The organism is Desulfofundulus thermocisternus DSM 10259, assembly GCF_000686645.1.
GTDB lineage: Bacteria > Bacillota > Desulfotomaculia > Desulfotomaculales > Desulfovirgulaceae > Desulfofundulus > Desulfofundulus australicus.
This window is the reverse complement of record NZ_JMLG01000013.1, coordinates 1-53,443: the sequence shown is the minus strand read 5'-3', so window position 1 is coordinate 53,443 and position 53,443 is coordinate 1. Positions and strand designations below refer to the sequence as shown.

The window sequence follows — 53,443 nt, the reverse complement described above, 5'->3', positions numbered from 1 at the left end:
GTACCCCATTCTTTTGCCTCTAAAACCATGAGCCTGGCGGCTTCAGCTTGAACCCACCTCTTTTTGGAGAATTTAGCCAGGCTTTCAATTAAACGGTCGAGGCTACCCGACTGGGCATCTTCAATGCGGCCCAGGTTAGCAACAACTTTCTGGCGTACTTTACCGTTCTCACGAACACCTTCAACTATTTGTAAGTACGTCCTTTTGGTGCCATCTTTATTGGCGAAGGTTTTTGTCCTGACAAACATAGCATAATCATTATAACATGGCAATATTGGATATTCAAAGACAGTAAATGGTATACGTGGCACAACATTTTTTGATATTCCCAATATACATCCTTGATTTTACTGGGTTTTCAAGAGTTGATGAAGCCTAAAACCCGCTTTTACTGTCAAAGTTGAGTATATATAGGCTGGCCAAACAATATGGAAAGGCTAAGCTCACGGTTACTGAGGCCATTATGATTTACGGTATAAAACCTGAGAACTTTGACCAGGTGGCTGAAGAGTTAGAAAAGGTCCATCTACCTTTGGCTGATATTGGTCCGGTGGTACGAAATGTCAAAGTATGTTCCAGTCAGTATTGTAAGCATGTTATCCGCGATGTTACTTCTTTGGCGGCAGAGATCAATCAACGCCTCGCAGGGATAGCGACGCCGAAAAAATTTAAGATGGCCCTAAATGGCTGTCCCAATTCATGCGTGGAGGCGCAACTAAACGACTTGGGTATCATTGCTGTCCAGGACGGGTACTGGCTTTACCTTGGGGGCAAGGGAGGACGTCAACCCCAATTGGGTACTCGGCTGGATATGGTTATTAAGGAAGAGTATATACTCGAGACTGTCGAACGGATAGTTAGGAGTTATATTCAGGTTGCTCAGAACGAGCGACTGGGTGAAGTTATTAACCGGGTGGGGCTTATGCCATTTCTGAAGGGGGCGCTGGCGTGGAGTAGTGGGGGAATCAAGACGTGCATAGGCGCGCGGTATTGTAAAAATGGTATTGGTGATGTTCATGCGATGGCGGAGCGCATAATCTCCTCTGGCGTTCTACAAGGGAATGTTACTATCAGTGGTTGCGGTAACGCGTGTGTTATGGATAACGGAGCGCATTGTAACGTTGTTATTTTAAGGGACAGGCTGTGGGTGTATAATAAAAATGGCGATGTAGACGTTGTTAATGCGGACTATTTGCCTGAGTATCTTAAGAGGAAGAGTATTTTAAAGTAATTCAAGATGAGGAGCATGGGCTCATGATGGGCTTGACAATGAAGTCCCTACCTTGAGTTCAGCAGAGAGGGGGCGTGAGATGAGCAGGCTTAAAGTCCTTTTCCATGTTAACGAATCTGACAAATGGCAAAGGGCACTCGTGAACATCACCAATTTTTTGAATGATGTTGGGCAAGGAAATGCTGACATCGAAGTAGTGGCCAACGGTGAGGCAGTTTCTGTTTTCAAGAGCGGGTGCCTGCTGACCGGGGGCAGCGGTCAGTGCTGTGGAACTGCTAGCGGATCGCTGATGGACCAGATGAAGAAGTTGTCGGAGATGGGAGTAAGCTTTGTAGCGTGTCGGAACGCTCTCAAAGCTCAGTCTATCGACGAAGAGAGCCTCCCTAACCTTGTAACAGTTGTACCGGCCGGTATAACAGAAATTGCCAGAAAACAAACTGAAGGGTATGCTTACATCAAGCCCTGACCATGTGTCTGCGTGAAGGGGAAGTGAGTAACTTCCCCTTCAATATACGGCAACAAAAAGCAGGGACCCGGTCCAGCACAATAGGGGGGTGAAATTGTTATGGAAGGAATTGTAGATTCTCATACACATGTTTCGTTGCTTCCGTACGAAGGGCTGGAAAACATGGCCCTGGCCGGGGTGAAGAAGATTATCGGCTGTTCTATATTTTTTGGGGCCAGACATGCGGAGACACTCTTTGATCATTTCCACCAAATGTTAACCCTTTCGATGAAGAATGCTGCCCAAAATGGCATCAGGCTTTTCGTCGCTGTCGGCATTCACCCCATGGGGACACCGGTAGACTGGCCCAGGGTGATCGACGCCCTTCCAGATTATCTGAAGATGAGTAATGTCATTGGTTTAGGAGAAATCGGCCTGCATGAGGGGAGTCGACGGGAACAGGACGTCCTCAGGGAGCAATTGAAAGTGGCCAAGGAATACGGGGTGCCGGTAATCATTCATACCCCGCCACAGGACAGGGTGGAAATAACCAATAGGACGATTGAAATTGCCGCCGCCGTCGGGATGGAACCCGGAAAAGTGATCATCGACCACGCTGATTTGGACATTATTGACTTAATCGAGAACTTTGGGGCCATTCCCGGGCTCACCATTCGCCAGAAAGGGCTTACTCCCCATCTATTGCTGAACCACCTGGAACGTTTCCAGCGAGGTGTTCTGAACAGCGACTACAGCAATCTCAAACCCAACGATCCCCTGAGCGTTCCAAAGGCTGTGCGGTATCTGGAGCTGAACGGGGCTCCTCCGGAAATCATTGCTCGGATTGCGAGGTACAATGCTGAAGAATTGTTCGGTATTTAGACAACCAGGGGTATGACCTAATTCACGGAGGAGGGGAGGAGAGTGTGGGAACCAAAAATGACCAGGAGGAACTTCTTGATTTAAAAATCCTTGCCTACCTCAAAAAGCTGGGGCCGGAATATGCAAAACTTCTGGCGATACGGCTGGGTTTATCCCTGGAAGAAAGCACAGAGCGACTCCGAAGGTTGGCAGCCAGAGGACTAATTAAGCGAGTAGAAGGAAGAATAGTTAAATATTACCACCGTCGACGGAAAAGCGTTAAGCACCGGAATCACACCTATTATGATCTCACAAGGGAAGGAGAACTTCTCTTAAGAGAGGCCAGGGGGAAAGTGGATATTCATATTGATATCGAGTACCCTAGCAGGTAAAACGGTCTTCTGGGATTCCGGTTGTAAGAGGTGCTCCATTCTGCGCGGACCTGAGGTGCAATGGAGACACCGGGACTACATAAAGAGAGATGAACTGGAGGTTCGGCCGAGAGGCCGAACCTCTTTCTCCGAAGGTTAACTATCCCTTAAGTTTTAACCGTTGGTTTACAGGTCGAACCTGCATCAGGACGAGGCTTCGAGATTAATACCCAAGACAAAACAGGTCCTCCAGGCGATTCAGGAGGCCGTGTTCAACCTGAACACACCGACCCGCCTGGGGATGCAGGTACCCTTCACCAACTTGACGCTGGACGTACTTTCCTCCGCCTACGATCAAGAATTTGCCATTGTAGGCGGTAAGGAGAAGCCCTGCACCTACGGCGACTACCGGGAGGAGCGGTTGGTGGTCGCCCGGGCGTTTTGTGAGGTCATGTTGCGGGGGGATGCAAAGGGAAGGTGCTTCACCTTCCCGGTGCCAACGTTCAACGTTACCCCGGAGTGGAGAGATGGCGGCGTGCCGGGCGAGGTTTGGAAGCTGACGGCTAAGTACGGGTCACCATATTTTGCGAACTTTGTCAGTTCGGATATGTCTCCGGATGACGTCAGGAGCATGTGCTGCCGGTTGAGACTGGACAGGCGCGAGCTCCTGAAACGGGGAGGCGGCTTTTTCGGCGCGAACCCGCTGACCGGTTCCATCGGCGTGGTGACACTGAACCTTCCCCGCCTGGCCTACCTGGCCAGAGATGAGGACGACTTCTTTGCCCGGCTGGCGCGGCTGTCGTCTGTTGCGGTGACGGCGCTGGAGATAAAGCGCAAGGTCCTGGAACGGTTCGCGGACGCGGGCCTCTACCCGTTCAGCACCCGGTACCTGCGGGGTGTGAAGGAGCGCTTCGGGAGGTACTATGCCAACCACTTCTCGACCATCGGGGTGAAAGATATCCCGGCGCCGGATGTGTATACCAATCCCCGGATCATGGCCTGGATGATGGATGAATTCAGCCGCTATAAAGGATACAACGAGTTTGGTGTTATTACCGGCAAGCCGCTGATCGTGGGCGGATCGGCGGGCCGCAATGAAGCCACCGCCCGGGGGTGTGCCATTGTAGTGCGGGAGGCGGCCAAGATGCTGGGGATACCCTGAATTCTGGTCATGCTCCAGACACGAAGCGTTAAAAAGGGCTTGACGGGTGAAGGAGAGTTTAGTATAATAAACAGTGGCACTGAGGTTATTCCCCGATAGCTCAACGGTAGAGCATCCGGCTGTTAACCGGAGGGTTGTAGGTTCGAATCCTACTCGGGGAGCCATGGCAAAAGGGGGCATACCTGTGAAATCACAGGTATGCTTTTTGTTTTTTATATGTACTTTTTTATTTTGGGGGATAAATCCGTATAATAAACTGGAATCAGGTAAAAAATCGAAAAATAAAGCGCCCGGGGGATCCAGATTTTACAGGCAGGTTATAGTTGCCAGAAATTTTCTCTAAAAGTTTTTCCCGGCGCTTGTATTTTTTCGGGCCAATCTGTCTATAATAAAGGTGAAAGTCAGTCAAGGTCAAAGTAAGGGAGGGTGGGGGTGGTTGTCGAACATCTCGGATCTCATTGAACGCTACCTGAAAGAATTACTGGCCGCCAGCGCCCGCGGGATGATCGAGATCCGGCGCAATGAACTGGCCGAACAGTTTAATTGCGTTCCCTCCCAGATCAATTACGTCCTGGCCACCCGCTTTACCGTGGAGCACGGCTTTCTGGTGGAAAGCCGGCGAGGTGGGGGTGGTTACGTGCGGATTATGCAGTTGCCCCGGGACCAGAGGCTGGATTCCCTCAGCCAGCTGCTGAATCTGGTGGGCAGGGAAATATCCCAGCGGCGGGCGCAGGCGATCATTGAGCGGATGCGGGAAGAAAAGCTGATCACCGACCGTGAATCCCGGATGATGCGGGCGGTGATCGACCGGGAAGTGCTGCGCCTGGGCCTGCCGGCCAGAGACCAGCTGCGGGCTTTGATCCTGCGCGCCATGATTATAAGTTTGCTGGGTCAAAAAGGTGAATAAAACGGGCATCCCGGGAATACTTTTGCCGGTGCCCTAAAAAAGGAGGTTGAAGTGGATGGAATGCGAACGCTGTCACCAGAGACCGGCCACGGTCCACTGGACGGAAATCATCAACAATGAAAAGCGGACCATGCGCCTGTGCGAGCAGTGTGCCCGTGAGCTGCAGGCCCAGGCCATGGGCTTTTTCCCTCAGATAAACCTGCATAATTTTCTGGCCGGGCTGCTGCACAACGAGTTCGGCTTTCCCACCACCGGCCCTGCGATGGCTCCAGCGGGAGCCCGCTGTGAGGCCTGCGGCCTGACGGAAGCCCAGTTTGCCCGCCAGGGATTGCTGGGGTGCGGGGAGTGCTACCGCTATTTTGGCCCCCGGCTCGAGCCCGTGTTCCGGCGCATCCACGGGAATACCCGGCATACGGGCAAGGTGCCCGAGCGTACCGGCGGCAAAATGCGGGTAATCAACCGCCTGGAGCGGCTGAAGGCCCAGCTGCGGGAAGCCGTCAGCCGGGAGGAGTTCGAGCGGGCGGCGGAGTTGCGGGATGCCATCCGGGAGCTGGAAAAGGAGCTGCGGGAGGGATAAGGTTATGTCCATCAGAGAAACCGTGAACAATCCCCACAGTCACTGGATGGATGGTACGGGTCCCGAGTCGGACATCGTGATCAGCAGCCGGGTGCGGGTGGCCCGGAATCTGGCCCACCTGCCTTTTCCCCACCTGCTCACCCGGGAAAAGGCCGAAGATGTGATCCATGCCGTGCAGACGGCCATAGAAAACAGGGTTTTCCGGGAAAAAATGGGCAGGATGGAATTAACGCGCATGAACGAATTGACACCTGTGGAAAGGCAGATACTAGTAGAAAAACACCTGATCAGCCCCGACTTGCTGGAGAATTTCGAGCGTAAGGCGGTGGTGCTGCGGGACGATGAAGTGCTCAGCGTGATGGTCAACGAAGAAGATCACCTGCGCCTGCAGTGCCTGCTGCCCGGCCTGCAGTTGAACAGGGCCTGGGAGCTGATCAGCCGCCTTGACGACGCTCTGGAGGCGACCCTGGATTATGCCTTCGACGAGAAACTGGGTTACCTTACGGCCTGCCCCACCAACGTGGGTACGGGCCTGCGCGCTTCGGTGATGCTGCACCTGCCCGGCCTGGTGATGGTCAATCAAATCAAAGGGGTTCTGGACACCATTACCAAGCTGGGGTTAACCGTGCGCGGGCTTTACGGCGAGGGTACCGAGGCCAAGGGGAACCTGTTCCAGGTCTCCAACCAGGTTACCCTGGGGCAGGCGGAAGAGGACATAATTGCCAACCTTATTTCGGTAACCCGCCAGCTGCTGGAACAGGAAAGGGCGGCCCGGCAGGCCCTCTACCGGGAGCGCCGCGAGCAGCTGGAGGACCGGGTGGGGCGGGCCTACGGCCTGCTGAAGCATGCCCGGGTGATGACCTCCGAGGAAGCCATGAGCCTGTTTTCCGACCTGCGCCTGGGTATTAATATGGGGATCATCAAAAATATCCCGGCGCCGCTGACAATCGAATTGATGGTTCTTACCCGGCCGGCCTTCCTGGTAAAGGTTACGGGTAAGGATTTGAGTCCTGTGGAGCGGGATATATACCGCGCCCAGTTGATCCGCAAAAAACTATCGGCTGCTCAGCAATCTTAAAAAACAAGAGGAGGTGTTGTGACGATGTTGTTCGGGCGTTTCACGCAAAGGGCGCAAAAAGTGCTGTTTTTAGCGCAGGAAGAGGCCAGGAGGCTTAATTACCCCTATGTAGGTACGGAACATCTTTTGCTCGGGCTGATCCGGGAAGGGGAGGGTGTGGCCGCCAAGGCCCTGGCCAGCCTGGGCATTGAAGCCGATAAAGTGCGGTCAGTGGTGGAGCAGATGGTGGAAAAGGTTTCCGGTCCCATGCCGCAGGAAATTCCCCTGACTCCGCGGGCCAAGCGGGTACTGGAGCTGGCTGTGGATGAGGCCCGGCGCATGGGCCACAACTACGTGGGTACGGAGCACCTCCTCCTGGGTCTGATCCGGGAGGGCGAGGGTGTGGCCGCCAGGGCTCTGATGTCCCTGGGGGCGGACCTGAACAGGGTGCGCGGTGTGATCCTGCAGATGCTCGGCGGTATGGCAGGGGGAGCGGCCATGGGGCAGCCGGGTGCGGCCAGATCCCAGGCTTCCAGCACGCCCACCCTGGATCAGTTCGGCCGCGATCTGACCGCCCTGGCCCGGGACGACAAGCTGGATCCCGTGGTGGGGCGGGAGAAGGAGATCGAGCGGGTCATCCAGATCTTGAGCCGCCGCACCAAGAACAACCCGGTGCTCATCGGTGAGCCGGGGGTGGGTAAAACCGCCATAGCCGAGGGTCTGGCCCAGCGCATTGTGCAGGGTAACGTACCGGAGGTACTGCTCAACAAGCGGGTGGTCACCCTGGACCTGGCTTCCATGGTGGCCGGCACCAAGTATCGGGGCGAGTTCGAGGAACGGATTAAAAAGGTTATTGACGAAATCGTCAGGGCCGGCAACATCATCGTTTTCATTGATGAGCTGCATACGCTCATAGGTGCCGGTGCGGCGGAGGGGGCCATTGATGCGGCAAACATCCTGAAGCCGGCGCTGGCCAGGGGCGAGCTCCAGTGCATCGGGGCCACCACCCTGGACGAGTACCGCAAGCACATTGAGCGGGATCCCGCCCTGGAGCGGCGCTTCCAGCCCATCATGGTAGAGGAGCCCACGGTGGAGGAAACCATCGCCATCTTAAAGGGGCTGCGGGATAAGTACGAAGCCCATCACCGGGTGCGCATAACCGATGAGGCCCTGGAAGCGGCGGCCAGGCTTTCCGACCGCTACATCACCGACCGGTTCCTGCCGGATAAGGCCATTGACCTGGTGGATGAGGCCAGTTCCCGGGTACGCCTGCGGGCCTTTACTGCCCCGCCCAACCTCAAGGATCTGGAGAAGCGGATTGAGGAAATCCAGAAAGAAAAGGAAGCGGCCGTCAACAACCAGGAGTTTGAAAAGGCCGCCCAGCTGCGGGATCAGGAGCAGCAGTTGAAGAAAGAACTGGAAGCCCGGCGGCAGGACTGGCAGGCGGCCAGGGGCAAGGAAGAACTGGTGGTTACCGAGGAGGATATCGCCCAGATTGTCAGCAGCTGGACCGGCATCCCGGTGAAAAAGCTGGCCGAAGAGGAAACCGAGCGCCTGCTGCGCCTGGAGGAAATCCTGCACCAGCGGGTAGTGGGCCAGGACGAGGCGGTGCGGGCCGTGGCCCGTTCAGTGCGCCGGGCGCGGGCGGGTCTGAAAGATCCCAAGCGGCCCATCGGTTCCTTCATCTTCCTGGGTCCCACCGGTGTGGGTAAAACCGAGCTGGCCCGGGCGCTGGCCGAGGCCCTTTTCGGCGACGAGGATGCCCTGGTGCGCCTGGATATGAGCGAGTACATGGAGAGGTTTGCCGTCTCCCGACTGGTGGGCGCACCCCCGGGCTACGTGGGTTACGAGGAGGGCGGCCAGCTGACCGAAGCGGTGCGGCGCAAGCCTTACACCGTGGTGCTGCTGGATGAGATTGAGAAGGCCCACCCGGATGTGTTCAACATCCTCCTGCAGGTCCTGGAAGACGGTCGCCTGACCGATGCCAAGGGCCGGACGGTGGACTTCCGCAACACGGTGATCATCATGACCTCCAACGTGGGGGTGCACACCCTGCGCAAGGAAGGGACATTGGGCTTCCGTACCGAACAGGAGAGGGAAGCCAGCTACGAGCGCATGAAGGAGCGGGTAACCGAGGAGTTGAAGCGCACCTTCCGGCCGGAATTCCTGAACCGTATCGACGAGATCATCGTCTTCCACTCCCTGACCGCCGAGCACATCAAGGAAATTGTGGGCCTGATGCTCAAAGAAGTGGCCGTGCGGATGAAAGAACACGATGTGGAAGTGGAGTTTACGGAAGCGGCTAAAGAAATTCTGGCCAGGGAAGGTTTCGATGAAACTTACGGGGCCAGGCCTTTACGCCGGGCCATCCAGCGCCTGGTGGAAGACCGCCTCTCCGAGGAGCTCCTGAAGGGTACCTTCCACAGGGGCGACCGGGTGGTGGTGGACGGCGAAAACGGCCAGATTGTGGTGCGCAGGGCCGGTGACGGCCAGGCAGCGGGTGGGGCACCGGCGAATGCTCAAAGTGAATAGTACCGCCTGTATGCCGTATCCGCTGAAAAGGCAGGGGGACCGGTAAGGGTGGATCTAAAAAATAGCAGGAGGTGCGATTTTTCCGCACCTCCTTTTACCATTTTCACAAGTGCCTCCTTTATAGCCGGGCCGGACGTGCTGCCGGAAGGAGGATATTGATACAGGATATCGAAAAATAAATAAAAAACTCTATTCAGGTTAGCCGGAGATGGTCCTGTGCCGGAGCAAATTTTAAAACCGGATTACCTGCTGGATATTTGCATCAAAATGCTTTACCTGGCCGGAAGAATCGTCAGGGAAAAGGGCAATTTCGAGCGGGTTCCCCGCTGGCTGGCGGAGATTTTGGGAGCCAGCGGTTCGGCGCTGGGTATTGTGGTGGCCAGGCAGTGTTTAGTATATTTCGCCCGGGTCGACCAGGAAAGCAGGTCCGGCTGCCTGGAGGTTGCGGTGGACGTGCTCTGGTGTTCCCGCCAGAACTCACCTGGAAATGGTGATGTGCCGTGCCACATATTCGACTGCCCGGTAAGACAGAAGGTAATGGAAGGGTGCGGCCGGTCCGACCTGGAGGTAACCTGTTTCCCCATGGAGGACAGGAAGGGATTCTTAATGGTCTATGGGGAAGCGCTGCTGCTGAATTCCTATCCCATTACGGAAATACTCAAGGCGGTAACCCATTTTATCGCCTGCAATCTGGATGTTGACGGGAGATCGCGGGAAGCCGCTTCTTATTTCCTCCCTTCCGAAGATATGGCCCAGTTGTGGTCGGAAATGCTGGCCGGGCTATCCCATGACTTGAGAACGCCCCTGGCCTGTATTAAAGGCTATATCACAACTCTAATGCGGGAGGACGTTACCTGGGACCATGCTTCACAACGGGAGTTTATGGAAATCATTGTAGAGGAAACGGATCATATCGAGAACTTAATTGATAACCTGCTGGATTCCGCTACTTTCAGCTGGAAGGGCGGAATTGAACTGAAAAAGGAACCCGTTTCCATACCGCAAGTAGTCAGAAAGGTGCTCACGGACCCGTCGTTTCGCATTAAAAATCACCAGTATACCGTCCTTTTTCCTGAGGATTTCCCCCTGGTGGAAGCGGATCCGATCAGGATCGAGCAGGTGCTGCGAAACCTTGTGGATAACGCGGTCAAATATTCCATGGAACGTACGCAAATCACAATTAAAGGAGAGGTAAAGCCCGGGGAGGTTGTTGTTTCAATTACCGATCAGGGTATTGGTATTGATAGCGAGCATTTAAAATGGCTGTTTGAAAAATTTTTCCGGGCGGCAAGGGGTATCCGGGAAAACAAAAAGGGGATGGGGCTGGGATTGCCTCTGGCCCGGCAGATCATAGTAAGCCACGGGGGCCGGATCTGGGCAGAAAGCAAGTTAAACCAGGGAACAACCTTTTACTTTACACTGCCCCTGGAGCAGCGGGCGTCTTAAGGGCAATTCTTGATAAAGACCGGGTGGATTGAAATGAAGCGTAAAACAATCCTGGTAGTGGATGATGAACCCCGCCTCGTGCGATTGGTTAAGGTTAACCTGCTGGCCAGTGGTTACCAGGTGGATACGGCCGCCGACGGGAAAACCGCCCTTGAAAAGCTGGAATCTTCCCATTATGACCTGTTGATTCTTGATATCATGCTTCCCGGTCCATTGAATGGATTTGAGGTATGTAAGAGAATCCGTGAGTTTTCCGATATCCCCATAATTATGCTTACGGGAAGGGCCCGCGAACAGGACCGGATCCGTGGTTTTGACGCGGGAGCCGATGATTATATCACCAAGCCCTTCAGCGTTGAGGAGTTATTGCTCCGTGTGAAGGCCATCCTCAGGAGAACCCACCCGTCAGAAGAATTTCCCAGGGGCACGTCCCTTAAAGTGGGAGACCTGGTGATCAATTTTGCTCAAAGGCGGGTCTTTGTCAGGGGAAGGGAAGTAAGGCTCACCGCTACGGAGTACCAGGTCCTGTACCACCTGGGCTGTCACGCGGGAAAGGTCATCACCCATGAGGATTTGCTCACCCGGGTCTGGGGCCCCGAGTACCGCAATGAACTGCACTACCTGCGCAATTACATCAGCAGCCTGCGAAAAAAGATCGAGGACGACCCCGGCAATCCCAGGTATATTCTGAGCAAACACGGCGTTGGCTACTATCTGGTATCAGACCTTTAAAAGAAGATTTTCATTCAGAAGAAACTCTGCCAGATACAGGCGGAGTTTTAGATTGTTGACTAACTCTTTATGTGCCCTGGTTTTACATTAGGAGCGACCTGGAGTGAGCGCTGCCGGGCCAGGCCGAGGCGACGGGATGAGGCGGGGCCGCGGACAGGACGTCCGCGGAGGCCACCTGAACACTGGATGTGTGAATGTGGCCGGTACCCGCCGAAGACCGGCGACGAGGCCTTAAGGCTCGGCCAGCGAAACGACTGGGAGCGACGAGTAAAACCAGGGCGCATCCCAGAAGTACTTTGTCTACAGGCTGAAACTCCGCCAGGTAACGGGCGGAGTTTTTGTGTTTTTATGAAATTTTTATGTTTACATGTCCCTTTTTTATGATTTTTTGACGCCGGATTATTTACATTAAAACCAACCAGCCGGATGTTTCACTTAAGAACAATAATCTTCAGGAGGTTGCCATGCTTACCCGTGAAGATGTCAGGGAGAAAGCCAGGCAGGAAAGGGTGAAGTTCCTGCGCCTCCAGTTTACCGACATTTTCGGCACTTTTAAAAATATCGCCTTGACCCTGGATGATCTGGAACAGGCGATGGCCGGCAGGATTTCTTTCGACAGCTCTGTGGTTGATGGACTGGTCAACAGCCAGGAACGGGCCATTATCCTGCAGCCCGATCTGTCGACTTTCCTGGTGCTTCCCTGGCGTCCCCGTGAAGAAGCGGTGGCCCGTTTTATCTGTGATGTGCTCAATCCCGACGGTACTCCTTATCCCGGGTGTTCGCGCAACGTTCTGAAAAAGGTGCTGGCTGAAGCCGAACGGATGGGGCTGGAAATAATGGTTGGGATGGAGGTGGAATTTTACCTCTTCTACACCGACGATAGCGGTAACCCGACCACCAGTACCCATGACCATGCCGGGTTCTGCGACCTGACCCCGCTTGACCTGGGCGAAAATGTCCGGCGGGACATGGTGCTGACCCTGGAAGAAATGGGGATTGAGGTTGGCTTCAGCCATCACGAAAAAGGGCCGGGCCAGCATGGGATCACCCTGAAACCGGATAGCGCCCTGGTTATGGCAGATAAGCTGGTAACCTTCAAATTTATCGTGCGCACCATTGCCCAGCGGTACGGCCTTCACGCTTCCTTCATGCCCAGGCCGCTCAATGACCGGCCGGGGTCAGCGATGATCCTGCACCTGTACCTCCGGCCAAAGGGGGCCGGCTTTATTAACGGGGTTGGGAAACCCCTGCCGCCCGGCCGGGAAGCCGGCCATTTTGTCGCGGGAATTCTGGCCCATGCCCGGGCCAATGCTGCCATTACCAACCCACTGGTTAATTCTTATAAAAGGCTGTTCCCCGGTGACCTGACCATGCCCGTGCATGTGGCCTGGTCGGAAGACAGCCGCCATACGGTGCTGCGCGTTGCTGCTCACCCCGGCCGGGAAACGCGGGTGGAAGTGCGTAATCCGGATCCTGCCTGTAACCCGTATCTTGCGCTGGCTTTAATCTTGAAAGCGGGACTGGAGGGGATGCGGCAGCAGCTTCAACTACCTCCCCCGCTGGATAAAAACATTTTGCTCACCGATGATGGCCAGTGCAAGGGTACACGCCCTGCCTGCCTGCCGCGGACCCTGGATGAGGCCCTGCGGGAACTGGCCTGCGACCAGGTGGCCAGGGCTACGCTGGGTGAGTATATTTACCGGATTTATGCCAGGGCCAAGGTAGAAGAGTGGGAACGTTTCCAGGTATATGTTCATCCCTGGGAACTGCAGGAATATCTCCTGCGCTTTTAGCAGCCGATTCCAGAACATAAGGGGGTTTTACTGTGGGGTCGACACGACAGGTTATCGATGAGGTTATGGAGCAGGTGGTGAAACGAAACCCCAATGAGCCGGAGTTTCATCAGGCGGTCCTGGAAGTGCTGGAATCCCTGGAACCAGCCATTGAAAGGCATCCTGAATTCGTCGAAGCGGGTATCCTGCACAGGATAGTGGAACCTGACCGGCAGGTTATTTTCCGGGTACCCTGGGTTGACGATCAGGGCCGGGTGCAGGTTAACCGGGGCTTCAGGGTTCAGTTCAATAACGCCATTGGTCCTTATAAGGGCGGACTGCGCTTTCATCCTTCAGTAAACCTGAGCATTATTAAGTTCCTTGCCTTCGAGCAAATATTTAAAAATTCCCTGACCGGCCTGCCCATAGGGGGAGGCAAGGGGGGAAGCGATTTTGACCCCAAGGGAAAATCAGAAGGCGAAATCATGCGGTTCTGCCAGAGTTTCATGACCGAGCTCTACCGGCATATCGGGGCGGATGTGGATGTTCCGGCGGGCGATATAGGGGTCGGCAGCCGGGAGATTGGATATTTGTACGGCCAGTATAAGAGAATAACGAATCTTTACCAGGGTGTTCTCACCGGCAAGGGCCTGACCTATGGAGGAAGTCTGGTCAGGACTGAAGCCACTGGTTATGGATTGCTGTATTTCCTGGAGGAAATGCTCAAAGATCATGGACAGACCCTGGCCGGTAAAACGGTGATCATCTCGGGTTCCGGAAATGTGGCTATATATGCGGCGGAAAAGGCCCGGCAGCTCGGCGCCAGGGTAATCGCCATGAGCGACTCCAGCGGGTACATAGTGGACCCGGACGGGATAAAGCTGGAAACGGTGAAGCAGATCAAAGAAGTGGAGAGGAAGAGAATTAAAACTTATGTTGAGCACCACCCGTCGGCCCGGTATTACGAAGGGTCGAAGGGCATCTGGTCAGTTAAATGTGATATTGCCCTGCCCTGCGCTACCCAAAACGAAATTGATGAGGAATCAGCCAGGATGCTGGTGGCCAATGGGGTTATGGCGGTAGCCGAAGGGGCTAATATGCCGTCCACACCGGAGGCCATAAAAGTTTTCCGGGATAATAAAGTCCTCTTCGGACCGGCCAAGGCCGCCAATGCCGGTGGTGTTGCCACTTCAGCCCTGGAGATGTCCCAGAACAGCATGAGGTACTCCTGGACCTTTGAGGAGGTGGATGCCAGGCTCAGGGGTATTATGGCAGCCATTTACCGGCAGGTCAGCCAGACGGCCAGGGAATACGGTTACGAAGGTGACCTGGTGGTAGGGGCAAACATTGCCGGCTTCCTCAAAGTGGCCAGGGCCATGATGGCTCAGGGGGTGGTCTAGTACAGGAGAACCGGGGATGCCGGAATGTTAATTAAAGGGGGTTAAACCGTGAATCAGTGCCCGCTGGCCTATGTGGATCCCTGCTCAAAATGCGCTCAATTCGGGAACTGCTGCCCCAGTCAGGCCGTGCATAAGCTCATCGCCCTGGAAAAGGAATTGCAGGACATAAAAGCGTTGCTTCAGGAATTGCTAAAGAGGCAACTTCAGCCCCCTGACAAGCTGTAGATATAAAAGCCGGGGAAGGTTGGCTTGCCGCCCGGCGTCATTGCCCTGCAGGAACCGGGTGTTTGCCCGGTTTTTTTTCTTTACCTTTCCGGTAAAGGTTGTAAGCGGGCCTGCCGGGCGGACTGCAGCCTTAGCCGGGGCGGATCGAGGTGATAAGACCCTGTTCTGGTATTGTTTTTAACTTGTGGAAGCAAATTAAGAAATGTTATACTAAAAATGTTATCTTCTGTGAAAAAAGGCCCGGGAATGACGAATTTTATTTTCAGGATGGGGTTTCGGGTTCCCGGTTAATTTAAGGAAGAGTGACCATGAGCGGAAAGACCCGCTACTGCTGCCAGGAGTGCGGGCACTGCACGCATTCCTGGCTGGGCCGCTGTCCCGAGTGCGGGGCGTGGAATTCCCTGGTGGAGGAAAGGGCTTCCGGCAGGGGGCAGAAAGAGGGCAGGGCCGCTGCTCCTGTTCCGCTTCCCATAACCCAGATCAACCTGGATAAGGAAGAACGGTTTTCCACCGGTATTGGTGAACTGGACCGGGTGCTGGGCGGTGGTGTGGTACCTGCCTCGTTGATTTTGCTGGGGGGAGATCCGGGGATCGGTAAATCCACCCTCCTTTTACAGGTGGCCACCGGTGTTGCCGGTGCCGGCCGGGTGGTACTTTATGTCACCGGTGAGGAGTCGCTCCAGCAGGTACGCATGAGGGCCACCCGCCTGGGTATGGAGTCCAGCCTGCTGTACCTTCTGGCGGAAACGGATATTGATGCGGTGGAAAACAGCATCAGGTCTTTGAGTCCCGCCCTGGTTGTGGTGGATTCCATCCAGACCATGCACCATGTGGATTTCGGTTCTGCTCCCGGCAGTGTGGGGCAGGTGCGGGAGTGCACCACCAGGCTGATGCGCCTGGCCAAGGAAATGGGAGTGGCCATTTTCCTGGTCGGGCACGTGACCAAGGAGGGAATACTGGCCGGGCCGCGGATCCTGGAGCATATGGTGGATGTGGTGCTGTATTTTGAAGGGGAGAGGCACCAGTCCTTCCGCATCCTGCGGGGGGTTAAAAACCGTTTTGGGTCCACCAACGAGATTGGCGTCTTTGAGATGAAGGATGCCGGCCTGGTGGAGGTGGCCAATCCCTCTTCCCTGTTCATAATGCAGCACTCCGTCGGGCCGGTGGCCGGGTCGGTGGTGGTGCCCACCCTGGAAGGGACGAGGCCGCTTCTGGTGGAGATTCAGGCCCTGGTGTCGCCCACCGGCTTCGGCACCCCCCGGCGCATGACGGCGGGGGTGGATTACAACCGGGTTATTCTGATCATGGCCGTGCTGGAAAAGCGGGTGGGCCTGCATCTGGGCAGCTATGACGCCTATGTCAACGCGGTGGGCGGGGTGCGCCTGGTGGAGCCGGCGGTTGACCTGGCCATAGCGGTGGCCCTGGCTTCCAGTTTCCGGGATCGCCCGGTTAACTGCCGCCTGGCAGTGGTGGGTGAAGTTGGCCTGACGGGGGAACTCCGCCCCGTTACCGGGATTGAGAAAAGGGTCCAGGAAGCGGCACAGCTGGGTTTCACCCGCTGCCTGCTGCCCCGGGCCAATGCGGGTCAGGTGGACCGGTCACGGTTGGGAACCCTGGAAATTTGGACGGCCCGGACCCTGTCAGAGGCTCTGGAAATAGCCCTGGAAAATGAGGGGTGAAACCTTGAAGGAGGAACGTGTAGAAGACAGGCTGCTGCAGTTGCTGCGTACCGTTGCTCCCGGTACTCCCTTGCGCGAAGGCCTGGAAAACATCCTGCGGGCAAAAACGGGGGCGCTGATTGTTATTGGCGATTCGCCGGAAGTAATGGAGATTGCCGAGGGAGGATTTGCCGTTAACGCGGAATTCACGCCGGCCAACCTTTATGAGCTGGCCAAGATGGATGGGGCCATAATTATAAGTTCGGATTTGAAGCGAATCCTGGCGGCGAACACCCAGCTCATCCCCAACCTGAGCATTCCTTCCACCGAGACCGGCATCAGGCACCGCACGGCCGAACGGGTGGCCAAGCAGACCGGTGCCCTGGTGATTTCCATTTCCCAGCGCCGGGGAGTAATTACCATTTACAAGGGAAACCTGAAGTATGTGCTGCGGGATGTGGGGGTTATTCTGGCCAAGGCCAACCAGGCCATTCAGACCCTGGAAAAATACCGCTCGGTGCTGGACCGGGTGGTGAAGCAGCTGAGCATCCTGGAGTTTGAGGAAGCGGTAACCCTTTTTGATGTGAGCCGGGCCATTCAGAGGGTGGAGATGGTACTGCGGGTGGTCAAGGAAATTGAGAAGTACATCAGCGAGCTGGGGATAGAGGGAAGGCTGATCACCATGCAGCTGGAAGAGCTGGTAACCGGCGTGGAACACGAGGGCCTGCTGATTATCCGTGACTACGCTACGGCTACGGACAGGTCCCCGGGTACCATTCTGGCCATGATCAACAGCTGGCCGGCGGAGGACCTCCTGGATCTTTCCCTGATTGCCCGTGCCCTGGGGTATCCCGGGAGCACCAGCATTCTCGACCAGAGCGTTTCTCCCCGGGGGTACCGCATCCTGGATAAAATCCCCCGCCTGCCCCTGCCGGTGATTGAAAATATGGTTAAAGAGTTTGGTTCCCTGCAGAAAATTCTCAACGCCAGCATTGAAGAGCTGGATGCGGTGGAGGGTATCGGGGAGGCGCGGGCCCGTTCCATTAAAGAAGGATTGGCCCGTTACCGCGAGCAACTGCTCCAGGAGGGTCGCAATTAAAAAAAGGCGTCGACCGGCGCCTTTTTCAAGCCAGGTTATATATGCCCAGGATGCGCAGTTGTTTTTGTTCCTTGGCCACAATATCTTCCAGATTCAAATCAAGCAGGTCGCACAGGGCCGCCAGATAGAACAGGCAGCGCCCGATGGCGTTTTCCACCGCCTCCCGGCATTCCCCGCACATTTCCCCCGCCAGGTGTGATTCCAGCAGGTGCCGCAGGTCGGCCAGGGTAGCATCCGGGGGAATTTCTTTTTTCCGGGCGTTTATTCTCAAGCATCCGCAGCTGGTAACCGTTTTAATCACCGCCCTGTTCAGACGGGCATTGGCCTCCTGGGTCTTGGCCAGCACGTCCAGTACACTCCGGTTGCAGACCAGCACTTCCGAAACCGTGCGCTGAAAATCATCGTAGGCTGCATTTTTGATCAAAACGGTACCACTCCTTTTTCAGATGGCCCTTTTTTTGATAATTATACCTGCCGGGTGCTTGTCCTGTCAAACCGGCTTTTCAAAAATTTCTGTTGACACAGTATAGTAGCTATGCTAAAATTATTATTTCTTGACAAATGCCGCGGTTCCTGCTATAATTTTGTACAGGTAAAGTTTTAAGTTTAAGGGGGTCCGGCGTTGTTTAAAGTTGGAGATAAGGTCGTGTACCCCATGCACGGGGCAGGGATCATCGAAGCCATTGAGGAAAAAGAAGTTCTGGGAGAGAAGAAGCAGTATTATATTTTGCGCTTGCCCGTAGGTGATATGAAGGTAATGATTCCCATTGCCAACTGCCGGGAAATCGGCCTGCGGGAAGTCATAGATCGGGCAAGCGTACCCAAAGTTATCAGCATCCTCAAGGGAAAAAGCACCGCCATGTCCTCCAACTGGAACCGCCGCTACCGGGCTAATCTGGAAAAAATGCGCAGCGGCGATATATACGAGGTTGCCGAGGTGGTGCGTAACCTGGCCAAGAGAGAGAAGGAAAAGGGCCTTTCTTCCGGGGAAAGAAAAATGCTGGAGAATGCTCGTCAGATATTAATCAGTGAGCTGGCTCTGGCTACCGAACTGGAAGAAGAAAAAGCCCAATCCCTGGTGGACAGCGCTTTTGCTTAATACACGTCAGTAATTACTGGCGTGTTTTTTTTAAAAAGGTAAGAATCTCCAATTTTTAGTTGAAGTGGTTATCTTATGGGGCTATAATATAAATGTCAGCAATAAGGTGGGCAAGCCCGCTCGTAAACAGGAGAATTAAAGAGAGTTGAGGAGAAAGTGAGGTGAAAATGTTGCTGAGGCGCGTTATTTTTTTTCTGCTGATTGCCATCTTTTCGGCGTCCGGCTTTTATACGGGTCTGCTCGTCCTGGACAGGGGTTTGTTATCTCTCCCGGCCGGCCTGCCCCAGCTTAAGTTCGGCATCCTGGCCCTGAGCACCCTGATCGGGCTTATACTGGGCCTGTTCCTGGCTTCCCCGATCATTCGCGGGGCCGTGCGCCTGACTTCTTTCCTGGAACAGCGTCTTTCCAGGACCCCGACCCAGGACCTGGTGATGGGTTCTGTGGGCCTGATTATTGGACTCATAATTGCTAATTTATTAGGTTCAATTCTTTTTGTTCTGGGACCGCTGGGCAGGATAATCTGGATCCTGGGCACCATGCTTCTGGGTTACCTGGGAATGAGTGTGGCCGTGAAAAAAAGGGAGGAGCTGCTGGGTCTTTTCAGTAATTTTCCCCGTTTTGGCAGGGAAAAGGCCTCCAGGGCGGAAAACCGCCAGTCCAATTTCAAGCTGCTGGATACCAGCGTAATTATCGACGGCCGCATTGCTGACCTGGTTGAAAGCGGTTTTATTGAAGGCACCCTTCTGGTTCCCGCCTTTGTGCTGGAGGAACTGCGGCATATTGCCGATTCTCCGGACGTATTGAAGCGCAACCGCGGGCGCCGGGGGCTGGACATACTGAACCAGATGCGCAAGAATTCCCCGGTCAAGGTTCAGATAATCGATAATGTGCGTGGTCTTGAAGATGTGGCCGAGGTGGATTCCAAACTGGTCAAGCTGGCCCAGCGTCTGGGGGCCAAAATAATGACCAACGATTTTAATCTGAACAAGGTGGCCGAGCTTCACGGCGTGAAGGTGCTCAACATCAATGAGCTGGCCAACGCCATCAAGCCGGTGGTCCTGCCCGGGGAAGAAATGGTCGTGCAGGTGGTGCGGGACGGCAAGGAAGCCGGCCAGGGTGTGGGCTACCTGGATGACGGCACCATGATCGTGGTCGACGGGGGTAAAAAATATATCGGGCAGACCATCAGCGTGCTGGTAACCAGCGTACTGCAGACGGCTGCCGGGCGGATGATCTTCGCCCGTCCCCGGCAGGAGCAGCGCCAGGAAAACGGAAATGTGCGCTACAACGGGGTGAACGCCATTGGATAATGTCTTTGCCGTGGTGGTGGCTGCCGGGCGTTCCGAGCGGATGGGGCAGGGAGTAAACAAGCAGTTCCTGCCCCTTTCCGGCTTGCCCGTGCTGGCCCGGAGCCTGCGCATTTTTGAGGAAGCGGAACCGGTCCGGGGCTATGTTGTGGTGGCGGCGGAGGGGGACGTGGAGCGCGTGGACCGGCTGGCCCGCCGGGAATGGGGCTGCCGCAAACTGCGGGGAGTGGTACCCGGCGGCGGGCGGCGGCAGGATTCCGTGCGCAACGGGCTGGAAGCCCTGCCGCCGGAAACGGAGGTTGTGCTCGTTCATGATGGCGCCCGGCCCCTGGCGCGGGTGGAGGATGTGCTGGCGGTGGCCCGCGAGGCTGCCCGCTGGGGGGCGGCCACCCTGGCCGTTCCGGTGAAGGATACGGTAAAGGAGGCGGGCTCCGGGGGCTTTGTGGCCCGTACCCTCCCCCGGGAAGTGCTGTGGCTGACCCAGACTCCCCAGGGCTTCAGGTTTTCCCTGCTCGTGGAAGCCCACCGGCGGGCGGCGGCGGAAAAAATTTCGGCCACCGATGACGCTTCCCTGGTGGAGGCCATGGGCCACCCGGTGAAACTGGTCCCCGGCTCCTACCGGAATATTAAAATTACCACCCCCGAGGATATGGTTGTGGCGGAGGCCCTGCTGGAGAAAGGGGAGAAGAGCAACGTGCCTCCTGCACCGTTGAGGATGGGTTTCGGATACGATGTGCACCGGCTGGTTGCCGGGCGCCCCCTGATCCTGGGAGGGGTGGAGGTGCCCTTTGAGCGGGGTCTGGCGGGGCATTCCGATGCCGACGTGCTGGTCCACGCTGTTATGGACGCCCTCCTGGGTGCCGCCGGGCTGGGGGATATCGGCCGCCATTTTCCCGATCACGAACCCCGTTATGCCGGGATTTCCAGCCTGATGCTGCTGGAAGAGGTGGGAAAGATGCTGGCGGAACGGGGTTACAGGGTGAGCAATATCGATGCCGTGGTGGTGGCCCAGGCGCCCAGGCTGGCCGGTTACATCCCGGTCATGGTGCAGCAGATTGCCCGTACCCTTGGTATCGACGCGGGATGCGTGAATGTGAAAGCTACAACCACCGAAGGGCTGGGCTTTACCGGTACCGGTGAGGGGATAGCGGCTTACGCCGTGGCCGCCGTTGTCTCTTCTCGGGGTCGTTCGGAAAATCTATTGCCCACAGGAGCTCTGGATTAACCGCGCAGGGACGGAATTCTTCCGGGGGCAACCGGCATGGCTTTTATACCCGGCGAAGGGGTGGATTCTATGTTGAATACTAAAGACCTCGTGATAACCCTGCTAAAAGAGCGGAAGTATGATGAAATCGCCGAAATGGTGGCCGGGGACAGGACCAGGATCAGGTACTTGAGAAGGCTCCTGTATGAGCCCGGTACGCTCCTCTGCTGGCGGGCCATCGAGGCCATGGGTGTGGTGGCCGGGCGCCTGGCCGAAGAAGACCCCCAGGCGGTGAGGTTGATTTTGCGCAACCTGCTCTGGGCCATTAACGAGGAGTCCGGGGGCATTGGCTGGGCCTCCGTGGAAGCCATGGGGGAAATTGTTGCCCGCCGGCCGGATCTATATGGGGATTATGCTTCCATCATCCTCTTTCACGTGGAGGAGGAGATGCTGCGCCGCGGAGTAATGTGGGCGGCAGGACAAATTGCCCGGGCCAGACCGGATTTGGTGAGGAGATACATACCCATGCTGGCCCCTTACGTGGACGATCCCGACCCCGTGGTAAGGGGGTACACGTTGCGTTTTCTCGGTATAATGGGCGAGAAACTGGATAGGGAGCAATACGGGCATTTGTTGCAGGATACCAGTATCGTACCCGTTTATGAAGACGGGGAAATACGCCGGGTTACCGTTGCGGAGCTTGCCCTTGCCTGCACCAATTGCCGGTAGACTTCTTCCACCTGCTTGCGGGTTTCTTCCAGGCAGCCGTCGTTATAAATAACAAAATCGGCCCACTTCATTTTTTCGCTCAGGGGAGCCTGGGCGTTAATTCTTTTCAGGGCCTCATCCCGGTCGAGACCCCGGGCCAGCAGCCTTTGAAGCTGCACCTCGGGGGAAGCGTAGACCACAATGATTTTGTCCACCAGATGTCCCGCCCCTGCTTCCACCAGCAGGGGAATCTCTTTGATGATCACCGCATCGGGATCCCGGGCCAGGATTTCTGCGGTAATTTTCCTGTCCTCCTCAAAAACTGCCGGGTGAACGATGCTGTTCAGCCGGGCCAGCTTTTCCGGGTCATCAAAAACCAGGCGGCCCAGCTCCTTCCGGTTGATGGTCCGGTCAGGGTTCAGTATACCCGTGCCGAAAAATTTTACGATTTCTTCCCATGCTTTTAACCCCGGGCTCATCACCCTGTGGGCGAGGGCGTCAAAGTCGATGATCCGGACTCCCAGATCCCGGAACAGCCCGGCTACCGTGCTTTTTCCCGTGGCGATGCCGCCGGTCAAACCTGCAATCACTTCCCATTACCGTCCTTTTTGCCGGCCCGGCCCCGGCCGAACCGGCCGCAATTTGCCCCGCGTATCTGCCCGGCGGGGAAAGGGCATTTCTCTTCCCTTATATTCTAGTGCTGCATGCGGGCTCCGGCAAGGCCCCGCGCCCATTTCTCAAGTTGCTTCTTACGCCCGGCCGGTGATATAATATGGGTCGAATAATGAGGTCTTAAAATACATAGTGGAGGAGGACCATTTTTGTCCGGCGTCAGAGTGAGATTTGCACCCAGCCCTACCGGCCCGCTGCATATCGGTGGGGCTCGTTCGGCGTTGTTTAACTGGCTGTTTGCCCGCCAGAAGGGCGGTACTTTTATTGTGCGCATTGAAGATACGGACCTGGAGCGTTCTTCCCGGGAATCGGAGCAGAATATCCTGGAAGCACTGCGCTGGCTGGGCCTTGATTGGGATGAGGGAGTTGAGGTGGGCGGCCCCTGCGGCCCGTACCGGCAGACGGAACGGATTTCCATTTACCAGCAGTATGCCCGGCAGCTTTTAGAAGGCGGGTGGGCCTACCCCTGTTACTGTACGGAAGAAGAACTGGCTGCCGAGCGGGAGGCCCTTCTGGCCCGCGGTGAAATGCCCCGCTATTCCGGCCGCTGCCGTCACCTGACAGAACAGGACCGGCGCCGCCTGGAAGAAATGGGGCGGCGGCCGGTTTTACGTTTTGCGGTTCCCGCCGGGGAAAACATCACCGTTCACGATCTGGTCCGCGGCGAGGTGACCTTTGATACGGCAGGCATCGGCGATTTTATTATCGTCAAATCCGACGGCATTCCCACCTATAATTTTGCGGTGGTGGTGGACGACCACCATATGGGCATTACCCATGTCATCCGGGCGGAGGAGCACCTGTCCAATACGCCGCGGCAGATTCTCCTGTACCGTGCTTTTGGCTGGCCAGAACCTCAATTTGCCCATATTTCCCTGATCCTGGGCCAGGATCGTTCCAAGATGAGCAAGCGGCACGGGGCCACCTCCATCGAGCAGTACCGGGAAATGGGCTACCTTCCCGAGGCCCTGGTCAACTTCCTGGCCCTTTTGGGCTGGTCCCCGGGGGGAGAGGAGGAAATATTCACCCTGGAGGAACTGGTACAGCAGTTTTCCCTGGAGCGGGTGGCAAAGAACCCGGCCATTTTTGACCTGGACAAGCTTAACTGGTTGAACGGCCACTACATCCGGCAGAGTTCCCTGGACCGCCTCACCGAGCTGGCCATTCCCTTTTTACAGAAAGCCGGTTATATTTCCGGCGGGGTGACTCCGGAACAGTACCGGTGGTTGAAACAGCTGGTGGCTACCGTACGGGATTACCTGACCAGCCTGTCCGAAATTACCCGCCATGTGGATATTTTCTTCGCGCCGGAGGTTGAGCCGGAGGATGAAGAAGCCCGGGCGGTGCTGGCCGGGGAAGAGGTTCCCCGCGTCCTATCCGCCCTGGCGGAAAAGGTCAGGACGGCCAGTGAGCTGGATGAGGACACCGCCCGGGGCATATTGAAAAAACTGCCCAAAGAGCTGGGGCTGGGTGCCCGGAAAGTTTACCTGCCCATCAGGGTGGCCCTCACCGGCCGGACCCACGGGCCGGAGCTTTACCAGGTCATTTCCCTTTTGGGCCGGGAAAAGGTGCTCTCCCGCCTGGGCCGGGTTGCCGGTGCCTGCTGAAGCATCCCGGTGGTTCTTCCAGTCTCGAGCAAATAAACCGGATCACAGGCTGTTCATATTCTCCGGTTAGCCACTTGGAGGGTGGGCCATGTTCAAGCAGCTTAAACGTGATATACAGGCGGTATTTGAGCGGGATCCGGCGGCCAAGAGCCTCCTGGAGGTACTGCTCTGCTATCCCGGCCTGCATGCCATAATCATGCACCGGATAGCCCATTTCTTTTACCGGAAACGGCTTTTTACCATTGCCCGCCTGATCTCGCATATTTCCCGCTTTCTCACCCAAATCGAAATCCACCCCGGGGCCAAAATCGGCCAGGGATTGTTTATTGACCATGGTGCCGGGGTGGTAATTGGGGAAACGGCCGAAATTGGCGACAACGTGACCATCTACCAGGGAGTGACCCTGGGGGGGACGGGCAAAGAAAAGGGCAAGCGCCACCCCACCATCGGCAACAATGTGGTTATCAGCGCCGGGGCCAAGATTCTCGGTTCTTTCACCGTGGGCGACAACTCCAAAATTGGTGCCGGTTCAGTGGTGCTCAAGCCCGTACCTCCCAACAGCACCGTGGTGGGAGTGCCCGGCAAGGTGGTTATTCAGGACGGCAAGCGGGTGGATTCAGCAAGCAAGCCGGATATTGACCTGCGCCACGACCTGCTGCCCGACCCGGTGGCGGAAGTAATTAACTGCCTGATGCACAATATTGAACGCCTGGAAAAACGGGTTCTGGAGCTGGAGAAAAAGCTGGCCGATGCTAAAACGGTTGAACCCCTGGAAGCCTGTGACAATCTGGTTCGGGGTGCCTTTAATCAGCCGGATAAGTCCTGAAGAGGGTAGCGCCGGTTCTAAGACAAGAATGCTTGTCGGGCCGCGGCCGGCACAGGGCTGCCTGCCGGGACACGCGCAAGGTTGGAACAAAGCGGCGGCGGTTGTTCCGCCGCAGTTTACATAAAGTTGAACAGGGGAGCGATTGTTCCGTGGAAATTTACAATACCTTAACCAGGCGCAAGGAAAAATTTATTCCCCGCCAGCCGGGACGGGTGGATATGTATGTCTGCGGGCCCACCACCTACAATTTCATCCACCTGGGCAATGCCCGCCCGCTGGTATTTTTTGATACGGTGCGGCGGTATTTTAAGTTCCGGGGTTATCAGGTGAGATATATCCAGAATTTTACGGATATCGATGATAAAATCATCAACCGGGCCCGGGAGGAAAATGTGGACGCGCTGGCACTGGCCCGCAAGTACATTGAGGAATATTACCGGGATGCCGGGGCTCTAAATGTACTGCCGGCCGATGTGCACCCCAAAGTTTCCGAACACCTCCCGGAAATTATCGAGCTCATCAGTACCCTTATCGCAAAGAGGGCCGCCTATGTGGTGGAGAACGATGTGTTCTTTGATATCAGCGCCTTTCCCGAATACGGCAAGCTGTCCGGCCGTACCCTGGAGGAGATGCAGGCGGGGGCCAGGGTGGAGGTGGACCCCCGCAAAAAACACCCCATGGATTTTGCCCTCTGGAAAGCGGCCAGGCCCGGGGAGCCGTCCTGGGAGAGCCCCTGGGGCAGGGGACGCCCTGGCTGGCACATTGAATGCTCGGCCATGGCTTTAAAGTACCTGGGGAGTAACTTTGATATTCACGGGGGAGGATATGATCTGGTCTTCCCCCACCATGAAAACGAAATTGCCCAGGCCGAGGCGGCTACGGGGCAACCCTTCGCCCGTTACTGGATGCATAACGGGTTCATCACCGTTAATCAGGAAAAAATGTCCAAGTCCCTGGGTAACTTCTTTCTGGTGAGGGAAATACTGGAGAAGTTTCCCCCGGAAGTGGTCCGTTTCTTCCTCCTTTCCACACACTATCGCAGTCCCCTTGATTTTGACGACGAAAAAATGGCTGCTGCCGGCCGGGGACTGGAACGCATGAAAAACAGCATCCGCCTGTTAATGGAAGCCCTGGAGCAGCCGGGCAGGGAACAGCTTAATTCCGCGGATGAAGAGTTTGCGGCCGCGCTGGAGCGGTACCGGCAGGAATTTGTGGCTGCCATGGATGATGATTTTAACACCGCCCTGGCGCTGAGCATTTGCTTTGAGCTGGCCCGGGAAGTCAACACCTACCTGCACAACAATACCGGGGCTCCCTGCCGGGCGGCCCTGGAGAAGGCGCTGGAACTCTTCCGCTCCTTCAACGAGGTGCTGGGGATTTTCCGGGTCGATGAAGGGACGGGGCGCATTCTCATCGAGGGACGGCATGTTCCGGGGGGCGGCCTGGAGGAACCCCTGATCGAACTGCTGCTGGAGGTGCGGCAGCGGGCCAGGGCGAAGAAGGACTGGGCCACTGCCGACTACATCCGGGACCGCCTGAAAGAGCTGGGGATAATCCTGGAAGATACACCCGGCGGGGTGCGCTGGAAGAGACAGTGAGGGAAGGGACGTTTTTCTTGACCATATCTTTGCCAGGCGAGATTATTCCCAACGCGGACCAGCTTCCGGCCACTGTGCTGGCCTACATTGGCGATGCGGTATACGAGCTGGCTGTCCGCCATTACCTGGTAACCCGGGGAATAGCCAGTGTGAATCAACTTCACCGGGAAGCCATAAAATATGTTCGGGCTGATAACCAGGCCCGGGTAATGCACGCCCTGAAGGATATGCTTACGGAAAAAGAGGCGGCTGTTGCCCGGCGGGGACGCAATGCCCGGAGCGGCCACCCTCCCCGGGGAAGCGACGTAATCAGCTACCGGTACAGCACGGGGTTGGAAAGCCTCGTCGGTTATCTGTACCTGACCGGGCAGTGCGGGCGCCTGGGAGAGATCCTGGAACTGGCCCGCCAGGTGGTGGAAGCAGATGGCTGAAAGGGCGGATGGTGACAACATTATTGCCGGCCGCCACCCGGTTAAAGAAGCCCTGGCGGCCAACCGGCCCATCAACAGGCTGCTGGTGGCTAAGGGGGCCGGCAGTGCTGCCCTGCAGGAAATTCTCAACCTGGCCCGGGAGAGGGGTATCCCTGTTCAGTACGTTGAGCGCACCCATTTAAACGCGCTGGTTAAAAATATTCCCCATCAGGGAATTGTGGCCCTGGCCGGGGCCAAGGAATATGTTTCCGTGGATGACATCCTGGCTGCCGCATATCCCGCGGATCCCTTTGTCATCCTGCTGAATGAGATTAACGATCCCCATAACCTGGGCGCCATCCTGCGTACGGCCGACGCCGCCGGAGCCCACGGTGTGATCATCACCCGGCACCGCTCGGCTGCCCTTACCGCGGCCGTGGCCAAGGCTTCCTGCGGGGCCCTGGAATACGTCCGGGTGGCCAGGGTAGCCAACCTGGCCCGGACCATTACCTACCTCCAGGAGCGGGGCCTCTGGGTGGTGGGAGCCAGCGGGGATGCGGAGGACGTTTACTGGGATGTGCGCCTGGACGGCCCCATCGCCCTGGTTATTGGCGGTGAGGACAGGGGCCTGGGAAGGTTGGTGCGGGAAAAGTGCGATCAGCTGGTCAGGCTGCCCATGGCCGGGCGGGTTGGTTCCCTGAATGCCTCGGTGGCGGCAGCCCTGCTGGCCTACGAGGTGGTCAGGCAGAGGAGACGGGCCCATGGACGAGTACCTGATCGTTGATGGTTACAACATCATTCATGCCTGGCCGGAGCTGGAACAGCTTTCCGGGGACTCGAGCCTGGAACATGCACGCACCCGGCTGGTAGATATTCTGGTTAATTATGCCGCCCTGACCGGCGAGCACGTGGTGGTGGTTTTTGATGCCCACCAGGTGAAGCAGGCCGGGGACCGGTCGGAAACCGTGGGCGGGGTGGAGGTGATTTATACCCCTGAAGGTGAAACTGCCGATGCGGTTATCGAAAAACTGGTGGGCGAGCTATCCCGGCGGGGAACGGTTTACGTGGCCACTTACGACTGGGCCGAGCAGAGAATGATTCTGGGCAGGGGTGCCTACCGGATTACGCCCAGGGAATTGTGGGAAAAAGTCCAGCGTACCCGGGAAGAAGGGAAAAAGCATTTCGACAGCGGGCGCCCGGCGGATGCTTATCTGGAAAACCGCCTGGTGGACGAGATTCGCCTGATTTTTGAGCGCTGGCGAAGAAGAAAAGACTGAGCGCGACGATTGGTTGGCGAAAGCAAGTCCTAATTTTTCTTGACGGGTTACCGGACCTGAGATATAATTAGTTAGACAAAATTATAGAAAGAGGTACTGAAAAATGCCTTGAACCGTTCAGAAGAAAAGAGAGTCGGGATGGGAATCAGCCCGGACTTCTACGCTGGCGGTAAAAAGGCGTTTCTTTTTCTGCTGTCAGGTGTTTAAAAAATCTGGTTTTTAACGGAAAGCCGGACACACAAAGCGGGGGGGTATATTGTGAGTCTGAGCGTCCAGAGGGAATGTGCGCCCTGTTATCACATGATGGATGATGAGGATGTGGTGGAATACGCACGGGAGGGTGATGATGCGGCCCTGGAATATCTGATTAACAAGTATAAAAACTTCGTCCGGGCCAAGGCGCGTTCCTACTTCCTCATCGGGGCTGACCGGGAAGACATCATTCAGGAAGGCATGATTGGCCTTTACAAGGCTATTCGTGACTTCCGGTTAGACAAGCTGTCGTCATTCAGGGCCTTTGCGGAGCTTTGTATTACCCGTCAGATCATTACAGCCATCAAAACAGCTACCCGGCAGAAACACATCCCTTTAAACTCCTACGTTTCCCTGAACAAGCCCATTTACGACGAGGATTCCGACCGCACCCTTCTGGATGTCATCTCCGGCACCAGGATTGCCGACCCGGAGGAGTTGATCATCAGCCGGGAGGAGTTTTATGATATTGAAGAAAAAATGGGTGAAATTCTCAGCTCTCTTGAGTGGAAGGTGCTGATGTCCTACCTGGAGGGCAAGTCCTACCAGGAAATCGCCGGTGACCTGAAGCGCCACGTTAAGTCCATTGACAATGCCCTGCAGCGGGTCAAACGCAAGCTGGAAAGGTACCTGGAAAAGCGAAATAACTAGTTAACTCAAGAGGGTTACTGTAATGGTAACCCCTTTTATTTTTTTCTTAGTTTTTTTTCTTAGTTTTTTTATTTCGACTGAAAAAATTATTTTCCTGCCCTGTGAAAACATTTTTTGTATTTTCCCGGGAAATGCCCTGCAAGCAGGCGGATTATGGTACCCCACGATCGTATTATGCCGCCTGGGAAATGTTCTTCCGCAACCGGTCAGGGCAATTTAAAATGGGGGTGCTGCCTGTGTCTGAAGATGCCCGAACCACGCTCCAGGATTTGAAAGATGCTGTGGCTGTTTTTGTGGAAGAGAGGGAATGGACCCGGTTTCACACACCCAAAAATCTGGCCATGTCCGTGGCCATAGAAGCAGCCGAGTTGATGGAGCTTTTCCAGTGGACCGGTGGCCGGGAAATAGAGCCGGAGCTTATGGGACGGGTGGAGGAAGAGCTGGCCGATGTGGTGATTTATTGCCTGGCCATGGCCAATGCTGCAGGTATAGACCTGGCCCGGGCCGTAAGACAAAAAATGGAGGCAAATGCGAAAAAATACCCTGCCGGGATTTACCGCGGCAGGTTCTGCTAGATTTAAGCCAAACCAAGCATATGCAAAATATTTTTTTAAAATAATTTTAAGATTGTTGACCGTTAATATATTTAGCGTTATGATCAAGAGGGAGTTGCCCTGTAACTGATTAATTAAAAATTTTCAGATATAACACAGGGGAGATGCTTATGGTTTTAACGGAAGAGGAAAAAAGGGTTGCTCTGGAACAGACCGGAAGCATTCTGGAGAACTATCCCCCTGATCGGGGTAACCTTATTCCCATCCTGCAGCAGGTTCAGGAGAAGCTGGGCTATGTACCCCTGGTGGCCATGGAAGAAGTGGCGCGGCACCTGGGTATTCCGGCGGTCGATGTTTACAGCGTGGCTACCTTTTACAACCAGTTCCGCCTGATTCCTCCCGGGAAGCACCAGGTTAAAGTATGCATGGGTACTGCCTGCCATATGAAGGGGGGCAATATCATCCTGGATTGCTGGAAGAGGCGGCTGGGAATTGATGTCAACCAGGTTACGCCGGACCGCGAGTTCAGCCTGGAAAGGGTGGCCTGCGTGGGCTGCTGTACCATGGCACCGGTAACGGTGATCGATGACGAAGTGCACGGAAAGGTAACTCCCACCAGGGTGGACGGGTTGCTGTTTTCCTTTGGGGTTAAAATTCCAAAAGGCCAGCAGAAAGAAGGGGAAACCGTTGAGCAGGAATAAGATTATAAATGAAAATTTTACAAAATTGCAGCAAAAATCCAGGGCTGCCTGGGAGAGTCTGCGGGAGCGCCCCCTGGTTCTTGTTGGCACGGCCACCTGCGGCCGGGCAGCCGGGGCCCTGGAGATTTTAAAAGTGATTAAAGAGGAGCTGGCCAAAAGCGGCCTGGAGGCCAGCGTTCTGGAAGTGGGCTGCATGGGCCACTGTTATGCCGAGCCCCTGGTAACCGTGTACAAGCCCGGATTCCCACCCATCTGTTACGGTTACGTGACCGAGGGTATTGCCGCCCGGCTGGTGCAGGATTTCCTGGGCGGGGATGATCCCTGCCTGGAATTTGCCCTGGCTGCGCTGGAGGCCAACGATATGGTTCCCGCTTTCACCGACTTTCCCCGGGGTATGATTGAAAAAAACATTATTCTGGATAAGTGCGGCCTGATTGATCCGGAAAATATCGAGCACTACATTGCCGTGGGCGGCTATGCCGCCCTGGCCGGGGCCCTGGGCCGGGATCCCGGGCAGGTTCTGGAAGAAATAAAGGCCTCGGGACTGCGGGGCCGGGGCGGGGCCGGGTTCCCCACCGGGCGCAAATGGGAAACCTGCCGCCTGGCGCCGGGTGAAGAAAAGTATGTTATCTGCAATGCTGATGAAGGTGACCCGGGGGCTTTTATGGACCGGGCCATCCTGGAGTCAAACCCCCATCAGGTGCTGGAAGGGCTGGCCATTGCTGCCTATACAGTGGGCGCCCGCCAGGGCTACTTCTACATCCGTGCCGAGTATCCCCTGGCCGTGGCACGGGTGAAAAAGGCCATCGAACAGGCACGTCAGGCCGGTCTGCTGGGAACCAATATCCTGGGCAGCGCTTTTGACTTTGATGTGGACGTTTTTCAGGGTTCGGGAGCTTTTGTCTGCGGGGAGGAAACAGCCCTGATTGCCTCCATGGAGGGGGAGCCGGGCCTGCCCCGCCACCGCCCGCCTTTTCCCGCCACCGCCGGGCTCCGGGGCAAGCCCACGGTAATTAATAACGTCAAGACCCTCTCCTACGTGCCCCATATTGTTGAACGGGGCGCCCGGTGGTTCAGGGAGACCGGCACTGCCGGCAGCCCCGGTACGGCTGTTTTTGCCCTGGCCGGGAAAGTAATCAACACCGGTCTGGCCGAGGTGCCCATGGGCACGACTTTAAGGGAAGTGGTTTATGACGTGGGCAGCGGCATTCCCGGAGGCAAAGCCTTTAAAGCCGTGCAGATTGGCGGGCCGTCGGGAGGCTGCCTGCCGGAATCGGCCCTGGATATGCCCATAGACTTTGATTCCCTGAGCCAGGCCGGGGCCATGATGGGGTCCGGCGGGATGGTTATCCTGGATGAGGACGATTGCATGGTGGAAATAGCCCGGTTTTTCCTGGACTTTACCCAGAAAGAATCCTGCGGCAAGTGCACCATGTGCCGCCTGGGAACCAGGCAAATGCTGGATATTCTGGAGGCCATAACCAAGGGCCAGGGCAAGCCGGGGGATATAGAGCTTCTTTTAGAACTGGCCGAAGACGTGAAGGCCGGCTCGCTGTGCGGGCTGGGCAAGACGGCGCCCAATCCCGTTTTGAGCACCATCCGCTATTTCCGGGACGAATACGAGGCCCATATCAAAGAGCGCCGCTGCCCCGCGCTGATGTGCCAGAGTTTAATAGCCTACTATATCCTGCCGGAAAAGTGCGAGCGCTCCTGTGATGCCTGCGTGGGCAGTTGCCCGGTAGAGGCCATTTACACCAACGAAGACCGCATTAAGGTTATTGATCAGCAGAAATGCGTCAAGTGCGCCAGCTGCCTGGAGGCATGCCCGCCCCAGTATAAAGCGGTCATCAAGCTCTCACCGCCGGAACTGGTGAACGAAATGGGAGCATAAAACGGTTATAACAGGATGCGGTGCTGTCCGGAGTGAACGACTTGCGAAGCGCCGTTAACAGCACCCGGCGAAGCGAGGTTGCCGGCTCGGTTCTCGAGGACGCATGATGAACTGTTCGGAAGAAGACCTTAAAATATATTACCTTCAGTTTAGGTAACAACGAAGAATGTTTAGTAGCGGGCAATCCGCAGAGAACCAGAGCCGGCCCGAAGCGAGCCGTGGTGCTGTCGGTGCGAAGCACTGGAGTGAACGAGGACAGCACCGCATCCAACCGGGTTTACTGATTACATGATCCTGTAAAAATATAGCCGGAGGATGCAACATGAAAACAGTTACCTTAACCATAGACGGCCGGACCATAAAGGCCCGGGAAGGAGAAAAACTGCTCTGGGTAGCCCTGGAAAACGGCATCTATATACCCAACCTGTGCGCCATTCCCGGGGTGAAGCACCCTGCTGCCGCCTGCCGGCTGTGCTTTGTGGAAATCGAGGGCTACCCGCGCCCGGTGACTGCCTGCACCGAGCCCGTGGTGGAAGGCATGGTGGTATCCACCCGCAGCCCGCGGGTGGACCGCCTGGTGCAGACGGCCTTCGAGCTTCTGCTGTCCAATCACCAGCTGGACTGCGCCAATTGCCCCCGCAACCGCTCCTGCGAGCTGCAGCGGATTGCCCGGGAACGCCGCACCCCCCTGCGGGTGAAGCGGCTGAGAAAACTGGAGCGTGAACTGCCGGTGGATGATTCCAGCCCGGCATTGCGTTACGACCCCCGGAAATGCGTTCTGTGCGGAAAGTGTGTGTGGGTTTGCCGGGAAAAAGGTACCGGAGTTCTCGGTTTTGCCGGTAGGGGGTTTGGGCGCAGGATAACCACCTTTGGGGATGTTCCCCTGGGCCAGTCGGGCTGCAATGGCTGCGGCGAATGTGCCCGTATTTGTCCCGTGGGTGCCCTGGTGGAGAAAAAAGCTGATGTCTAATTTTGAGATAAAGGCCGGCAGGGCCGATCCCAACAGCAATACGGCTGGAGATAAGCCCCGGATCGCAAAATAAGATCACAATTATTTCGCTTTGAGATTTTTGCCCGGGAAATATCCTGGATGCAGGAAGTGCAGGAAGTATTCCTTCCTGCTTTCTTTTTTGGCAGCCGGGAATTTATCTGGAGCTTATTCCATAGGGCCTGGCAGAGATTTTGCTAGTATACTAGTATAATCGAGTAAAGGTTCCAATCCGCGCGAGGTGAAGGCAATGGCTAATGCTTCAGCCGCTCCAAAAACCGTGCATATCGTGGTGCGGGAAGGTTGGTGCAAGGGATGCGGCATCTGTGTCGCCCTTTGCCCCAAAGAAGTTCTTTCCCTGAACGTTTCGGGCAAGGTTGCGGTGGTAAATCCCGACCGCTGCACTGGTTGCGGCCGGTGTGAAATCCACTGTCCGGACTTTGCCATCGGCATAGAGGTGAAGGAATGATGAGCGACGTGGTGGAAATGGCCCGCCTGATGCAGGGCAACGAGGCGGTGGTGGAAGGAGCCCTGGCAGCCGGGGTGCGCTTTTATGCTGGCTACCCCATTACTCCTTCCACGGAAATCGCCGAGCTTATGGCCGAGCGCCTGCCTGCGCTGGGCGGCAAGTTCATTCAAATGGAAGATGAGATCGCCAGCATGGCTGCGGTAATCGGTGCTTCCCTGGCCGGGGTGAAGGCCCTTACAGCCACCAGCGGGCCGGGTTTTTCCCTGAAGCAGGAAAACATCGGCTTTGCAGCCATGGCTGAAATACCCTGCGTGATTGTCAATGTGCAGCGCTGGGGTCCCAGCACCGGCATTCCCACGGCCCCGGCCCAGGGGGATGTAATGCAGGCCCGGTGGGGAACCCACGGTGACCACCCGGTAATCGTCCTCTGCCCTGCCTCGGTGCGGGAGGCGTATTTGCTGGCCATCCGGGCGGTGAACCTGTCGGAAAAGTACCGGGTGCCGGTGATCCTGCTTATGGACGAGGTAATCGGCCACATGCGGGAACGGGTGGTGCTGCCCCGGGCTAAAGAAGTGGAGGTAATTGAGCGTAAAAAGCCGTCGGTGGAGCCTAAAGATTATTACCCCTACCGCCCCGGCGATGACGGCGTGCCGCCCATGGCCAGCTTCGGGGAGGGTTACCGTTACCACGTAACCGGACTGGTGCACGATGAAAAAGGTAACCCCACTACCGACCCGCAGGTTGCTGAAAGCCTTCTTCTCAGATTGCACCGGAAAATATACGACCACCTGGATGATGTGGTAAGTGTTGAGGGCTATCAGCTGGAGGATGCAGAAGTGGCTGTGGTCGCCTATGGTGCGGCGGCCAGGTCAGCCAGGCGGGCGGTTAAAGACGCCCGGGCGGCGGGTATCAAGGCGGGGTTGTTCCGGCCGGTAACCATCTGGCCTTTCCCCGAAAAAGAGGTGGCGGAACTGGCCGGCCAGGTGCGGCATATCATCGTGGCCGAGATGAACCTGGGCCAGCTTAAAGGAGAAGTGGAACGGGCGGTACGGGGACGGGTCGGGGTGTCGGGAGTCAACCGCGTGAACGGGGAACTGATCACCTTCGAAGAAATCCTGTCCGCCATCAGGGAGGTGGCTTTAGATGCTCAGTCAGGTTGAATCCCACCTGCGTTCGGACCGGTTTCCCCATATCTGGTGTCCCGGCTGCGGCAACGGCATAGTTCTGGCAGCCCTGGTCAGGGCTATTGAAGAACTGGGGTACGATCCGGATAAAACAGTGGTGGTTTCCGGCATCGGCTGTTCTTCCCGGGCGGCGGGCTATCTGGATTTCAATACCCTGCACACCACCCACGGGCGGGCGCTGGCCTTTGCCACCGGGATCAAGCTGGCCAGGCCGGAGCTGGAAGTGTTCGTCCTGATGGGCGACGGTGACGCCACGGCCATCGGTGGCAATCATTTCATCCACGCGGCCAGGCGCAATATAGACCTCACAACCATCATTTTTAACAACAGTATTTATGGTATGACCGGAGGGCAATATTCCCCCCTCACCCCTCCCGGTAAAAGGGCAACCACCGCCCCTTACGGGAATATAGAGCGGAGCTTTGATATTGCCGAACTGGCTAAAGGTGCCGGCGCCACCTATGTGGCCCGGGCCACCACCTATCATGCCACCATGCTGGAGAAATTGATTGTGGCCGGAGCAAGAAATAAGGGCTTCAGCGTGATTGAAGCCATCACCGCCTGCCCGGTGGGTTACGGGCGGCGGAACAAAATGGGCAACGGGCTGCAAATGCTTCTCTGGCAGAAGGAACATGCCGTAACGGTGAAGCAGGCGGAAAAGATGAGCCCGGAGGAACTGCGGGATAAAATTGTTATCGGTGAGCTGTATAAGGGAGAAGCTCCTGAATATACCGCCATGTATCAGCAGATCATTGAACGGGCGCAAAAGATAACCGGGCAGTAAGCAGAACTTTCTTTGAGTGGGAACAGAAAGGAAACACATAAAGTTGCGTTTATTACAGGGGTTCCCGGGGCCCCGAAGCCCCGGAAATATTGAACAGTTCAAGGAGATGATCCCACATGGAGGAAACGCTGGAATTCAGATTGAGCGGTTCGGGTGGCCAGGGTCTGATCCTGGCGGGGGTGATTCTGGCCGAGGCAGCCATCCGGGAGGGCAAGAACGCCGTGCAGGCTCAATCCTACGGTCCGGAGGCCCGGGGAGGCGCCAGCAAGGCGGAAGTAATTATCAGTGAGGGCGAAATTGACTACCCGAAAGTGGTTCTACCCGACGTTGTTCTGGCCATGAGCCAGGACGCGGCCGATAAATATGCCAACAGGGTTAAAAAGGGCGGCCTGCTGATTATAGATAATACTTACGTAAAAAATATTCCCACCACTTCCGCCCGGGTATACGCCTTTCCCATCAGCCGCCTGGCCCGGGAGAAGGTGGGGAAGGAAATGGTGGCCAATATCGTGGCTCTGGGGATACTGGCCGGGTTGACCGGTGCCGTCTCCCGCCGGGTCCTGGAAGAGGCTGTTTTATCGCGTATCCCCAGGGGTACCGAATCTTTAAATCTGAAGGCGCTGGAGCTGGGGTTTGAAATGGCCAGAACTTTCACGGTAAAGGTTCCGGCTTAAAATGATGGTTGTTTGGAGTGTATGGCAGAAGGAAAAACGCTTGTGGTGCAGAAGGAATTACAGAAGGAATTATGGGTTTTAATAAAGGTTTATTATTTTGTGCTTGCCGCCAGTGCGGGGAGGAACTTCTTCCGGCTGGCGGCAGTTTTTATTATTAAATGAAAGGCCCGGGGTTTCTCATGGAAGAGGGAATTTTATATGGTATCGCTTTAACTAAGAGGTTGATGATATAATTGTATGGCAGGTCCTTCTTTTTTTAATTTCAGCAGCTTTTAACCATACGGTATATGTCGCGGGTCCCGGAATGTTAGACGGCAGCCTTTATTTTCATATGTGGAAGAGGTGGTATTTGATGGGCTACAATCTTACTCAAAAAATCATCCGCAGTCATCTTGTTTCCGGTACCATGCAGCGCGGCCAGGAGATTGCCATCAGGGTGGATCAGACCCTGACCCAGGATGCTACCGGCACCATGGCTTACCTGCAGTTTGAAGCTATGGGCATCCCCCGGGTAAAAACGGAGCTTTCCGTATCCTATGTGGATCACAACACCCTGCAGACCGGCTTTGAAAATGCCGACGACCACCGGTTTTTACAGAGCACGGCGGCTAAATTCGGGGTTTATTTCTCCAGGGCGGGCAACGGCATCTGCCACCAGGTGCACCTGGAAAGGTTCGGCATACCCGGCAAGACCCTGCTCGGATCGGACAGCCACACTCCTACGGCCGGGGGGCTGGGAATGCTGGCCATAGGCGTAGGTGGTCTGGACGTGGCGGTGGCCATGGGGGGAGGTCCTTTTCACCTGATTATGCCCGGGGTGATCAACGTCCGGCTGCACGGCCGGCTGGCACCCTGGGCCACGGCTAAGGACGTAATTCTGGAGGTTTTACGGCGCCTTACTGTCAAAGGCGGGGTAGGCAAGATCCTGGAGTACGGCGGGGAAGGGATTAAATACCTGACCGTACCCGAACGGGCCACCATCACCAACATGGGGGCGGAGACGGGAGCCACCACCTCCATCTTCCCCAGCGATGATGTAACCCGGGCCTTTTTGCGGGCCCAGGGCCGGGAAGAGGTCTGGGTGGAGCTGGGACCGGACCCGGATGCCGTGTATGACGAAGTGCTGGACATTGATTTAAGCACTCTTGAACCCCTGGTGGCCTGCCCCCACAGTCCTGATAATGTGAAGCCCGTGCGCGAGGTGGGGCCGCTGGCTGTGGACCAGGTGGTCATCGGTAGCTGTACCAACTCTTCTTACCTGGACCTGATGAAGGTTGCGGCCATCCTCAAAGGGAAAACGGTGCATCCCAATGTGAGCCTGGTCATTGCTCCCGGTTCCCGGCAGGTTCTCACCATGCTGGCTCAAAACGGGGCCCTGGCGGACCTGGTTTCTGCCGGTGCCCGCATACTGGAATGCGCCTGCGGGCCGTGTATTGGCATGGGACAGGCTCCTCCTTCCGGCGGGGTTTCGGTGCGCACCATCAACCGGAACTTCAAGGGACGCAGCGGTACGGCCGATGCCCGGGTGTACCTGGCCAGCCCGGAGACTGCGGCGGCAACCGCCCTTACGGGCAGGCTGACCGATCCGAGGGAGCTGGGCACCCCTCCGGTAGTTGCGCTGCCGGAAAAATTCCATGTGGATGACCGCATGATCCTGCCTCCTGCCGATAATCCGGATGATGTAGAGATCGTGCGCGGTCCGAACATAAAACCCCTGCCGGTGGCCGGGCCCCTGCCGGAGAGTATAGAAGGCCGGGTGCTGATCAAAGTGGGCGACAACATTACCACCGACCACATCATGCCGGCCGGGGCCAAGGTGTTACCACTGCGTTCCAATATCCCGGCCATGTCCGAGTATGTATTTACCGCCGTGGATCCTTCATTCCCCCGCAGGGCCAGGGAAGCCGGAGGCGGGATTATCGTGGGCGGGGAAAATTACGGCCAGGGTTCCAGCCGGGAGCACGCCGCCCTGGTTCCCATGTACCTGGGTGTAAAGGCCGTGCTGGCCAAATCCTTTGCCCGCATTCACCGGGACAACCTGATCAACTTTGGCATTCTGCCTCTTACCTTCATTGAGCCCGCTGATTACGACCGGCTGGAGCGGGACGACGTGCTGCAGATCGATGGGTTACACCGGGCCCTGCGGGAAGGGGCGGAGCTGGAAGTTAAGAATGTTACCCGCGGTTTCACCATTAAAGCCCGGGCGCAGCTCACACCCCGGCAGGTGGAGATCATCCTGGCGGGAGGTTTGCTCAATTACACACGCAGGGCCAGGGCATGAGAAACGGAAATTCATCGTAAATTAAGGGAACAATAATTATCCCCGGCTTTTATTGCCGGGGGTTGCTTTTGTTACCGGTAAAAGCGGCCAGGATCTCCTGTGCCTCCCGGATTTTTTCCGCCGGTACCCATATTTCCAGGGGAACCACCGGACCCATGACCACTTTCAAGTAGATGTTGATGCCGGAGTATTTATACCGGGTGGGGATGCCGGCCTGCTTTAACAGGCCGGCAACCATGTCCGCTTCCAGGTCGTTGGCGGCAGTAAGGAGTTTTTCCCAGGCCATTTCTTTTTTATTTTTTCCTGCCCGGGCTTGGTTATGAACAGCAGTTTTTTAAAATAAAGTTGTGGCCAGGGAATAAAGGGCCACGGCGGTAACCAGCAGGGGTACTCCACGGCGGAAAAGCTCCTGGGATACCCGGGGAAAAATGCCGGTGCCCAGCGCCTGGCCCAGCAGGGCAAAGGGAATCAGGGAGATGGCGGTCAGGATGGCCTGGCGGTCCAGGGCATGCAGGGCCAGCAGGAGGAACAGGCTGGCCGGGTAAACCAGGCAGAAATAAGCGCTGGTGGTGGCCCGGAACTGTTCCTTGGGTACCCCCTGGTGATTTAAGAAGAGCACCACGGGGGGGCCGGGCATCCCCACGCTGGCCCCCAGAAAGCCACCGGCGGCACCCACCGCAGCCTGAGCCCGGGGGCCGAAAGTCCTGCGGGGCATCCAGTCCAGCAGCAGGAGCAGGGCAAAAGCCAGGGTAACCAGGGCTATGATAACTTTGAGCCTGGTGACGTCAAAGTGAATAAACACGTAGGCTCCGAAGGGAATGCCGGCCAGGCCGCCCAGGGACAGGTTCCGGGCCATGGACTTGACAATGCTCTTACGTACCTGGAAGGTGAGAAGGAGCAGCGAACAAAAGGAGATGACCATGGTCATACCCACAGCAGTATGGGCGTTATAGGCCAGCACCAGCAGGGGAACAAGAATGAGGGCCGCGCCGAAACCGGTCACGGCCTGCAGGGTGGCGGCCAGGGTTACGGCCAGGGCGGCTACCAGCCAGGAAGTGGTAAAAAGCAAGGAAATCCCTCCACAAAGGCAAAGGTTTTTTAGATAATTATATAACATTCAGCATTATATAACATAAACCGCTGGCCGGGCATATTACGCTGATAAATTAACTGCTTCAGGCGACTGCGCAGTGATATGCCAGGACGTTAGCGTTTTCTTATGTCATCCGGCGTATCCCGCCGGGCCAGTTCCGTTCTTTTTGTGGTATACTTAAGTTATTCAATATCATCAGGATGGTAAAAAAGGGCGGGTTCGAATAGATTATAACAAAACTGTGGTGGGGAGGACGGCCGATGGCAAAAAAACGGGTGGCGGTTATTTTTGGCGGGCGTTCGGGGGAGCACCGGGTTTCATTGAACTCGGCGGCTTCGGTGATTGGTGCCCTGGATAAGGAAAGGTACGAAGTTATTCCCGTGGTTATCACACCGGAAGGAAAGTGGTTCGCGGGTGTTGAACCGGCGCATTTGCTGGCCGGGGAGGACCCGGAGCAACTGGGGCAAAGGGTTGCTCTTCCGGCTGATCCCACTTATGGGGGTCTGGCCCCCGTGGAAGAGGGTTGCTTAAAAGTGGAGCAGCTGCGTCCTGTGGACGTGGTGATACCGGTTCTGCACGGTACCTTTGGCGAAGATGGTACCGTACAGGGGCTCCTGGAGCTGGCCAACATTCCCTATGTTGGAGCGGGCGTAATGGCTTCCGCAGCGGGTATGGATAAAATAATGATGAAGACTGTCTTTGCCCGGCACGGCCTGCCCCAGGTGCGTTACTGTCATTTCCTGCGCCGTGATTGGGAGCGGGAGCCGGAAGCGGTTCTGGACCGGGTGGAACAGCTGGGTTATCCCGTTTTTGTCAAGCCGGCCAACCTGGGGTCCAGCGTTGGTATATCCAGGGCGAAAAACCGGGATGAATTGCGGCGGGCCGTGGAACTGGCGGCCAGCTACGACCGCAAGATTATCGCGGAAGAGGCCCTGGATGTCCGGGAAGTGGAGGTAAGCGTCCTGGGCAATGATGATCCCATGGCCTCCCTGCCGGGTGAAATCGTTCCCTTAAACGAGTTTTATGATTACGAAGCCAAGTATGTGGAAGGGAAATCCAGGCTGGTTATTCCAGCCAGGCTTCCCGCGGAAACCATGCTGGAGCTGCAAAGGCTGGCCATCCGTGCCTTCAAAGCCCTGGACTGCGCCGGTCTGGCCCGGGTAGACTTTTTCCTGCGCCGGGATAACGGTGCCGTGCTGGTTAACGAAATCAACACCATTCCCGGCTTCACCCGCACCAGCATGTATCCCAAGTTGTGGGAAGCCACCGGCATTCCTTATCAGGATCTGCTGGACCGGCTTATTGAGCTGGCCCTGGAAAGGCACCGGGATAAGAACCGGTCCCGGACCACCTACGATCCGCAGGAAACTGCCGGCTGAATTGCTGGCTGGTTACCGAATTCCCTGACAGTAAATGCAGTAAAATAATAGTGGACATAACAGAAGGCTCGAGAGGAGCATGGCCATGTTTTTTCGCCAGAAGCCGGGGTTCCGTTCGTTCAGCGCTAACTGGACGGCGGCCCGGCTGGGGTTGATGGGACGTTTTCTTTTTCTTTCCTTTCCGGCGGTAGCCCGGGAACTGAAAAGCTGGCGGCTGATGGCCGGGCATTGTTCCGATCCGCACCTGCGCCGGATGGCCCTGGCCAGCATTGAGAAAAAGGCTTTTCACTGCCAGGGGGGCAGCGTCTTCAGCGCCTGGACCGGCAGCTACCGCCGGGAATTGATCCGGGCCATTGTGGCTCTGCAGACCATCAGCGACTACCTGGATAATTTGTGCGACCGGGCGGGGGTAGAGGACGGGGAGGCCTTTTACAGGCTTCACCGGGCTTTTATAGACGCCCTGTGCCCCGGTGCGCCCGGCTGCGATTACTATGCCCTTTATCCCTACCGGGAAGATGGCGGTTACCTGCAGGAGCTGGTACGCTCCTGCCAGCAGGCCCTGGCCCGGTTGCCCGCCTACGGGCCGCTGCGGGAAAGTGCATGCCGGCTGGCCGAACTCTACTGCCAGCTCCAGGTATACAAGCATATCCAGCGCTCCCTGCGGGTGAAGGCCCTCACCGCCTGGCTGGAGCCCCTTTTGAAAAACCTTCCGGAAAGGCTCTACTGGTGGGAACTGGCTGCAGCCACCGGTTCGACCCTTGGTATCTTTGCCCTGTTCGCCCTGGCAGCCCGGGGGGATTATACCGGTGAGGAAGTGGAAAGGGTTATCGCCGCCTACTTTCCCTGGATCTGCGGCCTGCATATTTTGCTGGATTACTTTATCGACCAGCAGGAAGATGTGGAAGGCGGCGACCTGAACTTTGTTGCTTATTACCGGGACGACCGGCAGGTTGCCGGCCGCCTGAAGTATTTTGTGGACCGGTCCCTGGCCCTGGCTGCGGAATTGCCCGATCCCCATTTCCATATTACTGTTGTGCAGGGGCTGCTGGCCATGTACCTGTCCGATGAAAAGGTGGACAGGCAGGGCCTGCAGGCCACCCGCTGCCTGCTTTTGGACAGCGGCGGACCGGCTGCCCGCCGGCTGTACCGCCTGTGCGCTTTTTTACGGAAAGTGGGGATTGTTTGAACACGGCCTGCGTAAAAGTTTCAGATTTATGATTAATCAGCAAGGAGGGGTGTAAGAGGAATGAGTAAGGCGCAGATCTACTTTGTCCTGGCCCTGGTTTTGGCCGTGCTGGTGGCAGTATTTGCCGTACAGAATCTCGAACCGGTTAGCATCAACTTTCTGTTCTGGCACCTGGACGGCATCTCCAAGGTGCTGGTGATCCTGTTTTCTACCATGGCGGGGGCCCTGGCAGTGCTATTCCTGGGTGTATGGTGGCATTTCAGGAGATACCTTTATATCCGCCGCCTGGAAGGGGAAGTCCAGAAGCTGAGGGGCGAGCTCAACAGTTGTAAAAAGGCGGCCGGGCTTCCTCCGGCCGGGGAGTCATCGGATGTTGGTTCCAGCCCAGGTGAGGCGGGTACTGAAAAGCAAAACGGCACCTATGCTTGAGGTGAAACTTGTCGCCACCCTTTTTGTGATCTATTTCATTGTCCGTCTTAATTTAAGAATCTATAATGGGCCCGATAGATCCCAAACCAGTCAGAAAAGAGGATGAGGCAGATGAAATGGACGAAAGAGGCCCTGGAGTATATGAATAACGTTCCCTTTTTCGTGCGGGAAAAGGCAAAAGGAAAGGTGGAGGAGTGGGCCAGGCAAAAAGGGGTCGAGGAAATCACCATGAACGAAGTGATGGAAGCCCGGGGGAAGATGACCGCCCGGGACCCCGATGCTCCCCCGCCGTCCAGACCCCGGATTGCTGTGGTACGCTGCGACATTGTATCCGAAGTCTGCCCGGGCGTGGGCTGCCTGAACAGTTTTAACAGGAGAACCCGGCATTTTGCCCGTTATGGTCCCGATGCCGAACTGATCGGTTTTTTCACCTGCGGGGGATGCAGCGGGCGCCGTGTTTCCCGGCTGGTGGAAAAATTGCTGCCCTACGATCTCACCCATGTTCACTTGAGTTCCTGTATGCTTCTGGAAGGGGACTATCCCAGGTGTCCTTTCAAGGAGCAGATCAAGAAGACCATCCAGGCCAAAGGTGTGGAGGTCATCGAGGGGACGCACCACTGATTCACCGCGTGCCAGTTCTTCCAAAAAATTTTTGCAGGTATACAGGAAAACAGTTATCAATCTTGAATTCTATATTAAGAAAGCAAAAACGTTTTTGCTGTAGCTTTGTACGGTTTAGCGGTGGGATATAACTAACTGGCTCATCTATGCAACAAAGGGGGAATACAATAATCATGCAACCGGTGGAAATCAAAACGAAAATATACTGGGTGGGCGGCATCGATTGGGACTTGCGTTACTTTCATGGCTATCTCACTCCGCGGGGAACCACCTACAATGCTTACCTGATTGTGGATGAAAAAATTGTGCTGGTGGATACGGTCAAACACTACCTGTTTGATGAAATGTTGAGCAGGATCAAAAAAGTTGTGGATCCGACCAAAATCGACTACCTGGTGGTCAATCATGTGGAAATGGATCATTCCGGCAGCGTCCCCAAAATAATGGATCTCGCCCCGGGTGCCAAAATCGTAACTTCGCCCCAGGGGAAAAAGGGTTTGGAGCGGCATTACAAAAGGAATTGGGACTTTATGGTTGTTAATTCCGGTGACGAACTTAACATCGGCTCCCGCACTTTAAAGTTTGTGCACACTCCCATGGTGCACTGGCCCGACTCAATGGTCACCTATATTCCTGAAGAGAAACTGCTTTTGCCCAACGATGCCTTTGGACAGCACATTGCCAGCATTGAACGTTTTGATGATGAGCTGGGATGGGATGTGGTTCACGAGGAAGCGGCAAAGTACTACGCCAATATCGTTTTGCCCTACGGCGACCAGGTAAACAAGGCCCTGGATGTTGTTTCCCAGTTGCCCATTGAGGTGATTGCCCCCAGCCACGGGGTGATCTGGCGCTCCTTCCTGCCCCGGATTTTGCAGGTTTACCGCCGGTGGGCCAATCACGAAACCGGGAAAAAAGCGCTTATAGTATACGATACCATGTGGGGTTCTACGAAGAAAATTGCTCTGGCCCTGCAGGACGGCCTGGAGGATGCCGGTATTCCCGTTACGGTCAGGTTCCTGCAGACCAGCCACATCTCGGAGATTATGCCCGACGTGCTTGTATCAAAAGCCATTTTAATTGGCACGCCCACCTTGAACAACGGCATGCTGCCCAGCGTGAGTGCTTTTCTCACCTACCTGAAAGGACTGAGGCCGAAAAACCGGATCGGGTTTGCCTTTGGTTCTTACGGCTGGGGTGGTCAGGGTGCAAAAGAAGTAAAGGCGTTTATGCAATCGATGGGCTGGGAAGTGCCGCTGGATGTCGTCAACCTTCAGTATATCCCCGGTGAGGACGAACTGGAAGCGGTGCGGGAAATGGGACGTAAGCTGGGGGAGGTGTTGTAGCTGGAGTGCAAACTTGAACATGCCGCAGGACCGGGAAAAGTTAGTTGATGTGGGGGGATGCTGTAGCTGGAGTGTAAACCCCCGGTAAAGGGCACCCGCCACAAAGGGCCTGCGTTTGAAGAGTGAGTGCCCGGGGGAAAGCTATTTTAACCAGCAACGGGTGCGGGCGGTCGTTATGTTATGGAACGTCCTGGAAGAGACGGCAATAGGTAAAAAGAGGGAGTATTCCTAAAACCGCTCCCACCTTTATTCAAAAACAAGCAGAGGTGACTGTAAAAATGGATAAATACGTATGTTCTGTCTGCGGCTACGTTTACGATCCGGAAGTAGGTGATCCGGAAAACGGTGTACCTCCGGGAACGCCCTTTGAAAAACTTCCCGGCGACTGGACATGTCCTGTTTGCGGAGTGGGCAAAGGGGAGTTTGAGAAGGAGAGTTGAATCACTTTCACTTTTTAGCCGGGATCGCACCATGCACGTTCCAGAAGTCGCCTTGCCTTTGTCAGGGCGATTTTCTAAATATGCCTCCGGCAGGGATGGGGAGAACACTTGCGCGGGTTAACCCCGGTTTCGAAAATGCGCTTCAACCGTGCTGGGCGTGCTCATGGGGGCAGCGAGGTGACCGCAACAGGCCTTGGGGGCATACAGCTGCTAGCCAAGCTGTGTTGCCGCATTATATGGGGCAGGTATTTTTTTGGTTATGCCCGGGAGGATTTTTATTTTACCCGTTGAAATGTCAAGATAATAATGAATTCCAAATAATAAACTCCCGGGGGGGTGGGCAGTCCCTGCGACTGCAAATGACATGGATGACACGCGGGACTTGAAAAAATACGTTTTGCTGGCAGCCACCCTGGCTTCCTTTTTAACTCCCTTTATGGGCAGTGCCGTCAACCTGGCCATTCCGGCCATTGGCCGGGAATTTCACCTGGACGCTTTGATGCTCAACTGGATTGTTACTTCCTATCTCCTGGCCTCCTCTGTTTTCTTGCTTCCCTTTGGCCGGGCGGCGGACCTGTACGGCAGGAAAAAGGTCTTTCTGGCCGGGATCATTACTTATACCTTGCTGTCCCTTTTAAGCGGTCTGGCCACTTCAGGGGAAATGCTGATCCTTTTCCGCATCCTGCACGGCATTGGCGGGGCCATGATCTTCGGTACCGGCGTGGCCATCCTGACCGGCGTATTTCCTCCCCGGGAACGGGGGAAAGTGCTGGGTATCAACGTGGCGGCTGTTTATACGGGGTTGTCCCTGGGGCCGGTGGTGGGCGGGTTTTTAACCCACCAGTTTGGCTGGCGGTATATTTTCTACCTGAACTTTTTGCTTGGCTTAATTGTGGTCCTGGTCACCGTGTTTAAACTCAAGGGAGAATGGCGGGATGTGCGGGGTGAAAAATATGACCCGGCGGGGGCGTTCCTTTACACCCTGGGCATGGCGGCGTTCATGTACGGCATTGCGTCGGCCAACGCCAGCACCTATGCCCGCTGGGTCCTGGCACTGGGTCTGGTTTTGCTGGCCCTGTTTATCCGGCAGGAACTGCGCTACCCCTATCCGTTGATCAACCTGAACCTTTTCCGCAACCTGGTTTTTGCCTTTTCCAACCTGGCGGCGCTCATTCACTACAGCGCCACCTTTGCGGTGGGGTTTTTGCTTTCCCTGTACCTGCAGGTGGTCAGGGGGCTGGATGCCCAGACTGCCGGCTTTATCCTCCTGGCGCAGCCCGTTCTGATGGCCCTTCTTTCCCCGCTGGCCGGCAGGCTTTCCGACCGTGTTGAGCCGCGGTTGCTTGCTTCCCTGGGAATGGCCTTGAGCTTTGCGGGACTTTTTCTTTTTTCCCTTATAAACAAAACCACTCCCCTATGGGTGATAATGGGAAATCTGGTGTTGCTTGGCATTGGTTTTGCCCTGTTTTCTTCGCCCAATACCAATGCGGTAATGAGTGCAGTGGAGAAACGCTATTACGGAGTGGCTTCGGCCACCCTGGGTACCATGCGCCTGGTCGGCCAGGCTTTGAGCATGGCCCTGGTTACCTTATTCTTTGGCTTTTATTTGAAGGGCAGGGCCATCATTCCGGCTGCGAGTCCGCTTTTGCTGAAAAGCATGCATATATCCTTTTTGCTCTTTGCCGTGCTCTGCGCCGGCGGCGTATATTTCTCCCTGGCCCGGGGGGAGGTCCGGGAAAAAGAAGGGCGGCCGTAAAGGTGCCACCCGGATTTTTTAATCAAACAGATCTTCAAATAACTCGAAGATGCTGCGTTTCTTTTTGTGCTTGTGGTAGCCGTGATGGCCGTAGTGGTCGTGATGGTGATAGCTGTGGTGCTCGTCGTAATCTTTGTAGTGCTGAAATTCGCCGTGGAACTCCCGGGCCAGAGCAATCACCTTTTCCAGTTCTCCGCCGTCGAGCCACACCCCGTGGCAGCGGGAGCAGACATCCAGCAAAACCCCGAAGCGGGGCACTTCCCTAAGGGGTACATGGCATACCGGGCAGTCCTTCATCAAGAAACGCCTCCTTACTTTAAAATCATATGCTGCTTTCATTATAACAAAAAATGTTATCCTGCAAGCAGGTTTGTTGCCCTGCTGCCAGTGGTAGTACCGGAAAGGCGCAGCAGGCAAGCCCTATCGAAACGTAAACCACTTCCGTGTAGTCCTACGAATTGCTCCGGAGGTGGTTTTATTTGTCAGGACCTGGTTCCAGCCACCCGGCCTTTTCGATGGCGGTGAGAAATTTTTCGCGGATATCGGGGTAGGCTTTCGCCATCAAGCCGACCAGGGAGCGTATTTCTTCCCGCTTCGTTTTACCGCTGGCAGGACAGGGGTTATCTATCACGGGAAGATTTTCAGCCCGCGTGATACCGGCCAGGGTGGCTTCCGGCAGGTAAATAAGGGGGCGGATGAGCACCAGGCCGCTTCTGGCCAGGTGGGTTACCGGTGTAAAGGTGGCCAGCCGGCCGTTGAAAATCCAGTTTAAAAGAAAGGTTTCCAGGAGGTCGTCCAGGTGGTGCCCCAGGGCCACCTTGTTGCAGCCCAGGCGCAGGGCTGCATTGTTCAGGGCGCCCCGGCGCAGGTGGGCGCACAGGGCGCAGGGATTATCCTCCCGGCGGTGCTCAAATACAATGGCACCGATGTCCGTTTTTTCCAGGTGGAATGGTATGTTCAGTTTCCGGCAGAAAGAAGCCAGGGGTGCGGGATCAACCGGCCAGCCCAGATCTAAAAAGATGGCGTGATAGTCAAAGGACAGGGGGGAGTAGTGCTTGAGCAGCCACATGATGTAAAGCAGGGCGGTACTATCCTTGCCTCCTGAAACGCCCACGGCAATCTTATCTCCGGCCTTGATCATGGAGTACCGGTATATAGCCCGTTTCACCCTGCTCAGGAACCACTTTCCGTAAGTACGCTTGAACTGGTAGTCTTCCATGCTCTAACCCTCATTTGCTTGCCCCTGTATGTTCTGGATTCTTGCCATTGGGAACTAAAATCGTGTAATATTAAAGACAATGGGAAATACAGGTGCTGGTACGCCAGCAGGTAACAGTAATTCTTTATAGAGGGTGAGGACATGTTCTTCAGTCATGATGCGCGAAAAATTGTGGTACCCAACATTGTTCACCTGGCTCGAAATTTGAAGCTCGTTCCCGGCCAGGTGGTGGAGCTGGATTGCCCGCGGGCAACCCTGATGAATATTGCCTTTCGTATCCGTACTACCGGGACCGTCGACCTTTTTGTGGAGGAGGAAAACGATCGGGGATGGGAGACCACCGGCAGGCAGGAAGTTGAAGAAGGAGAAATGGTATGGCATTACATCTTGAAACGGCCGTGTTTCCGCCTGCGCCTGGCCAATCCATCGCCGGCCGTAAACGTGGAGGTTTCCATTGATGTTAACCTGCCCTGCCTGAAGGAACCCGGTGAAATAAACCGGCCGGTATTGTAAAGTAAAGGCGCGGTGAAAGCTTTTGCCGTGTTATGGATGCCGGTAATCTATGAACTGTGGTATGGCCACCGCCTCAAGCGGCGGAAGGCCTCTATTTTTTCCTGGCGGCCCAGGCGGCTTTCGGCCAGGGCTTTTTCCAGGAAGGATATGGAATGGTCGTAGGTGGTCCGGTCTACGGGATAAGGGTGGCCGTCCTTGCCCCCGTGGGCGAAGCTGAACCTGGCAGGGTCCCGGAAGCTGGGTGGCGTCCCGTAGGCCAGTTCAGAGAGCAGGGAGAGGGCACGCAGGGCCTTTGGTCCCACTCCCTCGGTGGCCACCAGGGCAGCAAAATTTTCCGGCTGCCGCTCGTAGCTTTTCAAGAACACCCGCTGCAGCCTGGCCGGGTTTAAATCGGCCAGTTCCACCCGGTGCCGGGCCGGGAGGTTCAGGGCCTTTTCCTGCAGCCGGGTCAGGTCCCGGAGCAGGTTTTCCGGTTTCTCCCGGGCCAGTTCGGCAATGACCTTCCGCGCCGGGTCACTTTCCCGGGCCACCAGGTTAAGGGCCTGACCCCTGTAATCGCAGCAAACTGCTGTATGCGGTTCGCAAACAAAATCCCTGACCGCGGTGCTCAGCCAGTGGTAGCGGCGGGCCCAGCGGGTGGATTCGTTCATACCCTGCTGGATAACGGCCCAGCTGCCGGATGCGGTAAAAAAGAAGGTGTGGTGGTAGAGCTGGTACCCGTCCTGAACGGCAGCGTTGTCCACCTTGGCCGCCATTTTACTGGCAAATACCAGCTCCCGGGGATCCCGGGCCAGGGGGAACCTTTCCCCTATGGACAGGATTTCAGCGGGGGTCTGGCGGGATGTTTTTCCCTTACCGCCCGCCACGAAAAGTCCCAGGTGGCCGGCCCGGTCCCTCAGTGCTTCCTTTAAAGCCCCGCAGACGGTGGTGGTAAGGCCCGAAGAATGCCAGTCAAATCCCAGCACGCAGCCGAGAGCTTGAAACCAGAAGGGATCGGCCAGCCTGGCCAGGACAGCTTCCGGACCGTTTTCCATTACCATTACTTCAATTAGAGCACGGCTCATTTTTACCATACGCTCAAAGAGCCAGGGCGGGCATTTTCCCCCATGGAGGGGCAGGTTGGCCATGCCGGTTCGCATGTTTACTCCTCCAGCAAACGGGGGCGCCGCAAGGCGCCCCCCTATTCTTCTTTCCAGTGAATGCACTGGGCAGGGCACATGTCAATGGCTTCCTGAATTTCGTCTTCACCGGCCCCCTGGGGATTAACCACCTCGGCGAAGCCCAGGGTTTTATTCATCTGGAAGACATCGGGGCAAACATCCACACAGGAGCCACAGGCCAGACATTCTTCCGATTCAATGTACGGGATTTTAGCCATGGTAATTCCCCCCTGAATTTCCCTACTTTTTGTATACTGAGTTATTATAACACTTTAGCCGGTGATTTAAAACCACTATTACCGGCAGGGTATGAATAAAGCTCTTTATGTATTTTGTATGCATAATGCAGGAAATTAAAAATTTAACTTGAAATAAATTAATTAAAAATTTATTTGTTTAACATTTTTAAAACCGGAAGGTGAAGGAGCATGAAAGAAGTCTTGCGCAGGGTTATTCCGGGGGAAGAGATAAACAACCCTTCGCTGGAAACCCTCAAGGAACTGGCCTCCCATGAGGCTCAGGCCACTGTTTACGGCAGTGTCAATTTCATTACCCGTGTCCGCAACCGCAGTGCAAAATTTACCTATATTGTGGAAGATGGGGTGCAGCTGGGGGTTGACCAGCAGGGCATTTCCCGGCAGCGGGCACTGGAGCTGGCAGAACAGGTCCAGGCCTATCTGAGCAAAAAAACGGTCATCCGGCTGGACAGGCAGATGGGCAACCACCCCGATTTTCGCCTGCACTGCCGCCTTTATATTACTGCTGAATATGCCCGTATTCCGCTGCAGTGGCACCTGATGCTTTTTGAACCGGAAAACAGGGACGGGGAACCCGACCTGGTGAGCATTTATGTTCCGGAGTGGCCCGAGCGGATTATTTTCTGCCACCCCGAAGCCGGCGTAACCTATATTCTGGGGACGGATTATTTCGGCGAGTGCAAGAAGTCTTTTTTGCGCATGGCCATGTATCTGGTGAAAAAGCGGGGCTGGCTGGGCCTCCATGCGGGGAGCAAGGTTTTAAGGGTGCGGGATAAGGATGGCTTTTTGAAGGAAGTTGGCTTTATTCTTTTTGGCCTGTCGGGGACAGGGAAAACCACCCTCACCATGCATAATCACGGTTTGAGCGGGGAGGAAGGCGTGGCCATCCGCCAGGACGATGTGGTGATGATGAATGGCCGGGGCTTCTGTTACGGTACGGAAAACGGCTTCTATATTAAAACCGAAGGCCTGGACGAGTCCCAGCTGGTTCTATACCGGGCGGCCACCGCACCCGGGGCTGTTTTTGAGAACGTGAAGGTCCTGGAAAACGGGCAGATTCTGTTTGATGATACGGAGCTTACCTCCAACGGCCGGGGGGTAATCCTGCGCCGGGACGTGCTCAACACCGATGACCGGATTGACCTGGATAAGGCCCACCGGCTCATCTTCATTACCCGCCGGGATACCATTATCCCTCCGGTGGCCAGGTTGACGGCAGAGCAGGCGGCGGCTTATTTTATGCTGGGCGAATCCATTGAGACTTCTGCCGGGGACCCCACCCGTGCCGGCCAGTCGAAAAGGGAAGTGGGGACCAATCCCTTTATTATTGGTCCAGAAGAGGAGGAAGGTAATCGCCTGCTGGAGATCCTGCGGGACAACCCGGATATGGAGTGCTACCTGCTGAATACAGGCAGTGTCGGGGCCAGGCCGGGAATCCCGGGTGAAAAGATTACCATTGCCGTTTCCACACACATCCTGAGGGAAATCGCCCGCAATAGCATTACCTGGCAGATCGACCCCGATTGGGGCTACCAGGTTCCCCTGCAGGTGCCCGGGCTGGATTTGAAGCGCTATAACCCCGCAGCTTATTATAGTCCCGAAGTCTACCGGCAGCTGGTGGAGGAGCTGCGCCGGGAGCGCCGCCAGTGGCTGGCCAAGTACCGGGGCTTAAAGCCGGAAATTGTTGCCGCCGTCGAGCCGCCGGGAAAATAAGCTTACGACCTGGAAGGGATTTTCCCGGTTTTGAGCGTTTCCTGGAGCTGGAGCAGCGTCCCTGTAGAGGTGGCCACCAGCAGTAAGGAATAAGATAAAAGGGCTGTAAATAAATCCCGGTGCTGGACCAGGAAAGAGCCCACCAGGGGACCGAGTAACATTCCCGCGGAATAAGCGGTGTTGGCTATACCGTAAGTAGTGCCGTAAAGATGAGGCCGGGCAATCCTTTTACCGGCAGTCCGGGTAGAGCAGGCTCTATCCATTGATTCCGCCAGCAGGGGCAGGGTTGGGGTGGAACAGGCACCGGTGGTGAGGCCCAGCAGGATCATGGTTGCTGCCACCATTTTCACGGAAGGTACCAGGGCCAGCCAGGGTACGGTGATTGCCGTGGTAAGAAGCCCGGCGATAATAATGGGCTTGCGTCCCAGGCGATCGGAGAGAAAGCCAAACAGGGGTTGGAACAGGGCATAGGAAAGGCTTAAAGCGCCAAAGAGCATTCCTACGCCGGCACTGCCCAGGCCGAAGCGATGGTAAAGGTCGATGGGCAGGAGGGGTTCCAGAATTCCAAATCCAAAACTACCTGCGGCGGTTACAAGAACTCCCCAGAAAATGTTCCGGTCAAGTAAAAACTGCTTCCAGGGCAGATTTTCCCGTCCGGGGGAAGGATTATTCCCGGGCAGGGGACTCAGCCAGAGCAGGAGGGTCAATAAAGCTCCTGCCCCTGCCATTAAAAGGAAGGGGAAGGCATAGCCGGCAAACTCGTAAAGGGTACCGCCCAGTACCGGGCCGATAATTGTACCCGCACCGGTGGTGGCCATGACCAGGCCCATTTTTTGCCCCCGTAAGTGGGGGGGATAGAGGACGGCCACCAGGGCCAGGCCTGCAGACCAGGTGGCTGCCGCCGCTGCTCCCTGGAGCAGGCGGCTGATGATCATGAGCCATACCGAGTGAGAAATTAAGAAAAGAAGCGTGGTCGCGGTGAGGCCGGCCATGCCCAGCACCATGACCGGCCTGTAACCGTACCGGTCGCAGGCCAGTCCTGCGGGTACGCTGGCCAGGAGCAGTCCTGCGGATAAAGCAGCAAAGATTAACCCCACTTCGGTGGTGGATGCGCCCGCGCCGGTGGCGTAGTAAGGCATAATGGGGACAATAATGCCGTAAAGTACTGTGTCCAGAAAAACAGCCAGGTTGACCAGGGAGAACAGGTATCCGGCAGGCAAGGGGCTTATACCTGGTTTTAAAAAGCTTACAATACTTAACAAAATATAAGTTTTGCAAGCCGGCCCCCGACCAGGATTTCGCCTCCTTCCAGAAATTTGATTTGCCCCCGGGGGAGCAGGGCGACAGGGGACCTCGGCCCGGGAGTCCCACCCGGATGGGAGTGGCATAAATCCTGCGCCGGAAGGGTTTCCCCCCGGCGGAGGGTTAACCCCGCCTCCCACGTCCTGTTAGGACGCCTACCGGTTTGTCCGACACCGGCTAAACGGGGTCACCGCAGGGACACGGGCAAGAAGCTTGAAGTCGTGCCAGAGAGAGTAAAACTTGATCTGTTCCCATAAAGGGAGTGCGTTGTGAACCTGCATTTTCTTCTCCAGCCGCTTCAAGCAGGCCCGGACCCAACGGGTCATCCCTCTTCCTTCCCTCGGTTTATCGGGAGTGGCCTTTTGAGCCAGGTTCTGCTTGATTCGCTCGAAAAGCTGCTTTAGTTCTCTGGTCACT

At 56.0% G+C, this 53,443-nt stretch carries 54 protein-coding genes, 1 tRNA gene and 2 pseudogenes; 46 read left to right on the top strand and 11 right to left on the bottom strand.

The features are described from left to right. Positions 1 to 248, bottom strand: a pseudogene (locus BR83_RS0110265) (IS1634 family transposase); the annotation flags it as partial. A 215-nt stretch (positions 249 to 463) separates the two neighbouring features. Here BR83_RS0110265 and BR83_RS15660 point away from each other — a divergent pair. From BR83_RS15660 to disA, 17 genes are all read left to right on the top strand, one after another. Next, a complete protein-coding gene (locus tag BR83_RS15660; protein ID WP_084327186.1) occupies positions 464 to 1,231 on the top strand; it encodes a nitrite reductase in 768 nt (255 codons plus the stop codon). Positions 1,232 to 1,310: 79 nt separating this feature from the next. Beyond that, positions 1,311 to 1,697: a DsrE family protein gene (locus BR83_RS0110255; RefSeq protein WP_027357002.1), complete on the top strand. Its 387-nt coding sequence runs from the start codon at positions 1,311 to 1,313 to the stop codon at positions 1,695 to 1,697. Positions 1,698 to 1,796: 99 nt separating this feature from the next. After that, complete coding sequence (locus BR83_RS0110250) at positions 1,797 to 2,558, top strand: TatD family hydrolase (RefSeq protein WP_027357001.1); 762 nt, start codon at positions 1,797 to 1,799, stop codon at positions 2,556 to 2,558. 44 nt (positions 2,559 to 2,602) lie between these two features. Further along, positions 2,603 to 2,929, top strand: a complete 327-nt coding sequence (locus BR83_RS0110245; protein WP_027357000.1) for a DUF2250 domain-containing protein — start codon at positions 2,603 to 2,605, stop codon at positions 2,927 to 2,929. Positions 2,930 to 3,089: 160 nt separating this feature from the next. Further along, positions 3,090 to 4,070 carry an anaerobic ribonucleoside-triphosphate reductase gene (nrdD, locus tag BR83_RS17770; RefSeq protein ID WP_084327184.1) on the top strand — a complete coding sequence of 327 codons (981 nt, stop codon included), beginning with the start codon at positions 3,090 to 3,092 and terminating at the stop codon, positions 4,068 to 4,070. An 89-nt stretch (positions 4,071 to 4,159) separates the two neighbouring features. Further along, positions 4,160 to 4,234, top strand: a tRNA-Asn gene (locus BR83_RS0110235). A gap of 272 nt (positions 4,235 to 4,506) precedes the next feature. Beyond that, positions 4,507 to 4,977: a CtsR family transcriptional regulator gene (locus tag BR83_RS0110225; RefSeq protein WP_027356998.1), complete on the top strand. Its 471-nt coding sequence runs from the start codon at positions 4,507 to 4,509 to the stop codon at positions 4,975 to 4,977. Positions 4,978 to 5,032: 55 nt separating this feature from the next. After that, positions 5,033 to 5,554 carry a UvrB/UvrC motif-containing protein gene (locus tag BR83_RS0110220; protein ID WP_027356997.1) on the top strand — a complete coding sequence of 174 codons (522 nt, stop codon included), beginning with the start codon at positions 5,033 to 5,035 and terminating at the stop codon, positions 5,552 to 5,554. A 4-nt stretch (positions 5,555 to 5,558) separates the two neighbouring features. Then, positions 5,559 to 6,632: a protein arginine kinase gene (locus BR83_RS0110215; protein ID WP_027356996.1), complete on the top strand. Its 1,074-nt coding sequence runs from the start codon at positions 5,559 to 5,561 to the stop codon at positions 6,630 to 6,632. A 27-nt stretch (positions 6,633 to 6,659) separates the two neighbouring features. Then, complete coding sequence (locus BR83_RS0110210; RefSeq protein ID WP_051618125.1) at positions 6,660 to 9,143, top strand: ATP-dependent Clp protease ATP-binding subunit; 2,484 nt, start codon at positions 6,660 to 6,662, stop codon at positions 9,141 to 9,143. A gap of 216 nt (positions 9,144 to 9,359) precedes the next feature. Further along, the gene (locus tag BR83_RS0110200) at positions 9,360 to 10,589 is read left to right on the top strand and encodes a sensor histidine kinase (RefSeq protein ID WP_027356994.1); all 1,230 of its coding nucleotides are present in this window, start codon (positions 9,360 to 9,362) and stop codon (positions 10,587 to 10,589) included. 33 nt (positions 10,590 to 10,622) lie between these two features. Beyond that, positions 10,623 to 11,321: a response regulator transcription factor gene (locus BR83_RS0110195; RefSeq protein WP_027356993.1), complete on the top strand. Its 699-nt coding sequence runs from the start codon at positions 10,623 to 10,625 to the stop codon at positions 11,319 to 11,321. 464 nt (positions 11,322 to 11,785) lie between these two features. Further along, positions 11,786 to 13,114 (top strand): glutamine synthetase family protein, encoded by a 1,329-nt coding sequence (locus BR83_RS0110190; protein WP_027356992.1) that lies wholly within the window; start codon positions 11,786 to 11,788, stop codon positions 13,112 to 13,114. A gap of 32 nt (positions 13,115 to 13,146) precedes the next feature. Continuing rightward, positions 13,147 to 14,493, top strand: coding sequence for an NADP-specific glutamate dehydrogenase (gdhA, locus tag BR83_RS0110185; protein WP_027356991.1), 1,347 nt, complete (start codon positions 13,147 to 13,149; stop codon positions 14,491 to 14,493). Positions 14,494 to 14,541: 48 nt separating this feature from the next. After that, positions 14,542 to 14,718, top strand: coding sequence for a hypothetical protein (locus BR83_RS17205; protein ID WP_157833001.1), 177 nt, complete (start codon positions 14,542 to 14,544; stop codon positions 14,716 to 14,718). Between the two features lie 308 nt (positions 14,719 to 15,026). Next, positions 15,027 to 16,397: a DNA repair protein RadA gene (gene radA / locus BR83_RS0110165; protein WP_027356990.1), complete on the top strand. Its 1,371-nt coding sequence runs from the start codon at positions 15,027 to 15,029 to the stop codon at positions 16,395 to 16,397. Next, entirely contained in the window at positions 16,387 to 17,475 is a 1,089-nt protein-coding gene (gene disA / locus BR83_RS0110160) for a DNA integrity scanning diadenylate cyclase DisA (protein ID WP_034635118.1), read from the top strand. Before radA ends, disA begins: the two co-directional genes overlap by 11 nt. A 25-nt stretch (positions 17,476 to 17,500) precedes the next feature. Here disA and BR83_RS0110155 read toward each other — a convergent pair whose 3' ends face one another. Next, positions 17,501 to 17,896 (bottom strand): hypothetical protein, encoded by a 396-nt coding sequence (locus BR83_RS0110155; protein WP_027356988.1) that lies wholly within the window; start codon positions 17,894 to 17,896, stop codon positions 17,501 to 17,503. Positions 17,897 to 18,097: 201 nt separating this feature from the next. Between BR83_RS0110155 and BR83_RS0110150 the strand changes: the two genes are divergently transcribed. The 4 genes from BR83_RS0110150 (at position 18,098) to BR83_RS0110135 (ending at position 21,814) form a co-directional block, all read left to right on the top strand. Continuing rightward, the gene (locus BR83_RS0110150; RefSeq protein WP_027356987.1) at positions 18,098 to 18,574 is read left to right on the top strand and encodes a CarD family transcriptional regulator; all 477 of its coding nucleotides are present in this window, start codon (positions 18,098 to 18,100) and stop codon (positions 18,572 to 18,574) included. Positions 18,575 to 18,744: 170 nt separating this feature from the next. Next, positions 18,745 to 19,884, top strand: coding sequence for a PIN/TRAM domain-containing protein (locus tag BR83_RS0110145; RefSeq protein ID WP_027356986.1), 1,140 nt, complete (start codon positions 18,745 to 18,747; stop codon positions 19,882 to 19,884). After that, complete coding sequence (ispD, locus tag BR83_RS15650) at positions 19,877 to 21,106, top strand: 2-C-methyl-D-erythritol 4-phosphate cytidylyltransferase (protein ID WP_084327182.1); 1,230 nt, start codon at positions 19,877 to 19,879, stop codon at positions 21,104 to 21,106. Before BR83_RS0110145 ends, ispD begins: the two co-directional genes overlap by 8 nt. 36 nt (positions 21,107 to 21,142) lie before the next feature. Continuing rightward, positions 21,143 to 21,814, top strand: coding sequence for a DVU0298 family protein (locus BR83_RS0110135; RefSeq protein WP_051618122.1), 672 nt, complete (start codon positions 21,143 to 21,145; stop codon positions 21,812 to 21,814). On the opposite strand, the gene coaE is transcribed toward BR83_RS0110135, so the two are convergent. After that, on the bottom strand, positions 21,745 to 22,383 hold the full coding sequence (coaE, locus tag BR83_RS15645; protein ID WP_051618120.1) for a dephospho-CoA kinase: 639 nt from the start codon (positions 22,381 to 22,383) through the stop codon (positions 21,745 to 21,747). The two genes, BR83_RS0110135 and coaE, sit on opposite strands and share 70 nt — an antisense overlap. Before the next feature lie 231 nt (positions 22,384 to 22,614). Here coaE and gltX point away from each other — a divergent pair, with 231 nt between their 5' ends. The 16 genes from gltX (at position 22,615) to BR83_RS0110030 (ending at position 38,612) form a co-directional block, all read left to right on the top strand. Then, on the top strand, positions 22,615 to 24,072 hold the full coding sequence (gltX, locus tag BR83_RS0110125) for a glutamate--tRNA ligase (RefSeq protein WP_027356984.1): 1,458 nt from the start codon (positions 22,615 to 22,617) through the stop codon (positions 24,070 to 24,072). Positions 24,073 to 24,160: 88 nt separating this feature from the next. Then, entirely contained in the window at positions 24,161 to 24,898 is a 738-nt protein-coding gene (cysE, locus tag BR83_RS0110120) for a serine O-acetyltransferase (protein ID WP_027356983.1), read from the top strand. A 149-nt stretch (positions 24,899 to 25,047) separates the two neighbouring features. Continuing rightward, on the top strand, positions 25,048 to 26,496 hold the full coding sequence (gene cysS / locus BR83_RS0110115; protein ID WP_027356982.1) for a cysteine--tRNA ligase: 1,449 nt from the start codon (positions 25,048 to 25,050) through the stop codon (positions 26,494 to 26,496). A gap of 17 nt (positions 26,497 to 26,513) precedes the next feature. After that, positions 26,514 to 26,927, top strand: a complete 414-nt coding sequence (locus BR83_RS0110110) for a Mini-ribonuclease 3 (RefSeq protein ID WP_034635130.1) — start codon at positions 26,514 to 26,516, stop codon at positions 26,925 to 26,927. Further along, positions 26,920 to 27,690: a 23S rRNA (guanosine(2251)-2'-O)-methyltransferase RlmB gene (gene rlmB, locus BR83_RS0110105; RefSeq protein ID WP_027356980.1), complete on the top strand. Its 771-nt coding sequence runs from the start codon at positions 26,920 to 26,922 to the stop codon at positions 27,688 to 27,690. The genes BR83_RS0110110 and rlmB overlap by 8 nt, the downstream gene beginning before the upstream one ends. Continuing rightward, positions 27,668 to 28,183 (top strand): NYN domain-containing protein, encoded by a 516-nt coding sequence (locus BR83_RS0110100; RefSeq protein ID WP_027356979.1) that lies wholly within the window; start codon positions 27,668 to 27,670, stop codon positions 28,181 to 28,183. Before rlmB ends, BR83_RS0110100 begins: the two co-directional genes overlap by 23 nt. 258 nt (positions 28,184 to 28,441) lie before the next feature. Further along, positions 28,442 to 29,086 (top strand): RNA polymerase sporulation sigma factor SigH, encoded by a 645-nt coding sequence (gene sigH, locus BR83_RS0110095; protein WP_027356978.1) that lies wholly within the window; start codon positions 28,442 to 28,444, stop codon positions 29,084 to 29,086. Between the two features lie 236 nt (positions 29,087 to 29,322). Beyond that, positions 29,323 to 29,661: a nucleotide pyrophosphohydrolase gene (locus BR83_RS0110085; protein WP_207640190.1), complete on the top strand. Its 339-nt coding sequence runs from the start codon at positions 29,323 to 29,325 to the stop codon at positions 29,659 to 29,661. A gap of 149 nt (positions 29,662 to 29,810) precedes the next feature. After that, complete coding sequence (nuoE, locus tag BR83_RS0110080; RefSeq protein WP_051618118.1) at positions 29,811 to 30,341, top strand: NADH-quinone oxidoreductase subunit NuoE; 531 nt, start codon at positions 29,811 to 29,813, stop codon at positions 30,339 to 30,341. Further along, complete coding sequence (locus BR83_RS0110075; RefSeq protein WP_034635116.1) at positions 30,328 to 32,232, top strand: NADH-quinone oxidoreductase subunit NuoF; 1,905 nt, start codon at positions 30,328 to 30,330, stop codon at positions 32,230 to 32,232. The genes nuoE and BR83_RS0110075 overlap by 14 nt, the downstream gene beginning before the upstream one ends. Positions 32,233 to 32,554: 322 nt before the next feature. Continuing rightward, on the top strand, positions 32,555 to 33,202 hold the full coding sequence (locus BR83_RS0110070; protein WP_027356973.1) for a 2Fe-2S iron-sulfur cluster-binding protein: 648 nt from the start codon (positions 32,555 to 32,557) through the stop codon (positions 33,200 to 33,202). Between the two features lie 268 nt (positions 33,203 to 33,470). Next, entirely contained in the window at positions 33,471 to 33,689 is a 219-nt protein-coding gene (locus tag BR83_RS0110055) for a 4Fe-4S binding protein (protein WP_051618117.1), read from the top strand. Next, positions 33,689 to 34,849, top strand: coding sequence for a 2-oxoacid:acceptor oxidoreductase subunit alpha (locus BR83_RS0110050; RefSeq protein ID WP_027356971.1), 1,161 nt, complete (start codon positions 33,689 to 33,691; stop codon positions 34,847 to 34,849). The genes BR83_RS0110055 and BR83_RS0110050 overlap by 1 nt, the downstream gene beginning before the upstream one ends. Beyond that, positions 34,833 to 35,657, top strand: a complete 825-nt coding sequence (locus BR83_RS0110045; protein WP_027356970.1) for a 2-oxoacid:ferredoxin oxidoreductase subunit beta — start codon at positions 34,833 to 34,835, stop codon at positions 35,655 to 35,657. Before BR83_RS0110050 ends, BR83_RS0110045 begins: the two co-directional genes overlap by 17 nt. A 116-nt stretch (positions 35,658 to 35,773) precedes the next feature. Then, positions 35,774 to 36,331: a 2-oxoacid:acceptor oxidoreductase family protein gene (locus tag BR83_RS0110040; protein WP_027356969.1), complete on the top strand. Its 558-nt coding sequence runs from the start codon at positions 35,774 to 35,776 to the stop codon at positions 36,329 to 36,331. Positions 36,332 to 36,683: 352 nt separating this feature from the next. Then, entirely contained in the window at positions 36,684 to 38,612 is a 1,929-nt protein-coding gene (locus BR83_RS0110030; protein WP_027356968.1) for an aconitate hydratase, read from the top strand. A gap of 49 nt (positions 38,613 to 38,661) precedes the next feature. Here BR83_RS0110030 and BR83_RS0110025 read toward each other — a convergent pair whose 3' ends face one another. Together BR83_RS0110025 and BR83_RS0110020 are read right to left on the bottom strand one after the other, a co-directional pair. Further along, a complete protein-coding gene (locus BR83_RS0110025) occupies positions 38,662 to 38,898 on the bottom strand; it encodes a putative signal transducing protein (RefSeq protein ID WP_027356967.1) in 237 nt (78 codons plus the stop codon). A gap of 48 nt (positions 38,899 to 38,946) precedes the next feature. Next, positions 38,947 to 39,681 carry a sulfite exporter TauE/SafE family protein gene (locus BR83_RS0110020; RefSeq protein WP_027356966.1) on the bottom strand — a complete coding sequence of 245 codons (735 nt, stop codon included), beginning with the start codon at positions 39,679 to 39,681 and terminating at the stop codon, positions 38,947 to 38,949. A gap of 284 nt (positions 39,682 to 39,965) precedes the next feature. Between BR83_RS0110020 and BR83_RS0110015 the strand changes: the two genes are divergently transcribed. The 7 genes from BR83_RS0110015 to BR83_RS0109980 all read left to right on the top strand — a co-directional run bounded on the left by BR83_RS0110015 (position 39,966) and on the right by BR83_RS0109980 (position 46,862). Beyond that, positions 39,966 to 41,084, top strand: a complete 1,119-nt coding sequence (locus tag BR83_RS0110015) for a D-alanine--D-alanine ligase (RefSeq protein WP_027356965.1) — start codon at positions 39,966 to 39,968, stop codon at positions 41,082 to 41,084. Between the two features lie 79 nt (positions 41,085 to 41,163). Beyond that, positions 41,164 to 42,270, top strand: a complete 1,107-nt coding sequence (locus tag BR83_RS15640; protein WP_242839662.1) for a tetraprenyl-beta-curcumene synthase family protein — start codon at positions 41,164 to 41,166, stop codon at positions 42,268 to 42,270. Between the two features lie 60 nt (positions 42,271 to 42,330). Continuing rightward, entirely contained in the window at positions 42,331 to 42,699 is a 369-nt protein-coding gene (locus BR83_RS16425) for a LapA family protein (protein ID WP_051618113.1), read from the top strand. 111 nt (positions 42,700 to 42,810) lie between these two features. After that, positions 42,811 to 43,320, top strand: coding sequence for a CGGC domain-containing protein (locus tag BR83_RS0110000; protein WP_084327178.1), 510 nt, complete (start codon positions 42,811 to 42,813; stop codon positions 43,318 to 43,320). Between the two features lie 173 nt (positions 43,321 to 43,493). Further along, on the top strand, positions 43,494 to 44,666 hold the full coding sequence (locus BR83_RS0109995; protein ID WP_027356963.1) for an FprA family A-type flavoprotein: 1,173 nt from the start codon (positions 43,494 to 43,496) through the stop codon (positions 44,664 to 44,666). A 278-nt stretch (positions 44,667 to 44,944) separates the two neighbouring features. Continuing rightward, on the top strand, positions 44,945 to 45,106 hold the full coding sequence (gene rd, locus BR83_RS16740; protein WP_084327176.1) for a rubredoxin: 162 nt from the start codon (positions 44,945 to 44,947) through the stop codon (positions 45,104 to 45,106). A gap of 364 nt (positions 45,107 to 45,470) precedes the next feature. After that, positions 45,471 to 46,862 (top strand): MFS transporter, encoded by a 1,392-nt coding sequence (locus tag BR83_RS0109980; protein ID WP_034635114.1) that lies wholly within the window; start codon positions 45,471 to 45,473, stop codon positions 46,860 to 46,862. A gap of 18 nt (positions 46,863 to 46,880) precedes the next feature. Here BR83_RS0109980 and BR83_RS0109975 read toward each other — a convergent pair whose 3' ends face one another. After that, positions 46,881 to 47,159 (bottom strand): TFIIB-type zinc ribbon-containing protein, encoded by a 279-nt coding sequence (locus BR83_RS0109975; protein ID WP_027356961.1) that lies wholly within the window; start codon positions 47,157 to 47,159, stop codon positions 46,881 to 46,883. 178 nt (positions 47,160 to 47,337) lie between these two features. Beyond that, positions 47,338 to 48,081: a tRNA lysidine(34) synthetase gene (locus BR83_RS0109970; protein ID WP_027356960.1), complete on the bottom strand. Its 744-nt coding sequence runs from the start codon at positions 48,079 to 48,081 to the stop codon at positions 47,338 to 47,340. Between the two features lie 141 nt (positions 48,082 to 48,222). Here BR83_RS0109970 and BR83_RS0109965 point away from each other — a divergent pair, with 141 nt between their 5' ends. Beyond that, entirely contained in the window at positions 48,223 to 48,594 is a 372-nt protein-coding gene (locus BR83_RS0109965) for a hypothetical protein (RefSeq protein ID WP_027356959.1), read from the top strand. 47 nt (positions 48,595 to 48,641) lie between these two features. Here BR83_RS0109965 and BR83_RS0109960 read toward each other — a convergent pair whose 3' ends face one another. Further along, positions 48,642 to 49,721 carry a DUF763 domain-containing protein gene (locus BR83_RS0109960; protein ID WP_407637334.1) on the bottom strand — a complete coding sequence of 360 codons (1,080 nt, stop codon included), beginning with the start codon at positions 49,719 to 49,721 and terminating at the stop codon, positions 48,642 to 48,644. A 53-nt stretch (positions 49,722 to 49,774) separates the two neighbouring features. Further along, entirely contained in the window at positions 49,775 to 49,972 is a 198-nt protein-coding gene (locus tag BR83_RS0109955) for a ferredoxin (RefSeq protein ID WP_027356957.1), read from the bottom strand. Positions 49,973 to 50,182: 210 nt separating this feature from the next. Here BR83_RS0109955 and BR83_RS0109950 point away from each other — a divergent pair, with 210 nt between their 5' ends. Next, positions 50,183 to 51,724, top strand: coding sequence for a phosphoenolpyruvate carboxykinase (ATP) (locus BR83_RS0109950; protein WP_027356956.1), 1,542 nt, complete (start codon positions 50,183 to 50,185; stop codon positions 51,722 to 51,724). A 2-nt stretch (positions 51,725 to 51,726) separates the two neighbouring features. Here BR83_RS0109950 and BR83_RS0109945 read toward each other — a convergent pair whose 3' ends face one another. Together BR83_RS0109945 and BR83_RS17405 are read right to left on the bottom strand one after the other, a co-directional pair. Next, on the bottom strand, positions 51,727 to 52,944 hold the full coding sequence (locus BR83_RS0109945; RefSeq protein WP_027356955.1) for an MFS transporter: 1,218 nt from the start codon (positions 52,942 to 52,944) through the stop codon (positions 51,727 to 51,729). Between the two features lie 237 nt (positions 52,945 to 53,181). Further along, a pseudogene (locus BR83_RS17405) lies at positions 53,182 to 53,443 on the bottom strand (IS200/IS605 family accessory protein TnpB-related protein); the annotation flags it as partial.

Excerpts from the sequence above, each read along its gene's own strand:
- BR83_RS15660 (WP_084327186.1), top strand. The coding sequence starts at position 464 with ATGATTTACGGTATAAAACCTGAGAACTTTGACCAGGTGGCTGAAGAG.
- BR83_RS0110255 (WP_027357002.1), top strand. The coding sequence starts at position 1,311 with ATGAGCAGGCTTAAAGTCCTTTTCCATGTTAACGAATCTGACAAATGG.
- BR83_RS0110250 (WP_027357001.1), top strand. The coding sequence starts at position 1,797 with ATGGAAGGAATTGTAGATTCTCATACACATGTTTCGTTGCTTCCGTAC.
- BR83_RS0110220 (WP_027356997.1), top strand. The coding sequence starts at position 5,033 with ATGGAATGCGAACGCTGTCACCAGAGACCGGCCACGGTCCACTGGACG.
- BR83_RS0110215 (WP_027356996.1), top strand. The coding sequence starts at position 5,559 with ATGTCCATCAGAGAAACCGTGAACAATCCCCACAGTCACTGGATGGAT.
- BR83_RS0110195 (WP_027356993.1), top strand. The coding sequence starts at position 10,623 with ATGAAGCGTAAAACAATCCTGGTAGTGGATGATGAACCCCGCCTCGTG.
- BR83_RS0110190 (WP_027356992.1), top strand. The coding sequence starts at position 11,786 with ATGCTTACCCGTGAAGATGTCAGGGAGAAAGCCAGGCAGGAAAGGGTG.
- radA (WP_027356990.1), top strand. The coding sequence starts at position 15,027 with ATGAGCGGAAAGACCCGCTACTGCTGCCAGGAGTGCGGGCACTGCACG.
- disA (WP_034635118.1), top strand. The coding sequence starts at position 16,387 with ATGAGGGGTGAAACCTTGAAGGAGGAACGTGTAGAAGACAGGCTGCTG.
- BR83_RS0110135 (WP_051618122.1), top strand. The coding sequence starts at position 21,143 with ATGGCTTTTATACCCGGCGAAGGGGTGGATTCTATGTTGAATACTAAA.
- cysE (WP_027356983.1), top strand. The coding sequence starts at position 24,161 with ATGTTCAAGCAGCTTAAACGTGATATACAGGCGGTATTTGAGCGGGAT.
- rlmB (WP_027356980.1), top strand. The coding sequence starts at position 26,920 with ATGGCTGAAAGGGCGGATGGTGACAACATTATTGCCGGCCGCCACCCG.
- BR83_RS0110100 (WP_027356979.1), top strand. The coding sequence starts at position 27,668 with ATGGACGAGTACCTGATCGTTGATGGTTACAACATCATTCATGCCTGG.
- nuoE (WP_051618118.1), top strand. The coding sequence starts at position 29,811 with ATGGTTTTAACGGAAGAGGAAAAAAGGGTTGCTCTGGAACAGACCGGA.
- BR83_RS0110070 (WP_027356973.1), top strand. The coding sequence starts at position 32,555 with ATGAAAACAGTTACCTTAACCATAGACGGCCGGACCATAAAGGCCCGG.
- BR83_RS0110055 (WP_051618117.1), top strand. The coding sequence starts at position 33,471 with ATGGCTAATGCTTCAGCCGCTCCAAAAACCGTGCATATCGTGGTGCGG.
- BR83_RS0110050 (WP_027356971.1), top strand. The coding sequence starts at position 33,689 with ATGAGCGACGTGGTGGAAATGGCCCGCCTGATGCAGGGCAACGAGGCG.
- BR83_RS0110045 (WP_027356970.1), top strand. The coding sequence starts at position 34,833 with ATGCTCAGTCAGGTTGAATCCCACCTGCGTTCGGACCGGTTTCCCCAT.
- BR83_RS0110040 (WP_027356969.1), top strand. The coding sequence starts at position 35,774 with ATGGAGGAAACGCTGGAATTCAGATTGAGCGGTTCGGGTGGCCAGGGT.
- BR83_RS0110030 (WP_027356968.1), top strand. The coding sequence starts at position 36,684 with ATGGGCTACAATCTTACTCAAAAAATCATCCGCAGTCATCTTGTTTCC.
- BR83_RS0110025 (WP_027356967.1), bottom strand. The coding sequence starts at position 38,898 with ATGGCCTGGGAAAAACTCCTTACTGCCGCCAACGACCTGGAAGCGGAC.
- BR83_RS0110015 (WP_027356965.1), top strand. The coding sequence starts at position 39,966 with ATGGCAAAAAAACGGGTGGCGGTTATTTTTGGCGGGCGTTCGGGGGAG.
- BR83_RS15640 (WP_242839662.1), top strand. The coding sequence starts at position 41,164 with ATGGCCATGTTTTTTCGCCAGAAGCCGGGGTTCCGTTCGTTCAGCGCT.
- BR83_RS16425 (WP_051618113.1), top strand. The coding sequence starts at position 42,331 with ATGAGTAAGGCGCAGATCTACTTTGTCCTGGCCCTGGTTTTGGCCGTG.
- BR83_RS0110000 (WP_084327178.1), top strand. The coding sequence starts at position 42,811 with ATGAAATGGACGAAAGAGGCCCTGGAGTATATGAATAACGTTCCCTTT.
- BR83_RS0109995 (WP_027356963.1), top strand. The coding sequence starts at position 43,494 with ATGCAACCGGTGGAAATCAAAACGAAAATATACTGGGTGGGCGGCATC.
- rd (WP_084327176.1), top strand. The coding sequence starts at position 44,945 with ATGGATAAATACGTATGTTCTGTCTGCGGCTACGTTTACGATCCGGAA.
- BR83_RS0109980 (WP_034635114.1), top strand. The coding sequence starts at position 45,471 with ATGGATGACACGCGGGACTTGAAAAAATACGTTTTGCTGGCAGCCACC.
- BR83_RS0109975 (WP_027356961.1), bottom strand. The coding sequence starts at position 47,159 with ATGAAGGACTGCCCGGTATGCCATGTACCCCTTAGGGAAGTGCCCCGC.
- BR83_RS0109970 (WP_027356960.1), bottom strand. The coding sequence starts at position 48,081 with ATGGAAGACTACCAGTTCAAGCGTACTTACGGAAAGTGGTTCCTGAGC.
- BR83_RS0109965 (WP_027356959.1), top strand. The coding sequence starts at position 48,223 with ATGTTCTTCAGTCATGATGCGCGAAAAATTGTGGTACCCAACATTGTT.
- BR83_RS0109960 (WP_407637334.1), bottom strand. The coding sequence starts at position 49,721 with ATGGCCAACCTGCCCCTCCATGGGGGAAAATGCCCGCCCTGGCTCTTT.
- BR83_RS0109955 (WP_027356957.1), bottom strand. The coding sequence starts at position 49,972 with ATGGCTAAAATCCCGTACATTGAATCGGAAGAATGTCTGGCCTGTGGC.
- BR83_RS0109950 (WP_027356956.1), top strand. The coding sequence starts at position 50,183 with ATGAAAGAAGTCTTGCGCAGGGTTATTCCGGGGGAAGAGATAAACAAC.